This window comes from Streptomyces sp. NPDC053755 (assembly GCF_040677675.1).
In the GTDB taxonomy this organism is placed as follows: Bacteria; Actinomycetota; Actinomycetes; order Streptomycetales; family Streptomycetaceae; genus Streptomyces.
In genome coordinates this window covers 56,757-108,907 of the sequence record NZ_JBFASK010000023.1, presented here as the reverse complement: position 1 = coordinate 108,907, position 52,151 = coordinate 56,757, and the positions used below count along the sequence as shown (strand labels likewise).

Annotated in this window: 46 protein-coding genes and 1 riboswitch; of the genes, 30 read left to right on the top strand and 16 right to left on the bottom strand. The window is 72.0% G+C overall.

The window, feature by feature from the left end; genetic code table 11:
• Positions 1 to 226 precede the first annotated feature (226 nt).
• Complete coding sequence (locus AB0K65_RS22180) at positions 227 to 1,735, bottom strand: leucyl aminopeptidase (RefSeq protein ID WP_365719060.1); 1,509 nt, start codon at positions 1,733 to 1,735, stop codon at positions 227 to 229.
• 294 nt (positions 1,736 to 2,029) lie between these two features.
• On the opposite strand from AB0K65_RS22180, the gene AB0K65_RS22175 reads away from it, so the two are divergent.
• From AB0K65_RS22175 to AB0K65_RS22155, 5 genes are all read left to right on the top strand, one after another.
• Positions 2,030 to 4,105, top strand: coding sequence for a hypothetical protein (locus tag AB0K65_RS22175; protein WP_365719058.1), 2,076 nt, complete (start codon positions 2,030 to 2,032; stop codon positions 4,103 to 4,105).
• 25 nt (positions 4,106 to 4,130) lie between these two features.
• Positions 4,131 to 5,651 (top strand): GT4 family glycosyltransferase PelF, encoded by a 1,521-nt coding sequence (gene pelF / locus AB0K65_RS22170; protein ID WP_365719056.1) that lies wholly within the window; start codon positions 4,131 to 4,133, stop codon positions 5,649 to 5,651.
• Positions 5,648 to 7,150 (top strand): hypothetical protein, encoded by a 1,503-nt coding sequence (locus tag AB0K65_RS22165; RefSeq protein WP_365719053.1) that lies wholly within the window; start codon positions 5,648 to 5,650, stop codon positions 7,148 to 7,150. Before pelF ends, AB0K65_RS22165 begins: the two co-directional genes overlap by 4 nt.
• Positions 7,151 to 7,263: 113 nt before the next feature.
• Positions 7,264 to 7,881 (top strand): spherulation-specific family 4 protein, encoded by a 618-nt coding sequence (locus AB0K65_RS22160; RefSeq protein WP_365719051.1) that lies wholly within the window; start codon positions 7,264 to 7,266, stop codon positions 7,879 to 7,881.
• On the top strand, positions 7,878 to 8,684 hold the full coding sequence (locus AB0K65_RS22155; RefSeq protein WP_365719049.1) for an endo alpha-1,4 polygalactosaminidase: 807 nt from the start codon (positions 7,878 to 7,880) through the stop codon (positions 8,682 to 8,684). The genes AB0K65_RS22160 and AB0K65_RS22155 overlap by 4 nt, the downstream gene beginning before the upstream one ends.
• 98 nt (positions 8,685 to 8,782) lie before the next feature.
• Here the strand turns inward: AB0K65_RS22155 and cobS are convergent, their stop codons facing one another.
• Positions 8,783 to 9,604: an adenosylcobinamide-GDP ribazoletransferase gene (cobS, locus tag AB0K65_RS22150; RefSeq protein ID WP_365719096.1), complete on the bottom strand. Its 822-nt coding sequence runs from the start codon at positions 9,602 to 9,604 to the stop codon at positions 8,783 to 8,785.
• A gap of 25 nt (positions 9,605 to 9,629) precedes the next feature.
• Between cobS and AB0K65_RS22145 the strand changes: the two genes are divergently transcribed.
• Entirely contained in the window at positions 9,630 to 10,394 is a 765-nt protein-coding gene (locus AB0K65_RS22145) for a hypothetical protein (protein ID WP_365719047.1), read from the top strand.
• On the opposite strand, the gene AB0K65_RS22140 is transcribed toward AB0K65_RS22145, so the two are convergent.
• From AB0K65_RS22140 to AB0K65_RS22125, 4 genes are all read right to left on the bottom strand, one after another.
• Positions 10,334 to 11,044 carry a hypothetical protein gene (locus AB0K65_RS22140; protein ID WP_365719045.1) on the bottom strand — a complete coding sequence of 237 codons (711 nt, stop codon included), beginning with the start codon at positions 11,042 to 11,044 and terminating at the stop codon, positions 10,334 to 10,336. The genes AB0K65_RS22145 and AB0K65_RS22140 overlap by 61 nt on opposite strands.
• The gene (locus tag AB0K65_RS22135; RefSeq protein ID WP_365719043.1) at positions 11,041 to 12,840 is read right to left on the bottom strand and encodes a phosphatidylglycerol lysyltransferase domain-containing protein; all 1,800 of its coding nucleotides are present in this window, start codon (positions 12,838 to 12,840) and stop codon (positions 11,041 to 11,043) included. Before AB0K65_RS22135 ends, AB0K65_RS22140 begins: the two co-directional genes overlap by 4 nt.
• Positions 12,841 to 12,937: 97 nt before the next feature.
• Positions 12,938 to 14,026, bottom strand: a complete 1,089-nt coding sequence (gene cobT / locus AB0K65_RS22130; protein ID WP_365719041.1) for a nicotinate-nucleotide--dimethylbenzimidazole phosphoribosyltransferase — start codon at positions 14,024 to 14,026, stop codon at positions 12,938 to 12,940.
• Positions 14,027 to 14,070: 44 nt separating this feature from the next.
• Positions 14,071 to 15,273, bottom strand: a complete 1,203-nt coding sequence (locus AB0K65_RS22125; protein WP_365719039.1) for a bifunctional adenosylcobinamide kinase/adenosylcobinamide-phosphate guanylyltransferase — start codon at positions 15,271 to 15,273, stop codon at positions 14,071 to 14,073.
• Between the two features lie 90 nt (positions 15,274 to 15,363).
• Between AB0K65_RS22125 and AB0K65_RS22120 the strand changes: the two genes are divergently transcribed.
• Positions 15,364 to 15,570: a hypothetical protein gene (locus AB0K65_RS22120; protein WP_365719037.1), complete on the top strand. Its 207-nt coding sequence runs from the start codon at positions 15,364 to 15,366 to the stop codon at positions 15,568 to 15,570.
• 81 nt (positions 15,571 to 15,651) lie between these two features.
• Here AB0K65_RS22120 and AB0K65_RS22115 read toward each other — a convergent pair whose 3' ends face one another.
• Positions 15,652 to 16,428, bottom strand: coding sequence for a methyltransferase domain-containing protein (locus AB0K65_RS22115; RefSeq protein WP_365719094.1), 777 nt, complete (start codon positions 16,426 to 16,428; stop codon positions 15,652 to 15,654).
• Between the two features lie 35 nt (positions 16,429 to 16,463).
• The gene (locus tag AB0K65_RS22110) at positions 16,464 to 17,060 is read right to left on the bottom strand and encodes a DUF3043 domain-containing protein (protein WP_365719035.1); all 597 of its coding nucleotides are present in this window, start codon (positions 17,058 to 17,060) and stop codon (positions 16,464 to 16,466) included.
• A gap of 272 nt (positions 17,061 to 17,332) precedes the next feature.
• On the opposite strand from AB0K65_RS22110, the gene AB0K65_RS22105 reads away from it, so the two are divergent.
• The 5 genes from AB0K65_RS22105 (at position 17,333) to AB0K65_RS22085 (ending at position 23,859) form a co-directional block, all read left to right on the top strand.
• A complete protein-coding gene (locus tag AB0K65_RS22105) occupies positions 17,333 to 18,130 on the top strand; it encodes a PspA/IM30 family protein (RefSeq protein ID WP_365719033.1) in 798 nt (265 codons plus the stop codon).
• 38 nt (positions 18,131 to 18,168) lie between these two features.
• Positions 18,169 to 18,447, top strand: coding sequence for a hypothetical protein (locus AB0K65_RS22100; protein ID WP_365719031.1), 279 nt, complete (start codon positions 18,169 to 18,171; stop codon positions 18,445 to 18,447).
• A gap of 140 nt (positions 18,448 to 18,587) precedes the next feature.
• A complete protein-coding gene (locus tag AB0K65_RS22095) occupies positions 18,588 to 19,817 on the top strand; it encodes a sensor histidine kinase (protein WP_365719029.1) in 1,230 nt (409 codons plus the stop codon).
• Positions 19,814 to 20,506: a response regulator transcription factor gene (locus AB0K65_RS22090; RefSeq protein WP_365719027.1), complete on the top strand. Its 693-nt coding sequence runs from the start codon at positions 19,814 to 19,816 to the stop codon at positions 20,504 to 20,506. Before AB0K65_RS22095 ends, AB0K65_RS22090 begins: the two co-directional genes overlap by 4 nt.
• Positions 20,507 to 20,691: 185 nt before the next feature.
• Entirely contained in the window at positions 20,692 to 23,859 is a 3,168-nt protein-coding gene (locus AB0K65_RS22085; RefSeq protein ID WP_365719025.1) for an efflux RND transporter permease subunit, read from the top strand.
• 115 nt (positions 23,860 to 23,974) lie between these two features.
• Here the strand turns inward: AB0K65_RS22085 and nadA are convergent, their stop codons facing one another.
• On the bottom strand, positions 23,975 to 25,156 hold the full coding sequence (nadA, locus tag AB0K65_RS22080) for a quinolinate synthase NadA (protein ID WP_365719023.1): 1,182 nt from the start codon (positions 25,154 to 25,156) through the stop codon (positions 23,975 to 23,977).
• Between the two features lie 263 nt (positions 25,157 to 25,419).
• On the opposite strand from nadA, the gene AB0K65_RS22075 reads away from it, so the two are divergent.
• Entirely contained in the window at positions 25,420 to 25,776 is a 357-nt protein-coding gene (locus AB0K65_RS22075) for an iron-sulfur cluster assembly accessory protein (RefSeq protein WP_018848827.1), read from the top strand.
• A gap of 89 nt (positions 25,777 to 25,865) precedes the next feature.
• On the opposite strand, the gene AB0K65_RS22070 is transcribed toward AB0K65_RS22075, so the two are convergent.
• The gene (locus AB0K65_RS22070; protein WP_365719021.1) at positions 25,866 to 27,284 is read right to left on the bottom strand and encodes a hypothetical protein; all 1,419 of its coding nucleotides are present in this window, start codon (positions 27,282 to 27,284) and stop codon (positions 25,866 to 25,868) included.
• A gap of 76 nt (positions 27,285 to 27,360) precedes the next feature.
• Positions 27,361 to 27,567, bottom strand: coding sequence for a hypothetical protein (locus AB0K65_RS22065; RefSeq protein ID WP_365719019.1), 207 nt, complete (start codon positions 27,565 to 27,567; stop codon positions 27,361 to 27,363).
• A 133-nt stretch (positions 27,568 to 27,700) separates the two neighbouring features.
• On the opposite strand from AB0K65_RS22065, the gene AB0K65_RS22060 reads away from it, so the two are divergent.
• Positions 27,701 to 28,675, top strand: a complete 975-nt coding sequence (locus AB0K65_RS22060) for a carbohydrate kinase family protein (protein WP_365719017.1) — start codon at positions 27,701 to 27,703, stop codon at positions 28,673 to 28,675.
• Positions 28,676 to 28,853: 178 nt separating this feature from the next.
• Here AB0K65_RS22060 and AB0K65_RS22055 read toward each other — a convergent pair whose 3' ends face one another.
• On the bottom strand, positions 28,854 to 30,236 hold the full coding sequence (locus AB0K65_RS22055) for an aminotransferase class V-fold PLP-dependent enzyme (protein WP_365719015.1): 1,383 nt from the start codon (positions 30,234 to 30,236) through the stop codon (positions 28,854 to 28,856).
• 285 nt (positions 30,237 to 30,521) lie between these two features.
• Here AB0K65_RS22055 and coxB point away from each other — a divergent pair, with 285 nt between their 5' ends.
• The 4 genes from coxB to AB0K65_RS22035 all read left to right on the top strand — a co-directional run bounded on the left by coxB (position 30,522) and on the right by AB0K65_RS22035 (position 34,980).
• Positions 30,522 to 31,487 carry a cytochrome c oxidase subunit II gene (gene coxB / locus AB0K65_RS22050; RefSeq protein WP_365719013.1) on the top strand — a complete coding sequence of 322 codons (966 nt, stop codon included), beginning with the start codon at positions 30,522 to 30,524 and terminating at the stop codon, positions 31,485 to 31,487.
• Entirely contained in the window at positions 31,484 to 33,220 is a 1,737-nt protein-coding gene (gene ctaD / locus AB0K65_RS22045) for a cytochrome c oxidase subunit I (RefSeq protein ID WP_365719011.1), read from the top strand. The genes coxB and ctaD overlap by 4 nt, the downstream gene beginning before the upstream one ends.
• Positions 33,217 to 33,615: a cytochrome c oxidase subunit 4 gene (locus AB0K65_RS22040; RefSeq protein WP_365719009.1), complete on the top strand. Its 399-nt coding sequence runs from the start codon at positions 33,217 to 33,219 to the stop codon at positions 33,613 to 33,615. Before ctaD ends, AB0K65_RS22040 begins: the two co-directional genes overlap by 4 nt.
• 111 nt (positions 33,616 to 33,726) lie before the next feature.
• Positions 33,727 to 34,980 carry an Ig-like domain-containing protein gene (locus tag AB0K65_RS22035; protein WP_365719007.1) on the top strand — a complete coding sequence of 418 codons (1,254 nt, stop codon included), beginning with the start codon at positions 33,727 to 33,729 and terminating at the stop codon, positions 34,978 to 34,980.
• Between the two features lie 86 nt (positions 34,981 to 35,066).
• On the opposite strand, the gene AB0K65_RS22030 is transcribed toward AB0K65_RS22035, so the two are convergent.
• A complete protein-coding gene (locus AB0K65_RS22030; protein ID WP_365719005.1) occupies positions 35,067 to 35,468 on the bottom strand; it encodes a hypothetical protein in 402 nt (133 codons plus the stop codon).
• 177 nt (positions 35,469 to 35,645) lie between these two features.
• Between AB0K65_RS22030 and AB0K65_RS22025 the strand changes: the two genes are divergently transcribed.
• The 6 genes from AB0K65_RS22025 to AB0K65_RS22000 all read left to right on the top strand — a co-directional run bounded on the left by AB0K65_RS22025 (position 35,646) and on the right by AB0K65_RS22000 (position 42,748).
• A complete protein-coding gene (locus AB0K65_RS22025) occupies positions 35,646 to 36,266 on the top strand; it encodes a heme-copper oxidase subunit III (protein WP_125658266.1) in 621 nt (206 codons plus the stop codon).
• Between the two features lie 71 nt (positions 36,267 to 36,337).
• Complete coding sequence (locus AB0K65_RS22020) at positions 36,338 to 37,147, top strand: cytochrome c (protein WP_365719003.1); 810 nt, start codon at positions 36,338 to 36,340, stop codon at positions 37,145 to 37,147.
• Complete coding sequence (locus AB0K65_RS22015; protein WP_365719001.1) at positions 37,144 to 38,196, top strand: Rieske 2Fe-2S domain-containing protein; 1,053 nt, start codon at positions 37,144 to 37,146, stop codon at positions 38,194 to 38,196. Before AB0K65_RS22020 ends, AB0K65_RS22015 begins: the two co-directional genes overlap by 4 nt.
• A complete protein-coding gene (locus AB0K65_RS22010) occupies positions 38,193 to 39,818 on the top strand; it encodes a cytochrome bc complex cytochrome b subunit (protein ID WP_365718999.1) in 1,626 nt (541 codons plus the stop codon). The genes AB0K65_RS22015 and AB0K65_RS22010 overlap by 4 nt, the downstream gene beginning before the upstream one ends.
• Positions 39,819 to 39,944: 126 nt before the next feature.
• A complete protein-coding gene (gene trpD, locus AB0K65_RS22005; RefSeq protein WP_365718997.1) occupies positions 39,945 to 41,009 on the top strand; it encodes an anthranilate phosphoribosyltransferase in 1,065 nt (354 codons plus the stop codon).
• 88 nt (positions 41,010 to 41,097) lie between these two features.
• A riboswitch (SAM riboswitch) is annotated at positions 41,098 to 41,214 on the top strand.
• A gap of 157 nt (positions 41,215 to 41,371) precedes the next feature.
• Positions 41,372 to 42,748, top strand: coding sequence for an aminotransferase class V-fold PLP-dependent enzyme (locus AB0K65_RS22000; protein WP_365718995.1), 1,377 nt, complete (start codon positions 41,372 to 41,374; stop codon positions 42,746 to 42,748).
• A 92-nt stretch (positions 42,749 to 42,840) separates the two neighbouring features.
• On the opposite strand, the gene AB0K65_RS21995 is transcribed toward AB0K65_RS22000, so the two are convergent.
• Both AB0K65_RS21995 and AB0K65_RS21990 read right to left on the bottom strand, forming a co-directional pair.
• Positions 42,841 to 43,122 carry an Lrp/AsnC ligand binding domain-containing protein gene (locus AB0K65_RS21995; protein ID WP_017238849.1) on the bottom strand — a complete coding sequence of 94 codons (282 nt, stop codon included), beginning with the start codon at positions 43,120 to 43,122 and terminating at the stop codon, positions 42,841 to 42,843.
• On the bottom strand, positions 43,119 to 43,853 hold the full coding sequence (locus AB0K65_RS21990; protein WP_365718992.1) for a rhomboid family intramembrane serine protease: 735 nt from the start codon (positions 43,851 to 43,853) through the stop codon (positions 43,119 to 43,121). Before AB0K65_RS21990 ends, AB0K65_RS21995 begins: the two co-directional genes overlap by 4 nt.
• A gap of 187 nt (positions 43,854 to 44,040) precedes the next feature.
• Between AB0K65_RS21990 and AB0K65_RS21985 the strand changes: the two genes are divergently transcribed.
• The 5 genes from AB0K65_RS21985 to AB0K65_RS21965 all read left to right on the top strand — a co-directional run bounded on the left by AB0K65_RS21985 (position 44,041) and on the right by AB0K65_RS21965 (position 49,471).
• Entirely contained in the window at positions 44,041 to 44,283 is a 243-nt protein-coding gene (locus AB0K65_RS21985; RefSeq protein WP_260228851.1) for a hypothetical protein, read from the top strand.
• A 34-nt stretch (positions 44,284 to 44,317) separates the two neighbouring features.
• Positions 44,318 to 45,682 (top strand): NYN domain-containing protein, encoded by a 1,365-nt coding sequence (locus AB0K65_RS21980; protein WP_365718990.1) that lies wholly within the window; start codon positions 44,318 to 44,320, stop codon positions 45,680 to 45,682.
• Between the two features lie 256 nt (positions 45,683 to 45,938).
• Complete coding sequence (locus AB0K65_RS21975; RefSeq protein ID WP_365718988.1) at positions 45,939 to 46,967, top strand: NlpC/P60 family protein; 1,029 nt, start codon at positions 45,939 to 45,941, stop codon at positions 46,965 to 46,967.
• A gap of 205 nt (positions 46,968 to 47,172) precedes the next feature.
• Positions 47,173 to 48,186, top strand: a complete 1,014-nt coding sequence (locus AB0K65_RS21970; protein WP_365718986.1) for an NlpC/P60 family protein — start codon at positions 47,173 to 47,175, stop codon at positions 48,184 to 48,186.
• Positions 48,187 to 48,307: 121 nt separating this feature from the next.
• The gene (locus AB0K65_RS21965) at positions 48,308 to 49,471 is read left to right on the top strand and encodes a hypothetical protein (protein WP_365719092.1); all 1,164 of its coding nucleotides are present in this window, start codon (positions 48,308 to 48,310) and stop codon (positions 49,469 to 49,471) included.
• 82 nt (positions 49,472 to 49,553) lie between these two features.
• Here AB0K65_RS21965 and AB0K65_RS21960 read toward each other — a convergent pair whose 3' ends face one another.
• Positions 49,554 to 50,828 carry a glycosyltransferase family 87 protein gene (locus AB0K65_RS21960; RefSeq protein ID WP_365718983.1) on the bottom strand — a complete coding sequence of 425 codons (1,275 nt, stop codon included), beginning with the start codon at positions 50,826 to 50,828 and terminating at the stop codon, positions 49,554 to 49,556.
• A gap of 81 nt (positions 50,829 to 50,909) precedes the next feature.
• On the opposite strand from AB0K65_RS21960, the gene AB0K65_RS21955 reads away from it, so the two are divergent.
• Positions 50,910 to 52,052 carry a glycosyltransferase family 4 protein gene (locus tag AB0K65_RS21955; RefSeq protein WP_365718981.1) on the top strand — a complete coding sequence of 381 codons (1,143 nt, stop codon included), beginning with the start codon at positions 50,910 to 50,912 and terminating at the stop codon, positions 52,050 to 52,052.
• Positions 52,053 to 52,151 lie beyond the last annotated feature (99 nt).

Sequence of the window (52,151 nt, the reverse complement as noted above, 5' to 3'; positions counted from 1 at the left end):
CGTCCCTCGCGGCCTGTGCGCGTTCTCCCTCCCGACGGCCGCGCGCCCCTCCGGCTCGGCTCTCGTCCGCCCCGGGCTCGGCTCGCCTCCGGGGCGCTTCGTGCGTCCGTCGACGGTCGATCGTGCTCGCCCGCTCGTCCCTCGCGGCCTGTGCGCGTTCTCCCTCCCGACGGCCGCGCGCCCCTCCGGCTCGGCTCCCCGGAGGAGAGCCGAGCCTCGAAAAGGGTCAGACGTCGCCGTCGGCGGTGCGCTCCGCCAGCTTCACCAGGGTGCGGACGGCCGATCCCGTGCCGCCCTTCGGGGTGTAGCCGTACGGCGCCCCCTCGTGGAAGGCCGGGCCCGCGATGTCGAGGTGGGCCCACGTGATGCCCTCGCCGACGAACTCCTTCAGGAAGAGACCGGCGACCAGGCCGCCGCCCATCCGCTCGCCCATGTTCGCCATGTCGGCCGTCGGGGAGTCCATGCCCTTGCGCAGGTCCGCCGGGAGCGGCATCGGCCAGGACTGCTCGCCGACCTCTCCGGCGATCTCGTGGATCGCGGTGCGGTAGTCGTCGTCGTTGGCCATGATGCCGAAGGTGCGGTTGCCGAGAGCCAGGACCATCGCCCCGGTCAGGGTCGCCACGTCGACGATCGCGTCCGGGTTCTCCTCCGACGCCTTCGTCAGGGCGTCCGCCAGGACGAGCCGGCCCTCGGCGTCCGTGTTGAGGACCTCGACGGTCTTGCCGCTGTACATCCGCAGCACGTCGCCGGGGCGGGTGGCCGAGCCCGACGGCATGTTCTCCGCGAGCGCCAGCCAGCCGGTGACGTTGACGGCCAGGCCGATCCGGGCGGCGGCGACGACCGCGGCGAACACGGCGGCGGCGCCGCTCATGTCGCACTTCATCGTCTCGTTGTGCCCGGCCGGCTTCAGCGAGATGCCGCCCGAGTCGTAGGTGATGCCCTTGCCGACCAGGGCGAGGGTCCGCTCCGCGTCCGGGTGCGTGTAGGCGATGCGGACCAGCCGCGGCGGGTTCTGCGAACCGGCGCCGACGCCCAGGATGCCGCCGTAGCCGCCCTTGGCCAGGGCCTTCTCGTCGAGGACCTGGACCTTGAGGCCGTGCTCCTTGCCCGCGGCCTGCGCCGTGGCGGCGAAGGCGGCCGGGGTCAGGTCGTTCGGCGGCATGTTGATCAGGTCGCGGGCGCGGTTGATCTCCTCGGTCAGCGCCAGCGCGCGCTCCGCGGCGGCCTTGAAGGCCTTGTCGCGCGGCTTGCCGCCGAGCAGGACGATCTCGGCCGGCGGCAGCTTCGCGTCCTTGCCCCTGTCCTGGTAGGCGGTGAAGGCGTACGCGCCGAGCAGCGCGCCCTCCGCGATCGCCTCCGCGTCCCCGGGGGCGGTGACCGGCAGCGCGAACGCGGCCTTCTTGGCCCCGGTCAGCGTGCGGGCTGCGGTGCCGGCGGCGCGGCGCAGCGCCTCGGCGTCGAAGGCCGCGCCGTCCTCGGGCGCGGCCCCCAGGCCGACGGCCAGGACGACGGGGGTCTTGAGACCGGCGGGGGCGGGCAGCTTGATCGCCTCACCCTCGGCACCCGAGGCGCCCAAAGTCTCCAGGACGGCTGCGAGCCGGCCGTCGAACGCCTTGTCCACGGCCTCGGCGCCCGGAGCGACGACGAGGGCCTTGCCCGACGTGGCGACGCCGACGACGAGCGCGTCGGCACGCAGCGTCGCCGCACCGGCGGTGCTGAGAGTGAGAGCAGTCACGGTGGTGAAATCTCGCTTCCATTGAGTCCTGTGGCGGTCGAGGGATGGGCCGACCGTGCCCGCCGCATCGTATTTCGGCCCAGACGGCGCCGTGAACGAGCCTACGCTCGCCGTCCGTGTTCGCTCACGGCGACGGTGATTCACTCATCCGTGGTGTCTCTTTCACGTTTACCGCGCAGGCTCGGAGAGCTCGTCCACACTCGCCTCATTCACGCAAGCGCGGCCACCGCGTCTTCGCATCATCTCCACAGGTCCCCCGTGTGCGGGCGGCCTGCCGAGGGGGGACACCACTCGATGGAATCCGACCGAATCCGCACGCCCGGACCCGCCCGCTCCGGCCGCCGGGGCCGTACGGCAGGAGCCCTGCTGGCCGCCGCCCTGCTCGCCACGGTCATCCCGTCGGCCGGTGCGAGCGCCGCCGTACCCGTCCCGCGGATCGACCTCACCGTCCTGGTCCTCGACGACGGCGGCAGCGCCGTGGAGGCCATCACCTCCGAGCTGCGCTCCACCGGCGTGCCCTACCGCACGGTCGACCTGAACGACTCCGGCCGCCCGGTCATCACGCCCGGCTTCCTCAGCGACCCCTCCGACAGCGCGACCGGCCGCCCCCGCGCCAAGTACCAGGGCGTGGTCGTCCCCCACGAGTCCGCCTTCGGCCCGGACTCCGCCGAGCAGGCGGCGCTCCTCGCGTACGAGCGGACCTTCGGCATCCCGCAGGTCGACGCCTACACCTGGGCCCACCCCGGCGTCGGCCTCGACTACACCAACGACCACGGCTTCTCCGGCCCCCTCGACGGAGCCACCGCCTCCGTCACCGCCGCCGGCAAGGCGGGGCCCTTCCGGCACCTCGACGGGCCGCTGACCTTCGAGGACAACGACCCCGCCGTCTCCGAGAGTCACGGCTACGCCGGCCGTCCCCGCGAGGGCTACACCAGCTACCTCGACATCCCCGTCGAGGACGGCGGCCGGGCCAGCCTGATCGGCGAATACGCCCACGACGGCCGCCGCGAACTGGTCGTCACCTTCGCCTACAACCAGTACCAGCGGCAGTTCCGCGCGCTCGCCCGCGGCATCGTCGAATGGCTCACCCAGGGCGTCCACCTCGGCCGGAGCCGCAACTACCTCTCCGTCCACGTCGACGACGTTTTCGCCCCCGACGCCCGCTGGGACACCGTCCGCAACTGCACCCCGGGCGACTTCGACTGCGTCGGCGGCGACGGCGAGGGCGTCAACCCGGTCCGGATGACCGCCGACGACGCCCGCCACGCCGCCGCCTGGCAGAAGTCCGCCGGCTTCACCCTCGACATGGTCTACAACGGCGGCCAGGGCGAACAGTGGAAGGCCGAGCACGCGGGCAGCGACCCGCTCGCCGCCCAACTGATCGCCGACCGCGCCCAGTACCGCTGGGTGAACCACACCTACACCCATCCCTTCCTCGGCTGCGTCCAGGACACCACCACCGTCCCCTGGCAGTGCGCCAGGAACACCGCCGGAGCCACCCTGTGGACGAGCCGCAGCGAGATCTCCGGGCAGATCCGGAACAACCACAACTGGGCCGTGGGCAAGGGCATCTCCGTCGACCGCACCGAACTCGTCACCGGTGAGCACTCCGGCCTCAAGACCCTGCCGCAGCAGAACACCGACAACCCCAACCTCGCCGGCGCGCTCGCCGACAACGGGGTGAAGTGGCTGGCGAGCGACAACTCCCGCGAACCCGCACAGCGCGCCGTCGGCACCGCCAGGACCGTCCCGCGCCACCCCATGAACGTGTACTACAACGTGGGCACGGCCGCCGAGATGGCCGACGAGTACAACTGGATCTACACCTCGCGAGCCGACGGCGGCAGCGGCGTCTGCGAGACCGACCCGGCCTCCACCTGCCTGCCCGCACCGCTCGACACCGCCACCGGGTACGCCTCCCACATCGTCCCGCAGGAGGCCCGCATCGCGCTCTCCCACGTGGTGGCGAACGACCCGCGCCCGCACTACGTCCACCAGTCCAACCTCGCCGAGGAGCGGCTGCTCTACCCCGTCCTCGACAAGGTCCTCGCCGACTACCGCGCCCTCTTCACGGAGAGCACCCCTCTGGTGAACCCGCGCCAGCGCGACGTCGGCACCGAGCTGAGCCGCCGGGCCGCCTGGGACCAGGCCCTCGCCGCCGGAAGGGTCACCGCCTACCGCGTCGGCGCCACCGTCACGGTCAAGGCCCCCGCCGGAGTGGACGCCCCGATCACCGCCCCCGAGGGCACCCGCAAGCGGCTCCCCCTCGGCACCGCCGCCTTCGGCGCGCCCTACGCCGGCACACGCTCGGCCTGGACCGCGCCCGAGCCGCTCCAGACCGCGATCACCCTCACGCTCCCGTCCGCCTGACCAGCACGTCGTGGGGGGAACGCACATGCCGAGCAGTGGCCGTCACGTCACCATGCTCACCGAGGGCACCTATCCGCACGTCCACGGGGGCGTGAGCACCTGGTGCGACCAGCTCGTCCGGGGCATGCCCGAGGTCGACTTCGCCGTCCTCGCGCTCACCGGCAGCGGCCGCGAACCGGTCACCTGGGAGCTGCCGCCCAACCTCTACCGTCACACGTCGTTCCCCCTCTGGGGAGCCTCCCCGGGGCCGGCGCGCGGCCGGCCCCCGCGGGGGAGGGAGGGCCGCCGCTTCCTGCAGACGTACGAACGCTTCCTGCTGTCGGTCCTGGACCCGGACGCCGGTTGCGACTTCGGCGAGGGCCTCTACGCCCTAGCCGCACTCGCCCGGAGCGGACGGCTCACCGCAGCCCTGCGCTCCGAGCGGGTGCTCCGCACCCTGATGCGGATCTGGACCATGCCGCACCTGCCCACCGCCGCGGCCCGCCCCACCGTCCACGACGCGCTGACCGCCACCGACCTGCTGGAGCACGCGCTCCGGCCGCTCGCCGGCCGGATAGCCGACGGCAGCGTCGCGCACGCCGTCTCCAGCGGACTGGCCACGCTGCCGGCGCTCGCCGCCCAGCACTTCGAAGGAGTGCCCTTCCTGCTCACCGAACACGGCATCTATCTGCGTGAGCGCTACCTCGGCTACCGCACCGAGGCCCAACGCTGGCCGGTCAAGGCCCTCATGCTCGGCTTCTACCGCGAACTCAACTCGCTCGGCTACCGCAAGGCCGACCTCATCACCCCGTGCAACCAGTACAACCGGCGGTGGGAGGAGCGCGGCGGCGCCCCCTCCGACCGCATCCGGACCGTCTACAACGGCGTCGATCCGGCCGCCTTCCCGTACGCCGGCCCCGAACCCGAGGTGCCCACGCTCAGCTGGGCCGGCCGGGTCGACCCCATCAAGGACCTGGAGACGCTGATCCGGGCGTACGCCATCGTCCGCGCCGAACTCCCCGAACTCAGGCTGCGGTTGTTCGGGCCGGTCCCGGCCGGCGGTGAGGACTACCGGACCCGCCTGGAGAAGCTCGCCGCCGAACTGGGCGTGACCGACGGCGTCACCTTCGAGGGCCGGGTCTCCGACGTGGCCGGCGCGTACGCGGCGGGCAGCGTCGTGATGCTCTCCTCGATCAGCGAGGGGTTCCCCTTCTCCCTGATCGAGGCCATGTCGTGCGGCCGGGCGACGGTGTCGACGGACGTGGGCGGGGTGCGGGAGGCGGTCGGCGACACCGGAGTCGTCGTCCCCCCGCGCGAGCCCGCGGTGATGGCCGCGGCCGTCACCGAACTGCTGCGCGACGGGGAGCGACGGGCCGAACTGGGGCGCAGGGCACGGCAGCGGGTCGTGGACCGGTTCACCCTGCACCGCTCGGTCGACGGCTTCCGGCAGATCTACCGCGAACTGGCCGGACAGCCCGTCACCCCGCTCCCGGACCCGGAGGACTGGACCGTCCGCCTCACCGACCCCTGGCGCCAGGACCTCGTCGGGGGAGGCTCGCTGTCATGAGCGGCTCCCTGTGGCTGACGAACGGCACCATGCGGGACGCCCTGCCGGTGATACCGCGTCAGCGGCCGTACGGCTCCCCGGCCACGGACGAACCCGCCTCGGACGGCGTCGATCCGAGGCCCGGCGGGCAGCCCGCCGCGGACGGCGCGGCCCCTGTCCCCGGCGGCACCGGCCGGGGCGCGTCCGGCCGCGTGGCCGCGGATCCCGTCGACGAACTCGCCCTGCGCCTCGACGCGCTGGCGGCAGCGGCCGTCCACCCCGACGAGATAGCCGCGATCCTGGAGTCCGACGGCATGACGGACGACCACATCCGCCTCACCTACGGACGCGCCGACTCCTTCTCCCTCGCCGAGGACCTCTACGCCCGCGTCGAACGGCGCCACAGCGCCCCCGAGGCGCCGCCCACCGGGCCCTGGCACACCGGTCTCGCCGGCTGCCTCCTGCGCGGGCTCGTCTTCGCCCTGCCCGGGCTCGCCTACGTCCTCGGGGCGCCGCTCCTGGCCGGGCCGCGCGGCCCCCACGGCCTGCCTGCCGGAACGATCCCCCTGCTCGCGGGTGCCGTCACCGGATGGGTGTGGAACCAGGCCCTCGCGCACCGCGCGTACTCCTGGCTGGGGCTCGGCGACCGGCGGGCCGCCGTGCGCGCGCTGCTCCTCGGCGCCCCGGCGGGCGCCCTCGCCGGAGCGGTCGTCGCCTGCGCGGCCGCCGGGCCGGGGGAGTGGCACGCCGCGGCCTTCGCCGCGGGCCAGGCGCTCTACCTGGCCGCCGCGACCGTCCTGCTCGTCCTCGGCCGCGAACGCGCCCTGCTGTGCGCGCTGCTGCCGCTGCTGGGCGCCGTACCCGCGTTCTGGTACGACCTGCCGGGCGTCCTGCGGGCCGCCCTGCTGCTGGTCTCACTCGCGGCGAGCGTGACCTTCGCCGCGATCGTCCTCCGGCCGGGGGCCCGCCCCGGCGCCGGCGGCAGCGGGGGCCCTCCGCTCGCCGCCTCCCTCCCGTACGGCCTGTTCGGCCTCGGCACCGGACTGCTCGTCCTGTGCACGGCGGACCCGGCCGCCGTCGTCGCCCTGACCCTGTCCATGGGGCCGGCGGAGTGGCTGCTGCACCGCTTCCGCAGCGGCAGCCTGGCGCGGCTGCGGATCCTCACCACCGCCCGGCAGTTCCGCCGGGCCACGACCGGGATCCTCGCCCGCTCCCTCGGCGGCTACCTCGCCGTCCTCCTCGCCCTGACCGTCACGGGCACCCTGCTCTGGCCCGACGCCCCCCGCCCGACCGCCGCCCGGCTCCTCGCGCTCCTCCTCGTCGGCGTCGTCCTCTGGCTGGGACTGCTCCTCCAGGCCTTCGGCGCCGTCCGCGGCGCGGCCGCCGTGTGCCTGCTCGCCGCGACCGCGCAGATCCTGGCACCACCCGGGGCCCGCCCGGCGATCGCCGCGGGAGCGGCGGCGGTCCTCGCGGTCCTCAGCTGTGCTCTCCTGATACGACCGACCGCCCACCGCGCCTAGGGCGACACACGCCCTAGGCGGAAGGCTGTCCCGTCATCCAGGGCGGGCGCACGACGACAGCTGCGGCCGCCCCCGATGCGGCCGACCGACAAGACACCCGCGAGGAACGCCTTGTGACCCCCTCCCTCCTGGTCCCCTTCTACGAACACCCGGCCGAACGCCCCGACGCCTGGACCTCGGTGATCGAGGCGGCGCCGGCGCTCTACGGCGTCGTCCTGAACCCCGCCGACGGCGCCGGGCAGGCCCCCGACCCCGCCTTCGCCGCCGTCGCCGGACGGCTCCGCGAGGCCGGGGTGCGGGTGCTCGGCTACACCGACACCGCCTACGGCCGCCGGGCGCACGGCGAGGTCGTGGCCGAACTGCTGCGCCACCGCGACTGGTACGGGGCCGACGGAGCCTTCCTGGACCAGGTGCCGACCGGCCCCGAGGCCCTGGCGCACTACCGGCGCCTCGGCATCGCCGCGCGGGCGGCCGGCGCCCGGACGGTCGTCCTCAACCACGGCGCCCACCCCGACCGCGGATACGCCGACGTCGCCGACCTGCTGGTCACCTTCGAGGGCCCCTGGGACCTCTACCGCACGCTCGACCTGCCCGTCGCCGACCACTACTGCCACCTCGTCTACGCCGCCCCGGCGGACGCCCTGCCGACGACCCGCGTCCACTGCGCGGTCCCGGGCGCGGGGGCCCACCCGTGGGGCACCCTCCCGCACCTCCTGGAGCCCGCCCGATGAGGCGCCCGCCGGTCCTCCTCGCCGTCCTGCTGCTCCTGGTGACGGCCTGCACGAGCGCGCCGGACGACGGCCGCCCGTCCGCCCGGGACGACGGCCGCCCGTCCGCACGCTGGCAGCCGAAGCCCGGCCTCGCCTGGCAGTGGCAGCTCAGCGGCCGCCTCGACCCGGCCGTCGACGTCCCCGTGTACGACATCGACGGCTTCGACCACCCGGCGGCCACCGTGCGGGACCTGCGCACGCGCGGCCGGAAGGTGATCTGCTACCTCTCCACCGGCGCCTGGGAGGACTTCCGCCCCGACGCGGCGGAGTTCCCCGCGTCCCTGCTCGGCGAGGGCAACGGCTGGAAGGGCGAACGCTGGCTCGACATCCGCCGCACGGACCTGCTCGCCCCGCTGATGGCCGAACGCCTCGACATGTGCCGGGCGAAGGGCTTCGACGCGGTCGAACCGGACAACATGGACGGCTACGAGAACCGCACCGGTTTCCCCCTGACCGCCGCCGATCAGCTCCGCTACAACCGCCTGATCGCGAAACTGGCCCACGACCGCGGCCTGGCGGTGGGCCTGAAGAACGACCTGGACCAGATCCCGGAGCTCCTCGCGGACTTCGACTTCGCGGTCAACGAACAGTGCGCGCAGTACGACGAGTGCGACCGGCTGACCCCGTTCGTGAAGGCCGGCAAGGCGGTCTTCCACGTGGAGTACGAGGTGGAGGTGGACGCCTTCTGCCCGAAGGCCCGGCAGCTCGGTCTCAGTTCGATGCGGAAGAGGTACGAGCTGGGGGTGTGGCGCGAGGCGTGCTGAGGGTTCCGGCGGGGGTCACGACGGAGCGGGTCGCACGGCGTCCGCCCGGCCGCTCGGCGCCCGCGCCGGAGGCCGTCCTTCCGCCGGTCGCGAAGTGATCAGAGCACGCCCAGCGTCAGCCCCATCAGCGCCACCGTCCCCGCCACCTCCTCCACCGCCCCGAACACGTCCCCGGTCACCCCTCCGAACCTCCGCACGCACCGCCGCAGCAGCCACGCCGCCACCCCCAGGCCCGCCCCCGCGGCCAGGACGTGGCGGAGGGCGTCGTACGGGGAGAACAGCGCGCCGGCGCCGGCGCAGGCCAGCAGGACGAGGGCCGTGGTCAGGGCCGCGGGGCGGGGCGGGACGGTGGAGGCGACCATCGCGCCCAGGCCCTCGGGGCGGGCCGCCGGTATGCCGGTGCGGGAGGCGTGGGTGAGGGCGAGGCGGGCGACGGTCGCGGCGAGCGCGGCCGCCACCGCGCCCTGGGCCCAGCCCTCCCCGTACAGCCGGTACAAGGCGGCGACCTGGGCGAACAGGACGAAGAGCAGCACGATCACACCGAACGGCCCGATGTCGGACTGCTTCATGATCCGCAGCGCGTCCTCGGCCGGCTTCGCGCTGCCCAGGCCGTCGGCCGTGTCCGCGAGCCCGTCCAGGTGCAGGCCGCGCGTCATGAGGGAGGGGACCGCCGCCGAGACGACGGCCGCGAGCAGGGGGCCCGAGCCGAGCAGCAGGAACGCTCCGCCGAGCGCGGCGGAGCAGAGACCGACCACGAGCCCGGCGAGCGGTGCCCAGAGCATGCCGGCGCGCGCCGTCTCCCGGTCCCAGCGGGTGATGCGGGTGGGAAGCACCGTCAGGGTGCCGAAGGCGAAACGCAGGCCGTCCATCGGGGCAGCGTAGAACAGCGCCGCACCTTGTAAATTGCGCATGACGTGCATATCGCGCATACCGGAAGCAGGTGGCATGGGTCACTGGTTCTCACGCAACATCGTCGAGCCCGGCAAGCTTCCCCTGCTCATCGCCCTCACCTCCTTCGTGGTGACCTTCGTGGCGACCCGGATCGTCACCCGCATGATCCGGGCGGGGAAGGGGCCGTTCGGCAACGTCTCCTCCGGCGGGCTCCACATCCACCACGTCGTGCCCGGCGTCGTCCTCACCGTCGCCGGGGGCTTCGGCGCCGTCGCCTGCGGCCGGTACGGCGCCGCCGCCGTCGTGTTCGCCGTCGTCTTCGGGATCGGGGCGGGACTCGTCCTCGACGAGTTCGCCCTGATCCTCCATCTCGACGACGTCTACTGGAGCGATCAGGGGCGCAAGAGCGTGGAGGTGGTCGTCCTGACGGCCGCTCTGGTGGTCCTGGTCCTCGGCGGGTTCTCGCCGCTCGGTGTCGACGACCTGACCGCCGACGAGCGCCAGAACCGGGGCGCCTTCATCCTCAGCCTCGCGGTGAACTTCCTCTTCGTCCTCGTCGCCCTGATGAAGGGGAAGTTCCGGATGGCCGTCATCGGCACCCTGGTGCCGTTCGTCGCGTTCTTCGGCGCGGTACGGCTCGCCCGCCCCGGCTCCTGGTGGTCACGCAAGGCCTACACCCGCCGCCCCAAGGCCCGCGCCCGCTCCCGGCTGCGCACCTACCGGCACGACCGGCGCTGGGACAAGGTGCGGCGCAAGGGTCAGGACCTGATCGGGGGCTTCCAGGAGCGGGTGCCGGGACGCGGCTCCGACTCGTCCTGACGGCGCTCCCGCCACGCTCCGAGCGCCACGATCACGAGCACGGCCGCGATCGCCGCAAGGTGTTCCTTGCCCGCGAGGTTCTCCTTGACCAGCACCTCCACCACCATGGCGACGATCACGAGGGCCCCGGTCCACCACGCCCGGTAGCGCCAGCACACGAAGACCGCGAGCCCGACCACCGCCGCCGACGGGCCGGTGTCGACGACCCGCGCGTCCGAGGCCGGCAGCCCGAGCGGGGAGTCCGGGCCGAGGGCGATGCCGATCCGCGCGTACAGCGTCCCGGCCAGGGTCGCCGTGTAGGCCAGGGCGAGCGTGCGCCGCCGTCCCAGGCAGATCTCGGCGATGCCGAAGACGAGCAGGATCTGCGCGAGCGCCCCCCACACCGGCAGGTCGAGGGCGGGGACGAAGAGCGAGAGGGGGGTGCGCGCCAGGGCGAGCCACAGCGGGTCCTCGGCGCGCACCGAACCGATGTCCTGCACCGGCTGGTAGCCCCAGTGCTGGTTCTGCGTCAGCTGGAAGAGCGCCGTGAGGCAGACCGCGGCCAGGGTCATCGGGGCCGCCCGCCACCTCCGGGTGACGAGCGCCGTCCGGACGGCGGTGTACAGCGGCCCCCACTCGCGGCGGGCGAAGCGCCGCGGGGCGGGACTCACCGCCGGCCCTCCAGGTGCTTGCGGCGCACCCTCCCCCAGCCTCCGGCCGGGGGGACCCCCAGGAGGCCGGGCGCCTCCAGGAAACCTTCGGCGCGGCCTGCCGCGAGGCCGATGCGCAGCAGGTCGGCGCTCTTTTCGAAGAGCATGAAGCGGGGCTCCCAGATCGGTCGGTACTTGGCGTTGGCGCGGTACAGCGACTCGATCTGCCACCAGCGGGAGAAGAAGCTGAGCAGCGAACGCCACATCCGCAGCACGGGTCCCGCCCCGAGCCTCGAGCCACGTTCGAAGACGGAGCGGAACATCGCGAAGTTCAGTGAGACCTGGGTGATCCCGATCTCCTGGGCGCGCTGCAGGAGTTCGATGACCATGAACTCCATCAGGCCGTTCTCGGCGTCCCGGTCCCGGCGCATCAGGTCGAGCGAGAGGCCCTTCGGGCCCCAGGGGACGAAGGAGAGCACCGCCCGCAGTTCGCCGGCGCCCTTCTCCGCGCCGCTGTCCCTGCACTCCAGCATCACGCACCGGCCGTCGCGGGGGTCCCCGAGGCGGCCGAGCGCCATCGAGAAGCCCCGCTCGGTGGCCCCGTCGCGCCAGTCGTCGGCCTTGCGGAGCAGCGCGTCCATCTCGTCGGCCGGGATGTCCTCGTGGCGCCGGATCCGGACCTCGTACCCGGCCCGCTTGACCCGGTTGAACGCCTGGCGGACCGTTCGCATGGCCCGGCCGTCCAGGGTGAACTCGGCGGTGTCCACGATCGCCTCGTCGCCCAGCTCCAGCGCGTCCAGGCCGTGCCGGGCGTAGATCGTGCCGGCCTCCTCGCTCGCGCCCATGACGGCGGGGATCCAGCCGTGCTCCCGGGCCTCGGCCAGCCACGGTTCGATCGCGCCGGGCCAGGCCTCCGGGTCGCCGATGGGGTCGCCCGAGGCGAGCGAGACGCCGCCGACGACCCGGTAGGCGACGGCGGCCTTCGCGCTGGGGGACCAGACGACGCTCTTCTCGCGGCGCAGTGCGAAGTAGCCGAGCGAGTCCCGGTCGCCGTGCTTGTCGAGCAGGGCGCGCAGCTTGTCCTCGTCGTCCTCGGTGAGCGGGTCGACGGCGCGGCGGGAGCGGAAGGCGGCGAAGAGCACGGCGAACAGCAGCAGCGTCGACAGGACGTTGATGGTGACGTCGACCCAGCCGGGCGGGGCGATCCCGTCGAAGCGGGAGCCGTCGGAGGCCAGGGTGACGAGCCGCATGACGCCGTACCGCCAGCGTTCCAGGAAGGTCGAGTCGGAGGGGGAGGTGTCGGTGACGGTGACCAGGACCGCGGCGAGCAGCGAGGTGACCAGGAGGCCGCCGGCCGCCACCGCCGCGGCCAGCAGCGGGTTGGACCGGTCGCCCTTGGCGTAGAACTCCTTGCGCCCGAGCAGCAGCGCGAGCACGAAGGCCGCGGTGAGGACCAGGGACACCCAGTTCTGGGCGTGCTGCCGGATCTCCGGGAAGATCATCGCGAAGGCGAAGAGGAGCAGGAAGAGCCCGCTGAGGACGATGTTGAGGATCCACGCGGCCCGTTTGCGCCGCCGCATCGTGATCGCCAGGAAGAGCGTGAAGACGCCCGAGGCGAAGCCCGCGGTCAGCATGTACGGGGTGAAGTAGTCGTCCGTGTTGTGCCGGCGGAGGTCCTGGCCGAGCGAGAACCAGACGGCGCTCAGGAAGTTGACGAACGTGACGGCGCGCAGATACCAGACCGCGAACCCGGCAGCCCGCCGCGATCGGGCGGTTCCCCCGGGCGCTCCTTCGATGGACAAACGGACCTCTCCCATGAAAAGCGATCATATGGGGCATCGCTCGTCATGCTCGGTCGCCGGACGCGGCCGTCCGCGCGTGGCGGACGGGCCGTGTCCGGTGCCGTGATCGGTCTCAGTTCTCCTCGTCCGCGGTGCCCGCCGCGGGCTGGTCCGGAATGGTCAGTTCCGGCTGCTCGGGCAGCTCGGCGGCCAGTGCGGCCGCGGCCTGGACGAGGGGAAGAGCGAGCAACGCCCCGGTTCCCTCGCCCACAGTGACGCCGTGGTCGAGCAAAGGGTTGAGCGCCATCCGGTCCAGCGCCTTGGACTGCGCCGGCTCCCCGCTCACCTGACCGGCCAGCCACCAGTCCGGCGCCCGGAACGCCGCCCGCTGCGCCACCAGCGCACAGGCCGCCCCCACCACACCGTCCAGGATCACCGGCATCCGCCGCACCGCGCTCTGCAGCAGGAACCCGGTCATCGCCGCCAGGTCCGCCCCGCCCACCGCGGCGAGCAGCTCGACCTGGTCGCCCAGGACCGGCCGGGCCCGCCGCAGGGCGTCCCGCACCGCCGCGCACTTGCGCATCCACGCCAGATCGTCGATGCCCGCGCCGCCACGGCCGGTGACCACCGAGGCGTCCGTGCCGCACAGCGCCGCGACCAGCGTGGCCGCCGGGGTCGTCCCCCCGACGCTGAGGTCTCCGAGGACGACCAGGTCCGTGCCCGAGTCGGCCTCCTCGTCGGCGATCGCCACACCGAGAGCGACGGCCGCGGCCGCCTCCTCGGCGGTCAGCGCGTTCTCCACGTCGATCCGGCCGCTGCCGCGCCTCACCCGGTGCCGTACCACCTCGGCGGGCAGCAGCTCCGGGTCGCAGTCCAGCGCCGCGTCCACCACCCGCACCGGCACGTCCGCCCTGCGGGCGAGGACCGCCACCGGGCTCGCGCCGTCGAGCACCGCGCGGACCAGCTCGTACGCGGTCCCGGCCGGACGGCCCGACACCCCGAGCGAGGCCACCCCGTGATCCCCCGCGAAGAGCACCACCCGGGGCTGCTCGATCGCCCGTACCGTCACCGAACCCTGCGCCGCCGACAGCCACTCGCCCAGCTCGTCGAGCCGGCCGAGCGCGCCGGGCGGCACGATCAGCCGCTCCCGGCGCTCCTCGGCGTCACGCCGTATCCCCCCGTCGGGGCGCTCGATCAGATCGGAGAAGTCGTCCAGGTTCAAGGCTCTTCCTCGTGACGTCGGCGGTGGCCATCGGTGATCGCACCCTACCCGCGCAGCACCAGGGCCTGTCCCGCGGCGACGAGGAGCACCTGCTCGCACTCGTCCCCGAAGGCCGCGTTCAACCGGCCGAGCTCGTCCCGGAAGCGGCGCCCCGACGCGGTGGCCGGCACGACACCCGAGCCCACCTCGTTCGTCACGGCCACGACCGTACGAGAGGTCGCCCGCACCGCCGCCACCAACTCCGCGATCCGCTTCCGCAGCTCCTGCTGCCCGCCGTGCTCCCACCGCTCGTCGTCCCAGGCCTCCGCCCGGTCCATGGCGTCCGTCAGCCACAGGGACAGACAGTCGATCAGCAGCGGCGGGCCCTCCTCCTCCAGGAGGGGCGCGAGGTCGCAGGTCTCCACCGTCCGCCAGGAGTGCGGCCGCCGCTCCCGGTGCAGGTGCACCCGCTGCGCCCACTCCGGATCCCCCTCGCGCCGGCCGCCGGTCGCCACGTACACCACGTCGGGGAACGACTCCAGACGCCGCTCCGCCTCCACCGACTTGCCCGAACGGGCCCCGCCGGTCACCAGCGTGCGGCGCGGCACCTCGGGCACCTCGTGGTACTCGCCGACGTAGAGGGTCGTCCCGTCCGGCACCGCCCGCGCGCCGGCCGCCGCGAGCCTCCGGTCCAGCTCGGCCCCCGAGGGCACGTCGTGGTCCAGGTGCACGGCGACGACCTCGGTGCGCGCCGTCACCGCCCCGGTCGCCCGCAGCCTGGCCAGCGCGTCGGGCCGGCCGGTGACGTCCGCGACGACCATGTCGTACGCGGTCCCGTGGTCCTCCGGCAGCCCGGAGGGGGCGCCGCCGGGCGGCAGGTACAGCAGCCGTTCGCCGTCCAGGGACGTCACCTCGTACCCCGTGCCGGGCGAGTCCATCGGGACCGCCCGCACCCGGTGCCCGCTGATCAGCGTCAACTCCCGTCCGTCCGGCACCCTCCCCGCCGCGGGCAGCCCGGCCGGCACCTCCACGGCCGGTCCGTCGTGCGGATGCGTCAGCAGCACCTGCCGTACGCCGACGAGCGAATGCCCGGACCGGGCGGCGGCCAGCGCGGCCCCCGGCGTCAGATCGAGCAGCAGCGCCCCGTCCACGAGCAAGGCGGTGGCCGCCCGCGCCAGCGGGCCACGGGCGGTCGCGCACACGGCGCAAGGGCAGTCGGGGCGGGGCAGCCCGAGGGGGGCGCCGGTGCCGAGCAGAGTCAGTTCCACCCCCTGATCCTCCCGCGTCACCCCGAAGGGTGCGCGCCCGGCTACGCTGCGGGCAGGAAACCGATCATCCGGTGAGCCCAGGAGGCGGACATGGCATGGACGTGGCGGTTCGAGAAGTCCGACGGCACGGAGGTCCAGCCGGCGTTGACGCCGGAGGAGTTCACCACTCAGGGAGACGCCGAGTCCTGGCTCGGTGAGTACTGGAAGGACCTCCTCGAGGGCGGCGCGGACCAGGTCACCCTCTCCGAGGACGGTACGAAGATCTACGGCCCGATGCCCTTGAACGCGGAGGGCTAGGGCCCACGGGGGGCGGGGCCACGGGTACGAACGCCCCGCCCCTCGACGCCCGGCCCCCGGCCGCGCGGGGGAACCCCCGCTCTAACCCCTGACCCCGCACAGGTGCAGCAGCGCCGCGACCCGGCGGTACGGTTCCGTCCGGCCCGCGCGGTCCTCCGCGGCCAGGAGGCGTTCCAGCTCCTCGGCGGCCGGCAGTCCCACCTCGCCCGGCAGACCGTCGGTGAAGACCCGCACGCCGTACCAGGCGTGCAGCGGCGCCGCGATCCCCGCGAGCGTCGACGTCAGCGCGTCGAGCCGGTCGGCGCGCACCTTCAGCCCGTTGTGGTCGGTGTACACGTCCGACTCGAAGCCGGTCAGCGCGCCCGTCCAGTCCCCGGCGAGCCCCGGCCGCATGGCCAGCGCCTCCGCGTTCCGTACGACCAGGGACAGCAGGCCCCCGGGCGCCAGCATCCGGGCCAGGCCGGCCAGGAGCGCGTCCGGTGCGTCCGCGTACATGAGGACGCCGTGGCAGAGCACGACGTCGAAGCTGCCCGGCAGGAAGTGCACCCCGGTCTCGCGGCCGTCGCCCTCGACCAGCCGGACCCGCTCACGGATCCCGGCCGGTTCGGTGGCCAGCGCGTCACGGGCGGCCTTGAGCAGCTCCGGATCGGCCTCCAGGCCGGTCACGGTGTGCCCGGCCCTGGCCAGCCGGAGCGCCTGGGTGCCTTGGCCCATGCCCGCGTCCAGGATCCGCAGCCGCTGCCCCACGGGGTAGCGGGCGGCTATCTGCTCGTCGAGCTGGCGCGCGATCAACTCCTGCCGGACGGTCTCGCGCAGACCCCCGTGGCCGGCCGGCCACGGGGAGACGGCGGGCAGCAGGGGGCCGCCGGTGCCGGATCCGGAGCTTTCGCCGCTCAGGGCCGCTCTCCGCGCTTGACCTGCGGCTTCGGCAGCCGCAGTCGGCGCATCTGGAGCGTGCGCATCAGGCCGTAGGCCACGGCGCCGCGCTTGGACTCGTTCGGGAAGCGCTCGTTCAGCTGCTTCCTCAGCCGCAGCCAGATGCCGATCGAGTCGATGACGATCATGACGATCACACCGAGCCAGAGCAGCAGGGAGATGTTCTGCAGCGACGGGACGCGGATCATCGACAGGACGAGGATCACCACGGCCATCGGCAGGAAGAACTCCGCGATGGCGAAGCGCGAGTCGACGAAGTCGCGCACGAAGCGGCGGACCGGACCCTTGTCTCGGGCCGGCAGATAACGCTCGTCACCGCTGGCCAGCGCCTCGCGCTGACGAGCCAGGTCGGAGCGGCGCGCTTCGCGCTGGCGCTTGGCGGCCTCCTTGCGGTCGGTCGGCACCGTCGCGGCACGACGGCGCTGGGTCTGCGCGTCGCTCCGCTTCGGGGTCGGGCGGCCCTTGGGGGCCTGCGGGTCGCGGGGCTGCTTGGAGAGGTCCGCCGTCACCTGATCGGTGGGGGCCTTCTCTTCCTTGGAACGGCTACGGAACACAAAACCCAAGGGTACGTGGTGGGAAGCATGGACCCCAGCCCCGCCGGGAACGATCCGCTAACGGGCTGCGTCTGTGGGGGTACGTACGGCACGACATGCGCGGGTTTCCCTGAGAGCCGTCTACACCCTGGGCCGGAGAGGGCCCGCCCGCAGTCGTCCTTGGGGAGGAGCACATCCGGCCCCGAACAGTGCGGTAATGGAGACAGGGACCGTACTGTGGATCCTGTTGGAGTGCTTGAGCCGAGTCCGTCAGAAGGGGGCGCGCGAAGCCCATGAGCGGTGTCATGAAGCGTATGGGGATGATCTTCCGCGCGAAGGCAAACAAGGCCCTTGACCGGGCCGAGGATCCGCGCGAGACCCTCGATTACTCCTACCAGAAACAGCTGGAGCTGCTGCAGAAGGTCCGCCGGGGCGTCGCCGACGTGGCGACCTCCCGCAAGCGCCTCGAACTGCAGCTGAACCAGCTCCAGGGCCAGTCCGCCAAGCTGGAGGACCAGGGCCGCAAGGCGCTGGCGCTCGGCCGCGAGGACCTGGCCCGCGAGGCGCTGTCCCGCCGGGCGGCCCTCCAGCAGCAGGTGAGCGACCTCGAGGTGCAGCACCAGACGCTGCAGGGCGAGGAGGAGAAGCTCACCCTGGCCGCGCAGCGACTGCAGGCCAAGGTCGACGCCTTCCGCACGAAGAAGGAGACCATCAAGGCGACCTACACGGCGGCACAGGCGCAGACCCGGATCGCCGAGTCCTTCTCCGGTATCTCGGAGGAGATGAGCGACGTCGGCGTGGCGATCCAGCGCGCCGAGGACAAGACGGCCCAGCTCCAGGCCCGGGCCGGGGCGATCGACGAGCTGCTCGCCTCGGGCGCGCTCGACGACCAGTCCGGACTGGCGAAGGACGACATCCAGGCGGAGCTGGACCGGCTGTCGGGCGGCACGGACGTCGAGCTGGAGCTCCAGCGGATGAAGGCGGAGCTGGCGGGAGGCTCCTCGGCCTCGCAGCAGGCGATCGAGGGAGGCGCCGGGGCCACCGCCCCGCAGGACCAGCAGCAGTCCCACCCCCGCTTCGACAAGCAGTGACGAGTCGCGGCCAACGAGCCCTGTAAGGAAGGCGCGTCATGATCGTACGGATCATGGGGGAGGGCCAGTGGAAGCTGGCCGACAGCCACTTCGCCGAGCTGAACAGACTCGACGACGAGCTGCTGGCCGAGATGGAGTCGGGTGACGGTTCGGGCTTCCGGCGCACCCTCTCCGCTCTCCTCGACGCGGTGCGCACCCTCGGCGACCCCCTCGCCGACGACGCCCTCGAACCGTCCGAGCTGATCCTGCCGTCGCCGGACGCGACCCTCGAAGAGGTCCGCCAGATGCTCTCCGACGACGGCCTGATCCCCGGCTGACGCCGACGGCCGACGGCGGTCCGCTCCCGGGCCGGCGAGCCCGCCGCCCCGGGCGCCCGGCACTCCGACACCGACGGTGCCCCGTCCCCCTCGCCGGGGGGCGGGGCACCGGCGCGTCCCACCCCGTACCGTTGCCCGATGTGACCTCCCTCGACAGCGGGTTCTCGCGCGGCCGGCACTGGCTGCGGGCGCACCCCCTCGCCTTCGACGCCGGCCTCGCCCTGGCCGTGCTCGTGTGCATGGTCACCGGCTCCTTCGCCGACCCGCACGGCAGCCCCAACGGCCCGACCTTCGGCGACCGCACCCCCGACACCACCAGCGTGCTGCTCATGCTGCTCGCCGCCGCCGCGCTGGTCCTGCGCCGCCGCGAACCCCTCGGCGTCCTGGTCTTCACCGGCGCCGTCACCCTCGTCGAACTGATCGGTGACGACAACCCGGCCCCCGTCGCCATGGCCGCCGTCGTCGCGCTCTACACCGTCGCCGCCCGGACCGACCGCCCCACCACCTGGCGCGTCGGCCTCGCCACCATGGGCGTGCTGACCGGCGCTGCGATGCTCTTCGGGCCGACGCCCTGGTACGCCCAGGAGAACCTGGGCGTCTTCGCCTGGACGGGCATGGCCGCGGCCGCCGGGGACGCCGTCCGCAGCCGCCGCGCCTTCGTCGACGCCATCCGCGAGCGGGCCGAACGCGCCGAACGGACCCGCGAGGAGGAGGCCCGGCGCCGGGTCGCCGAGGAGCGCCTCCGGATCGCCCGCGACCTCCACGACGTCGTCGCCCACCACATCGCGCTGGTCAACGTCCAGGCCGGCGTCGCCGCCCACGTCATGGACAAGCGCCCCGACCAGGCCAAGGAAGCCCTCGCGCACGTGCGCGAGGCCAGCCGCTCCGCCCTGAACGAGCTGCGCGCCACCGTCGGTCTGCTGCGCCAGTCCGGCGACCCGGAGGCACCCACCGAGCCCGCCCCCGGCCTCGCCGTCCTCGACGAGCTGCTCGACACCTTCCGGCACGCCGGTCTTCCCGTCGAGGTGGCCCGCACCGACGACGGCGCCGCCCTGCCCTCGGCCGTCGACCTCGCCGCGTACCGGATCATCCAGGAGGCCCTGACCAACGTGCGCAAGCACGCGGGACCGGCGGCCAGGGCGGAGGTGAGCGTGGTGCGGGTCGGCAGGACCGTCGAGATCACCGTCCTCGACAACGGCACCCCCCAGCCCGCGGCGGCCGCCACGGACACCGGAGGCCACGGGCTGCTCGGCATGCGGGAGCGGGTCACCGCCCTCGGCGGCACCCTGACCGCCGCGCCCCGCTACGGCGGCGGCTTCCGCGTCCAGGCGATACTGCCCACCACGGCCCGTACGGGGGAGGACACATGACGATCCGGGTACTGCTCGCCGACGACCAGGCACTGCTCCGCAGCGCGTTCAGGGTGCTGGTGGACTCCGAGCCCGACATGGAGGTCGTCGCCGAGGCCGCCGACGGGGCCGAGGCCGTCGCCCTCGCACGCTCCGAGAAGGCCGACGTCGTCCTGATGGACATCCGGATGCCTGGTACGGACGGCCTGGCCGCCACCCGCATGATCACCGCCGACCCGGAGCTGTCCGCCGTCCGGATCGTCATGCTGACCACCTTCGAAGTCGACGAGTACGTCGTGCGGTCGCTCCGGGCCGGCGCCTCCGGCTTCCTCGGAAAGGGGGCGGAACCGGAGGAACTGCTCAACGCCATCCGGATCGCCGCCGCCGGCGAGGCGCTGCTCTCGCCCGTCGCGACCAAAGGGCTGATCGCCAGGTTCCTGGCACAGGGCGGGAGTTCGGACCCGGGAGACGGTGCGGAGCCGGCGTCGTACTCCGAGCGCCTGGCCGCCCTCACCACCCGCGAACGGGAGGTGCTCGTCCTCGTCGGCGGCGGCCACTCCAACGACGAGATCGCCGAGCGCCTCGAAGTCAGCCCTCTCACGGTCAAGACGCATGTCAACCGGACCATGGCCAAACTCGGTGCCCGCGACCGGGCCCAGCTGGTGGTCACGGCCTACGAGTCGGGTCTGGTACGTCCGAGGGTGGAGTGAAGGAGTACCCCGGCGTACTCCAGGCGCGGTATGCGCGGCATAAGGATTTGGGCCCGGGGGGCGAGGACCCGGCCCTTCTCATGGCTGATGGTGTAGGTCGGGCCTTCCTCCGCGCCCGCCGAGTGCGCCTCGGACCCGCCGAGCACGCCACAGAACCGCCGAGCACGCCACAGAAGAGAGACCCCATGTCCTGGCTGTCCAGATTCAGCCTCGCGCAACGGGCCCTGATAGGGCTGATGTCCATCGTCGCCATCGTCTTCGGAGCGATCGCGATACCGCAGCTGAAGCAGCAGCTGCTGCCCTCGATCGAACTTCCGATGGTCTCGGTGCTGGCCCCGTACCAGGGCGCGTCCCCCGACGTGGTCGAGAAGCAGGTGGTCGAGCCGCTCGAGAACACTCTGAAGGCCGTCGACGGCATCACGGGCATCACGTCCACCGCCTCCGAGGGCAACGCCGTCATCATGGCGACCTTCGACTACGGCGACGAGGGCACCAAGCAGCTCGTCGCCGACGTCCAGCAGGCCGTGAACCGGGCGCGCGTGGCGCTGCCGGACGGAGTCGACCCGCAGGTCGTCGCCGGCTCGACCGACGACATCCCGACGGTCGTCCTCGCCGTCACCTCGGACAAGGACCAGCAGGCGCTCGCCGACCAGCTGGAGCGGACCGTCGTCCCGGCCCTGGAGGACATCGACGGCGTCGGCCAGGTCTCCGTCGACGGCGTCCAGGACCTCCAGGTCTCCGTCACCCCCGACGACGCCAAGCTCGCCAAGGCCGGCCTCAGCGCCATGAAGCTCGCGGAGGCCATCCGCTCGGGCGGCGGCACCGTCCCGGCCGGCTCGTTCTCCGAGGCCGGCAAGAGCCGCACGGTCCAGGTGGGCGGCGGCTTCACCTCGCTCCAGCAGATCCAGGACCTGCGGATCAAGCCCGAGAAGGGCAAGGCGGTCCGCCTCGGCGACGTGGCGTCCGTGAAGCAGGAGGAGTCCTCGCGGGTCTCCATCACCCGTACCGACGGCAAGCCCAGCCTCGCCGTGATGGCCACGATGGACAACGACGGCAGCGCCGTCGCCATCTCCGAGGCGGTCCAGGACAAGCTCCCCGGGCTGCGCGAGGACCTCGGCGCGGGCGCCGAGCTGACCGTCGTCTCCGACCAGGGACCCGCCGTCTCCAAGTCGATCTCCGGTCTGACCACCGAGGGCGCGCTCGGCCTCGTCATGGCCGTCCTGGTGATCCTGGTCTTCCTCGCCTCGATCCGTTCCACCCTGGTCACCGCGGTCTCCATCCCGCTCTCGGTCGTCCTGGCCCTGATCGTGCTGTGGACCCGCGACCTGTCGCTCAACATGCTGACGCTGGGCGCCCTCACCATCGCCATCGGCCGGGTCGTCGACGACTCGATCGTGGTCCTGGAGAACATCAAGCGGCACCTCGGCTACGGCGAGGAGCGCCAGTCGGCGATCCTCACGGCGGTCCGCGAGGTCGCGGGCGCCGTGACCTCCTCCACGCTCACCACCGTCGCGGTCTTCCTCCCGATCGGTCTGGTCGGCGGCATGGTCGGCGAGCTGTTCGGCTCGTTCAGCCTGACCGTCACCGCGGCCCTGCTCGCCTCGCTCCTCGTCTCCCTCACCGTCGTCCCGGTCCTCTCGTACTGGTTCCTGCGCGCCCCCAAGGGCACGTCGGAGGACCCGGACGAGGCCCGGCGCCGCGCGGAGGAGAAGGAGGACCGGAGCCGGCTGCAGCGCCTGTACGTCCCGGTCCTGCGCTTCGCGACCCGGCGCCGTCTCACCAGCGTGGCGATCGCGATCGTGGTCCTGGTCGGCACCTTCGGCATGGCCCCGCTCCTTAAGACCAACTTCTTCGACCAGGGCGAGCAGGAGGTCCTGAGCATCAGGCAGGAGCTCGCTCCGGGCACCAGCCTCGCGGCGGCCGACGAGGCCGCGAAGAAGGTGGAGAAGGTCCTGTCCACCACCGACGGGGTGAAGGACTACCAGGTCACGGTCGGCTCCTCGGGCTTCATGGCCGCCTTCGGCGGCGGCACCGGCGCCAACCAGGCCTCGTACCAGGTCACGCTGGAGGACTCGGCGTCGTACGAGAAGACCCGTGACGCGATCGACGAGGCGCTGGGCGGCCTCGACGGCATCGGCGACACGACGATCGCGGCGGGCGACGGCTTCGGCAGCCAGGACCTGAGCGTGGTGGTCAAGGCATCCGACGCCGACACCCTGAGGAAGGCGTCCGAAGCGGTCAAGGCCGAGGTCGCCGAGCTCGACGACGTCACCGACGTCCAGAGCGACCTGTCGCAGTCCGTGCCGCGGATCTCCGTCAAGGCCAACGCGAAGGCGGCGGACCTCGGTTTCGACGACACGACCCTCGGCATGGCCGTCGCGCAGGCGGTCCGCGGCACCCCCGCCGGCAAGGCGATCCTCGACGAGACCGAGCGGGACGTCGTCCTCACCTCCGCGCGGCGGGCCACCACCATGGCCGAGCTCAAGGCGCTTCCGCTCGGACCGGTCAAGCTCGGCGACATCGCCGAGGTGAAGCTGGTCCCGGGTCCGGTCTCGATGACCCGGATCGACGGCTCGCGGGCCGCCACGATCACGGCCAAGCCCACCGGTGACAACACCGGAGCGGTGAGCACGGAGCTCCAGTCGAAGATCAGCGCGCTCGACCTCCCGGAGGGCGCGACCGCCTCCATCGGCGGAGTCTCCGAGGACCAGTCCGAGGCGTTCGCCAATCTGGGCCTGGCGATGCTCGCGGCGATCGCGATCGTCTTCATGCTCCTGGTGGCGACCTTCCGGTCGCTGATCCAGCCGCTGATCCTGCTGGTGTCGATCCCGTTCGCGGCGACCGGCGCGATCGGTCTGCTGGTGGTCACCGGCACCGCGATGGGCGTCCCGGCGATGATCGGCATGCTGATGCTGATCGGCATCGTGGTCACCAACGCGATCGTCCTGATCGATCTGATCAACCAGTACCGGGCCCAGGGCCTGGGGATCGTCGAGGCGGTCGTCGAGGGCGGCCGCCACCGACTGCGCCCGATCCTCATGACGGCTCTGGCGACGATCTTCGCCCTGCTCCCGATGGCGCTCGGCATCACGGGCGAGGGCGGCTTCATCGCCCAGCCGCTCGCGGTGGTCGTGATCGGCGGTCTGATCACCTCGACGCTGCTCACCCTGCTGCTCGTCCCGACGCTCTACGCGATGGTCGAGCTGCGCAAGGAGCGCCGCGCGAAGAGGAAGGCCGAGAAGAAGGCGAAGAAGGCCGCGAAGCGGGAGGGCTCCTCGGGCGACCCCGAGCAGCCGGACGTGACCCCCGGGGACGCGACCCTGCTCGACAAGCTCGACAAGCTGGACATCTGAGCCCGGCACGCACAAGGCCGAAGGGCGCCCCGCGGTTCGCGGGGCGCCCTTCGGCGGTGCCGTGCGGGATTCCGGTCCTCCACCGGCCGCTGCCGGGGACGCGGACGCGCGGGGGTTACGGCAGGGCGAGCATCCGCTCCAGGGCCAGCTTGGCGAAGCTCTCGGTCTCCTTGTCGACCTCGATGCGGTTGACCAGCTTGCCGTCGGCCAGCGACTCGAGCGCCCACACCAGGTGCGGCAGGTCGATCCGGTTCATCGTCGAGCAGAAGCAGACCGTCTTGTCGAGGAAGACGACCTCCTTGTCCGGGTGCGCGGCGGCGACGCGGCGAACCAGGTTCAGCTCCGTGCCGATGGCCCACTTCGAGCCGGCCGGGGCCGCCTCCAGGGTCTTGATGATGTACTCCGTGGAGCCGACGTAGTCGGCGGCCGCCACGACCTCGTGCTTGCACTCCGGGTGGACGAGGACGTTCACGCCCGGGATCCGCTCGCGCACGTCGTTCACCGAGTCCAGCGAGAACCGGCCGTGCACCGAGCAGTGACCCCGCCACAGGATCATCTTGGCGGCGCGCAGCTCCTCAACGGTCAGGCCGCCGTTGGGCTTGTGCGGGTTGTAGAGGACGCAGTCCTCCAGCGACATGCCCATCTCACGGACGGCGGTGTTGCGGCCCAGGTGCTGGTCGGGCAGGAAGAGCACCTTCTCGCCCTGCTCGAACGCCCAGTCGAGCGCGCGCTTGGCGTTGGACGAGGTGCAGATCGTGCCGCCGTGCTTGCCGGTGAAGGCCTTGATGTCGGCCGACGAGTTCATGTACGAGACGGGGACGACCTGCTCGGCGACGCCGGCCTCGGTCAGTACGTCCCAGCACTCCGCGACCTGTTCGGCGGTGGCCATGTCCGCCATCGAGCAGCCCGCCGCCAGGTCCGGCAGGACGACCTTCTGGTCGTCGGTGGTGAGGATGTCGGCGGACTCGGCCATGAAGTGCACACCGCAGAAGACGATGTACTCCGCCTCCGGGCGCGCGGCCGCGTCGCGGGCGAGCTTGAACGAGTCGCCGGTGACGTCCGCGAACTGGATGACCTCGTCGCGCTGGTAGTGATGGCCGAGGACGAAGACCTTGTCCCCGAGCTTCTCCTTCGCGGCGCGCGCACGCTCCACCAGGTCGGGGTCGGAGGGCGACGGCAGGTCGCCGGGGCACTCCACGCCGCGCTCGCTCCTGGGGTCGGCCTCGCGGCCGAGCAGCAGGAGGGCGAGCGGCGTCGGCTGGACGTCCAGGGGCTGGGCGGTGGTCACGTCACGCACCCTTTCTTGTCTGCGAGTCTGCGAGCGGGCCTTTTCGTCTAAATGACACTATCTATGATAACCGGTTCACGTCACTTTGACGATGTCCATAGTGTCGATGTGACGAAAGTCCGCGCCGCACCCCCTCTCCTGGTGCGTTCCGGTACCCGAGCCGGTGTGCGAGCATGAAGGGGAAAGACTCGGGCTCCAACCGGAATGAATCCGGGGCCCCGCCGGTTGCAACCGTCGGCAAGCAGTCTCCGTACAACCCGGGAGAGAAGCAGATGTCCGTATCGGACGAGAAGACCACTGTCAGCGACGGCATCCTCCTGTCTGACGCCGCCGCGGCCAAGGTCAAGGCCCTGCTCGACCAGGAAGGCCGCGACGATCTGGCTCTGCGCGTCGCCGTTCAGCCCGGCGGCTGCTCCGGCCTGCGTTACCAGCTCTTCTTCGACGAGCGTTCGCTCGACGGTGACGTCGTCAAGGACTTCGACGGCGTCAAGGTCGTCACCGACCGCATGAGCGCCCCCTACCTCGGCGGCGCCTCCATCGACTTCGTCGACACCATCGAGAAGCAGGGCTTCACCATCGACAACCCGAACGCCACGGGCTCCTGCGCCTGCGGCGACTCGTTCAGCTAAGCCCCCAGGGCGCCACACGCGCGAAGGCGGCCACCCGGTCATCCGGGCGGCCGCCTTCGCGCGTCCACCGGCCTCGCAGGGCCGCGAACCTACTTCCGGGGGACGGGCTCCCCGCTCGCCGCGTCCATGACCGACCGGGCACCGAGCGGCTGGGTGAGCGTCACCGTCTTCGTCACCTCCACCGCCATGGCGACGCACACCCGGTCCGGGTCGCTCGGCCGCTCGCTCACCCGCACCGAGACCTTGCCGGGCCCCTGGTCCGCCGAGACCGTGTAGGTGCTGCACACCCCGCCCCAGAAGGTGACCGCCAGCGCGGTGCCGGTGCTGTCGGTCCGGTACGACTCGATGCGGCGCGCGGGCGCCGTGCCCTCGTCGGGGGCGGGGGGCGCGGACGGCTTCACCGGCGGAGCCAGATGCTCCGGAGCCACCGCCGTCTGGACGACGGTGTAGGGCGTGCCGCCGCCCTGCGGCTCGACCCGGAAGAGCCACGACGGCACGAGCACCCGCTTCTCGTTCACGAACTGAGAGGCGAGACCGAAGACCGCGCCGGTCACGGACAGCTCCCGTGGCTCGGCGTCCGGCTCGCACGTCGCCGCCGGGCCGTCCGCCGTCGCCGGCGGGTCGCTGGCGCACCCGCCGATCCCGATCCGACCGCCGGCGGACGCCTTGTTCAGCTCCTCCAGCGCCCCGGTCGCCCCGAGCACCGGATAGGTGTCGTCCTTCGAGGGCTCCTTCAGGTGTCCGCTGCCCGCCACCGGCGTGCCGTCGGGGCCGATATGGATCCCGGTCGACCAGCCGTACGTCGGCAGCCCGCCCACGACCGGATCGGCGTTGACCACCCGTACCGACCCGTTCATCACCTGGGACGCGTCCACCGCGGCGTCGCTCTGCCCGATCGCCTTCAGGACGGGCGCGGCCGCGGCCTTCGCCGCCGCCTCGCTCACCGCAGTGCCGCCGCGCGGCGGCTTCGGCTCGCCCGGGGGCGGGCACGCCCTGCCCTTCAGGCAGGTGTCCCCGGCCGGCCCGCCGTCGTACCGCGAGACCGTCCAGCTGCCCGGGGCCTCGGCGGACACGTCGAGCCGCAGCCCCGACCCGTCCTTCTCCGGCGCGATCTTCCAGACCGCGCCCTCCAGCCTCGGGGCGCCCGCGATGCCGAGTGCCGTGGCCAGCCGGGTCACCTCCGCCGAGGTGACCCGGCCCTCGGGCCGGTGGACTGCGGCCGAGGAGGGCCCCTTGGGGAGTGGGCCCTTGGCCTTGTAGACGGCTCCGCCGTCGTTCGGGTCCGGCTCGCCGGGCGCGATGCCGGGGCCGTCGCCGCCGGTGCCGCCCTTGGCGTCGAGGTGCAGGGGCGGGGGAGGGGCGGAGCTGCTCCTCGTACCGCCGGCACCGCCGTCCGACGCCGTCGTGGCGACGTACACGCCGCCGCCGCCGATCAGCAGCACTCCCGCCGTCACCGAGGCGACCAACGGCGCCGTACGCTTCCGTCGCGGGTTCTCCGTACCGCTCACCGCATACTCCTTCGTCCCGCCGGAATCCTGTCGAAGACACCGATGGGACGGAAGAGGGGAGCGGCCGGTTCCGTCCTCAGCCGCCGTACTCGGACGTGGCGGCGATCAGCCGGGCCGAGGCGGGCGGGACGACGACACCGTGGATCAGCGAAGGGGAGACCGGATCGGCCGCCGCGGTCGCCGGGACCACCCAGTGCGGGGCCATCCGCGCGCTGTCGCCGCGCAGCTGGGCGAGGCTGAACTCGGACTCCTGATGCTCCCGGGGAGCGGGGTGCGTGGACATACGCGCACCGTACGCACGGTACGGCTTCGGTGAAAAGCCCTACTCTGGGGTAGTTTCCACTGTTCGGCAGGGGGGCCTCCGGCCCGGTAGCGTGAACTGTCAACGCCACTCCGTCCCGCAGGAGCGCCCAGCCGTGCGTATCGCAGTCACCGGCTCCATCGCCACCGACCACCTGATGACCTTCCCCGGCCGGTTCGCAGACCAGCTCGTCGCGGACCAGCTGCACACGGTCTCCCTCTCCTTCCTCGTCGACAACCTCGACATCCGCAGGGGAGGTGTCGGCCCGAACATCTGCTTCGGCATGGGCCAGCTCGGCGGCCACCCGATCCTGGTGGGAGCGGCCGGCTACGACTTCGACGAGTACCGCGCCTGGCTGGACCGCCACGGCGTCGACACCGGCTCCGTGCGGATCTCCGAGGTCCTGCACACCGCCCGGTTCGTCTGCACCACGGACAAGGACCACAACCAGATCGGCTCCTTCTACACCGGCGCCATGAGCGAGGCCCGGCAGATCGAGCTGAAGGCCGTCGCCGACCGGGTCGGCGGCCTGGACCTCGTGCTGATCGGCGCCGACGACCCCGAGGCGATGCTCCGCCACACCGAGGAGTGCAAGACGCGCGGCATCGCCTTCGCCGCCGACTTCTCGCAGCAGATCGCCCGCATGGACGGCGCCGAGATCCGCACCCTCCTCGACGGCGCGACCTACCTCTTCTCCAACGAGTACGAGAAGGGCCTCATCGAGTCGAAGACGGGCTGGAGCGACGACGAGATCCTCGGCCGCGTCGGCCACCGGGTCACCACCCTCGGGTCGCGCGGCGTGCGCATCGAGCGCGCGGGCGAGCCGGTCATCGAGGTCGGCTGCCCGGAGGAGGACGCCAAGGTCGACCCGACCGGCGTCGGCGACGCGTTCCGCGCCGGCTTCCTCACCGGCCTGTCCTGGGGCGTCGGCCTGGAGCGCGCGGCCCAGGTCGGCTGCATGCTCGCCACGCTGGTGATCGAGACCCTCGGCACCCAGGAGTACACGCTGCGCCGCGCCAACTTCATGGAGCGGTTCGTCAAGGCGTACGGCCACGAGGCCGGCGCCGAGGTCCAGGCGCACCTGGCCTGAGCCGGAGGGCTCCGGCCCCGCCGCGGGGCCCGCACCACGCGGGCCCCTCGGCGCCACCACGCCCTGCGGCGCCACCACGCCCTGCGGCGCCACCACGCCCCGCGGCGTCCGGCCCCGGCGGGATGTCGCGACCCCGTCCCTGCGACGCCCGGCCCCGGCGGTGCGTCGCGACCCCGCCCTAGGCCACCCGCCGCACCCGGTAGGCCGTGCCGCCCTTCGGGGAGGGCTCCTCGCCCAGGTACTCCTGCCCGCGCATCTCGCACCAGGCCGGGATGTCGAGCCGGGCCGCCTCGTCGTCGGCGAGGACGGTCACCGTGCCGCCCACCGGGACGTCGCCGATCACCTTCGCCAGCTCGATGACCGGGATCGGGCAGCGCCTGCCCAGGGCGTCCACCACGAGGGAGTCCGCCCCGCCCGCCGAGGCCGCGGGCTCCGGGGCGCCGAGCCGCTCCCGTACCGCCCCGACCACCCCCGGCAGCACCTCCAGGAAGCGGTCCACCTCATCCGAAGGCGTACCGGCGGGCAGGGACACCCGGACGTTGCCCTCGCTCAGCACCCCCATCGCCCGCAGCACGTGGCTGGGGGTGAGGGTCGCACTCGTGCACGACGAACCCGACGACACGGAGAAGCCCTCCCGGTCCAGCTCGTGCAGCAGGGTCTCCCCGTCGACATACAGACAGGAGAAGGTGACGAGGTGCGGGAGCCGCCGCACCGGATCGCCCACCACCTCCACGTCCGGAACCAGCTCCGCCACGCGGCCGCGGATCCGGTCCACGAGACCGCGCAGCCGCGCCCCCTCGGCCTCCGCCTCCGCGCGCACCGCCCGCAGCGAGGCGGCCGCCGCCACGATCGCCGGAAGGTTCTCGAAGCCGGCCGCCCGCCCCGACTCCCGTTCGTCCGCCGGCCCCCGCACGGCGAACCGCACCCCCTTGCGCACGACGAGCAGACCGACCCCCGCCGGACCGCCCCACTTGTGCGCGCTCGCCGCCAGCAGCGACCAGTCGCCCTCGACCGGCCCCCAGCCCAGCGACTGCGCCGCGTCCACGAACAGCGGCACTCCCGCCGCCCGGCACGCCTCGGCGACCTCGGCCACCGGCTGGACCGTCCCTACCTCGTGGTTGGCGGACTGCAGGCAGGCCAGGGCGGTCCCCGCCTCCAGGGACGCCGCGAAGGCCCCGGCCTCCACCGCACCCGAGCGGCCGACCGGCACCTCGGTCACCGTGCCGCCGGCCCCCGCGTGCGCCTCGGCCGCGTGCAGCACCGAGGAGTGCTCGACCGCCGACACCACGAGCCGGTTCCCGACACGCCGACGCCCCGCGAGCGCTCCGGAAATTCCCGAGTGAACCGCGTGCGTCCCCGAAGGAGTGAACACCAGCTCGTCCGGACGGCAGCCCACCGCCTCGGCCGCGGCCTCCCGCGCCGCGTCGAGCAGCAGCCGGGCCCGCCGCCCCTCGCGGTAGAGCCGGGCCGGATCGGCCCAGCCCTCGTCGAGGGAGGCAAGCAGCGCCTGGCGGGCGACGGGGTGCAGGGGGGCGGCGGACGCGGCGTCGAAGTAGGGCACCCGTCCACGGTAGAGCCCCGCCGTATGAGCCCCCGTCAGATGCCCCGGTCGTGCCGCAGGCCGGCCGGGGGACGACATCGCGGGACGACCTGCGGAATGGCGGAGTCCACCCCTTCGGGGAGTCGGACGGCGCGTTGGGCACCCTCCCCGCGCGACCCCAAATAGCGTCCAGTAGGGTTTGGTCCGCATAAACATCCAAACCCCTGCCCGCGGCCGGGGCGGCGACCGACCAGCGAGACGGCCGTAGCCGACCAGCGCGGGCCGAGACTCTCGGGAAGGCGCTACGTGAGTCCCAACGGCTCCGACCGCTCGTCGCGGCGCCCGATGCGGCGGAAGCTGCCGCAGGTGCTGACTGCGGGCCTGATCCTGGCGACAGCCACCGGCTGCTCGTACAACTGGGAAGACTTCCCCCGCCTTGGTATGCCCACCCCGGTGACCGAAGAGGCGCCCACGATCCTCTCCCTCTGGCAGGGCTCGTGGGCGGCTGCGCTCGTCACGGGCGTGCTGGTCTGGGGGCTGATCCTGTGGTCCGTCATCTTCCACCGGCGCAGCCGCACCAAGGTCGAGGTACCGCCGCAGACGCGGTACAACATGCCCATCGAGGCGCTGTACACGGTCACTCCGCTCATCATCGTGTCGGTGCTCTTCTACTTCACCGCGCGCGACGAGTCGAAGCTCCTGTCGCTCGCCCCCAAGCCGGCCCACACCATCAACGTGGTCGGCTACCAGTGGAGCTGGGGCTTCAACTACATCGAGAACGTTCCGGGTGTGACGGGTGACGCCAAGACGGCCCCGAACCTCGCCGCGATTCCGGACAAGTTCCAGGACGACTTCCCGGCGAACGCCGGCGGTGTCTACGACGCCGGCATCCCCGGCGACCGGAACCCGCAGACCGGCAACCCGGGCCCGACCCTGTGGCTGCCCAAGGGCGAGAAGGTCCGGTTCGTCCTGACCTCCCGTGACGTCATCCACTCCTTCTGGGTCGTCCCCTTCCTCATGAAGCAGGACGTCATCCCGGGCCACACCAACGCCTTCGAGGTCACCCCGACCCAGGAGGGCACCTTCCTCGGAAAGTGCGCCGAGCTGTGCGGTGTCGACCACTCCCGGATGCTCTTCAACGTCAAGGTGGTCTCTCCGGAGCGCTACCAGCAGCACCTGAAGGAGCTGGCGGAGAAGGGGCAGACCGGCTACATCCCGTCGGGCATTGAGCAGACGGACCCGGCCAGGAATGCGGAGAAGAACCAACTGTGAGCATCCTCAACGAACCCCAGGGTGCCGCCGCAGCAGCTGAGGACTCGTACGAGAACGAGCTGCCCGTCCGGCGCAAGCAGCCCGGCAATGTCGTGGTGAAGTGGCTGACCACCACCGACCACAAGACGATCGGCACGATGTACCTCGTGACGTCGTTCGTCTTCTTCTGCATCGGCGGTCTGATGGCGCTCTTCATGCGCGCCGAGCTGGCCCGTCCGGGCACGCAGATCATGTCGAACGAGCAGTTCAACCAGGCGTTCACGATGCACGGCACGATCATGCTGCTGATGTTCGCGACGCCGCTGTTCGCCGGCTTCGCGAACTGGATCATGCCGCTGCAGATCGGCGCGCCCGACGTGGCGTTCCCGCGGCTGAACATGTTCGCGTACTGGCTGTACCTCTTCGGCTCGATCATCGCGGTGGCCGGCTTCCTCACCCCGCAGGGTGCGGCCGACTTCGGCTGGTTCGCCTACTCCCCGCTGTCGGACGCCGTCCGCTCGCCGGGTGTCGGCGCCGACATGTGGATCATGGGTCTGGCCTTCTCCGGCTTCGGCACGATCCTCGGTTCGGTCAACTTCATCACCACGATCATCTGCATGCGCGCTCCGGGCATGACGATGTTCCGCATGCCGATCTTCACCTGGAACGTGCTGCTGACCGGTGTGCTGGTCCTGCTCGCCTTCCCGGTCCTGGCGGCCGCGCTGTTCGCCCTGGAGGCGGACCGCAAGTTCGGTGCCCACGTCTTCGACGCGGCCAACGGCGGTGCCCTGCTGTGGCAGCACCTCTTCTGGTTCTTCGGACACCCAGAGGTGTACATCATCGCCCTGCCGTTCTTCGGCATCGTCTCCGAAGTGATCCCGGTCTTCAGCCGCAAGCCGATGTTCGGCTACATCGGCCTGATCGCCGCGACCATCGCGATCGCCGGTCTGTCCGTGACCGTGTGGGCCCACCACATGTACGTCACGGGCGGCGTCCTCCTCCCGTTCTTCTCCTTCATGACGTTCCTCATCGCCGTACCGACCGGCGTGAAGTTCTTCAACTGGATCGGAACGATGTGGAAGGGCTCGTTGTCCTTCGAGACACCGATGCTCTGGACGATCGGCTTCCTGGTCACCTTCACCTTCGGTGGCCTGACGGGTGTCATCCTGGCCTCCCCGCCGATGGACTTCCACGTCTCCGACTCGTACTTCGTCGTCGCGCACTTCCACTACGTCGTCTTCGGCACCGTGGTCTTCGCGATGTTCGCCGGCTTCCACTTCTGGTGGCCGAAGTTCACCGGCAAGATGCTGGACGAGCGGCTCGGCAAGATCACCTTCTGGACGCTGTTCATCGGCTTCCACGGCACCTTCCTGGTGCAGCACTGGCTGGGCGCCGAGGGCATGCCGCGTCGTTACGCGGACTACCTCGACGCCGACGGCTTCACCGCGCTGAACACGATCTCGACGATCTCCTCGTTCCTGCTCGGACTGTCGATCCTGCCGTTCCTGTACAACGTCTGGAAGACCGCCAAGTACGGCAAGAAGATCGAGGTCGACGACCCGTGGGGCTACGGCCGCTCGCTCGAGTGGGCGACCTCCTGCCCGCCGCCGCGCCACAACTTCCTCACCCTGCCGCGGATCCGCTCCGAATCCCCGGCGTTCGACCTGCACCACCCGGAGATCGCGGCGATCGACCAGCTCGAGAACCACGGTGCCGAGAAGGCCCTCGCGGGTGAGAAGGAGGCCGGCAAGTGAAGATCCAGGGCAAGATGTTCATCTGGCTGAGCGTCTTCATCCTCGCCATGGCGATCCTCTACGGCGTCTGGTCGAAGGAGCCGGTCGGCACCACGGCGCTCTTCCTCGCCTTCGGCCTGTCCATCATGATCGGCTACTACCTGGCCTTCACGGCCAAGCGTGTCGACGCGATGGCGCAGGACGACAAGGAGGCCGACGTCGCGGACGAGGCCGGCGAGGTGGGCTTCTTCGCCCCCCACAGCTGGCAGCCGCTCTCGCTGGCCATCGGCGGCGCGCTCGCCTTCCTCGCCGTCGCGATGGGCTGGTGGATCCTGTACTTCTCCACCCCGCTCATCCTGGTCGGCCTGTTCGGCTGGGTGTTCGAGTTCTACCGCGGTGAGAACCAGAACCAGTAGCAGGACCCGCAGGACCCCGAGGGGCCCGGCCGCTTCGTCACCGAAGCGGCCGGGCCCCTCTTTTGCAGCACTCGGCGCGCTCGCCCCGAGGATTGTTCTTACGGTGATGTCATGAACGACACGCCGCGCATTCGGACTGTTGTGAGCTGCACCCTGCTGGCCGTCACCGTCTCCGCGGGCACCACCGCCTGCTCGGGCTCGAAGGGCCACCCGCTGTCGACGAGGCCGTACGACGCGGCGCAGCAGATCTCCTTCAGCGCTCCGGCGGACGGCAGGAAGGCCGACCCGGACAAGGCGCTGGAGATCACCGCCAAGGGCGACGAGAGCCGCATCACGGATGTGACGGCCGTCGACGCGACCGGGCACCACCTGGCCGGCGAACTCACCGCGGACGGCCTGCGCTGGCGCTCCACGGGCTCTCTGACCGCCGGAGCCCGCTACACCGTCAAGGTCGCCACGGAGGACGGGGACGGCGCTCCCGGGACCCGTACGTTCACGTTCGAGACGACTCCGGCCAAGCGGGCGCTCACCGTGAAGTTCGGCCCGGAGGCGGGCAAGTACGGCGTCGGGCAGCCGATCACGGCCGACCTGAGCCTCCCGGTGAAGGACAAGGCGGCCCGGGCGGTGGTCGAGCGGGCCCTCAAGGTGCGCTCCACGCCGTCCGTGGAGGGCTCCTGGCACTGGGTGGACGACGAGAAGCTGCACTTCCGTCCGAAGGAGTACTGGCCCGCGGGAGCGGCGATCTCGGTGAGCGCGAACCTGGACGGGGTGAAGGTCGGCGACAAGCTCTACGGCGGCGAGTCGAAGCCGCTGAAGCTGACGATCGGTGACCGGATCGAGGCCGTCGCGGACGCCGGCTCGCACTACATGACCGTGCGGCGCAACGGAGAAGTGATCAACACCATTCCGGTGACCACCGGGAAGCCGGGCTTCTCCACCCGAAACGGGATCAAAGTGGTGCTGGGCAAGGAGTACTTCGTCCGGATGCGGGGCACCAGCGTCGGCATCGCCGCGGGCAGCTCGGAGTCGTACGACCTGCCCGTCTACTACGCGACGCGCGTCACCTGGAGTGGTGAATACGTCCACGCCGCGCCGTGGTCCGTCGGCTCGCAAGGAGTTGCGAACGTCAGTCACGGCTGTGTCGGGATGTCGACGGGGAACGCCGCCTGGTTCTTCGAGACCGTGCGCCCGGGCGACATCGTGAAGACCGTCAACAGCTACGGCGACACGATGGACACCTTCGGCAACGGCTTCGGCGACTGGAACCTGCCGTGGGACGAGTGGCGGCAGGGGAGCGCACTGGTGGCCGACGCCAAGAACCGCACCGCCCCGACCGAGATCGCCCGCCTACGGCCGTCGCTCTAGGGGTGTCCGGCACATGCCCGCGGACCCCTTGGGCGTTTCCGGCCGGGCTGCGGGACGGGCCCCCGGGGGCCCGTCCCGCACGCGCCTCACGCGTCGATGGCGAGCCGTGCGCGCAGCAGGGCCGCGAGGGACGCCGCGAAGTCGACCGGCTCGACCGGGAGGGTCACCGCGGCGTCCGCGCGGCTCCAGGTGGCCAGCCAGGCGTCCTGCGGGCGGCCGATCAGCAGCAGCACCGGCGGGCAGTGGAAGACCTCGTCCTTGATCTGGCGGCAGACGCCCATCCCGCCGGCGGGCACCGCCTCGCCGTCCAGGACGCAGACGTCCACGCCGCCCTCGTCGAGGCGCTTCAGTACCGCCGGGAGTGTCGCGCACTCGATGTACTCGACCGGGGGAACGTCGGCCGCGGGCCTGCGTCCCGCGGCGAGCCGCACCTGCGCGCGGGTGTTCGCGTCGTCGCTGTAGACCAGGACCGTGGCGCTCGACTGCATCGTTCCTCCGTGAAGGTCATCAACCGATGCGGCGGATGCTACTCCGTCCCACACCCCGTCAACACCGGTTCGACCCCGGTTGGGAGACCTCTTCGATGGGCCGTTCGGGCTGGACACACCCCCCTGACACTCCGAACGGCACCCCCCGGAGTGAGGGCGGGATAAGCGACCGACATAATGTCGGTCGTGGCGACAGTAACGACAGTAGAAACCGGGCACGCGCACCCGTCGGTCAATCGGCCGAACCTCACCAGCGTCGGAACCATCATCTGGTTGAGTTCCGAGCTGATGTTCTTCGCGGCCCTCTTCGCGATGTACTTCACCCTGCGATCGGTGACGGGAGCCGACTTCTGGGCGGAAAAGGCCTCGGCCTTGAACTTCCCGTTCTCGGCCACCAACACCACGATCCTGGTGCTCTCCTCCCTCACCTGCCAGCTCGGCGTCTTCGCCGCCGAGCGGGGCGATGTGAAGAAGCTCCGGACGTGGTTCATCATCACGTTCGTGATGGGTGCGATCTTCATCGGCGGCCAGGTCTTCGAGTACACCGAGCTGGTCAAGCACGAGGGCCTCTCGCTCTCGTCGGACCCGTACGGCTCCGTGTTCTACCTGACCACCGGCTTCCACGGCCTGCACGTGACGGGCGGTCTCATCGCCTTCCTGCTGGTCCTGGGCCGGACGTACGCCGCCAAGAGGTTCACTCACGAGCAGGCAACCGCCGCCATCGTCGTGTCCTACTACTGGCACTTCGTCGATGTCGTCTGGATCGGCCTCTTCGCCACGATCTACATGATCAAGTAATCGGGCGCCCCTCGGCGCACCGAGACATCCAGCAAGCATCGACGCAGAAGATCCTGACACCGGGGTAATCCGTGAAAAAGCTCTCCGCACGACGACGCCATCCGCTGGCGGCGGTCGTCGTCCTCCTTCTCGCGCTGGCGGCCACTGGGGGGCTGTACGCCGCCTTCGCGCCCGCGGGCACGGCGAAGGCCGATGAAACCGCCCAGTCCCTCGCCATCGAGGAGGGCAAGAAGCTCTACTCCGTCGGCTGCGCCAGCTGCCACGGAACCGGCGGTCAGGGAACCTCTGACGGCCCGTCCCTGGTCGGCGTCGGCTCGGCGTCCGTGGACTTCCAGGTCGGCACGGGCCGCATGCCGGCCCAGCAGCCGGGTGCCCAGGTCCCGAAGAAGAAGGTCATCTACACGCAGGCTGAGATCGATCAGCTCGCGGCGTACGTCGCCTCTCTCGGTGCCGGCCCCATCACGCCGAAGAAGTCGCAGTACAGCCCCGACGGTGCCGACATCGCCCGCGGCGGCGACCTGTTCCGCTCCAACTGCGCCCAGTGCCACAACTTCACCGGTGAGGGCGGCGCGCTGACGCACGGCAAGTACGCCCCGAGCCTCGAAGGCGTGAGCCCCAAGCACCTGTTCGAGGCCATGCAGACCGGTCCTCAGAACATGCCTTCCTTCCCGGACACGACGATGCCCGAGAAGGAGAAGAGGGACATCATCGCGTACGTCCAGGCCGTCAACAGCGACAAGTCGGACAGCCCCGGCGGGCTCTCGCTGGGTGGCCTCGGTCCCGTCAGCGAGGGTCTCTTCGGCTGGATCTTCGGGCTGGGCACGCTGATCGCCGTTGCCGTCTGGGTCGCGGCCCACACCGCTAAGGCCAAGAAGTCATGAGTACCCAAGAGATTCCAGAAGAGAACCTGCCCAGTGAGCAGGACACCGCGCACGGCGCGGTGAAGGTCGCCGACGACCCGTTCGCCGACCCGGGCCTTCCGCCCCACAAGCCGCGCATCCAGGACATCGACGAGCGGGCCGCCCGGCGGTCCGAGCGTGCGGTCGCCTTCATGTTCACGCTGTCGATGCTGGCCACCGTCGGCTTCATCGCGTCGTACGTGATCTTCCCGGTCGACAAGATCGTCTACATCTGGCCGTTCGGCCGGGTGAGCGCGCTCAACTTCGCCCTGGGATGGACCCTCGGTCTGGCGCTCTTCTTCATCGGCGCGGGCGCGGTCCACTGGGCCCGCACCCTGATGTCCGACGTCGAGGTGGCGGACGAGCGTCACCCGATCCAGGCCTCCGCGGAGACCAAGGCGCAGGTGATGGCGGACTTCGCGGCCGGTGCCGCCGAGTCCGGCATGGGTCGGCGCAAGCTGATCCGCAACACGATGTTCGGCGCGCTGTCGCTCGTACCGCTCTCCGGCATCGTGCTGCTGCGTGACATGGGTCCGCTGCCCGAGAAGAAGCTCCGCAGCACGCTGTGGGCCAAGGGCAAGCAGCTCATCAACATGAACACGCACGAGCCGCTGCGTCCCGAGGACGTCGCGGTCGGTTCGCTGACCTTCGCGATGCCCGAGGGCCTCTCGGAGCACGACCACGACTTCCAGACCGAGATCGCCAAGGCCGCCCTGATGATCGTCCGCATCCAGCCGGACGACATCAAGGACAAGCGCGAGCTCGAGTGGTCGCACGAGGGCATCGTCGCCTTCTCGAAGATCTGCACCCACGTGGGCTGCCCGATCTCCCTGTACGAGCAGCAGACGCACCACGTGCTCTGCCCGTGCCACCAGTCCACCTTCGACCTGTCCGACGGCGCCCGCGTCATCTTCGGCCCGGCCGGTCACGCCCTCCCGCAGCTGCGGATCGGTGTGAACGACAAGGGCTTCCTCGAGGCGCTCGGCGACTTCGACGAGCCCGTCGGCCCTGCCTTCTGGGAGCGCGGATGAGCACTACGACCGATACGCAGAAGAAGGCCCCCGCCGGTGAGCGGGTCGCCGACTGGGCCGACGGCCGTCTGGGTGTCTACACCCTGGCCAAGGCCAACATGCGGAAGATCTTCCCGGACCACTGGTCCTTCATGCTCGGTGAGATCTGCCTCTACAGCTTCATCATCATCATCCTCACGGGTGTGTACCTGACGATGTTCTTCCACCCGTCGATGAACGAGGTGGAGTACCACGGCAGCTACATCCCGCTGCAGGGTCAGCTGATGTCCGAGGCGTTCAACTCGACCATGCACATCTCGTTCGACGTGCGCGGTGGTCTGCTCATCCGGCAGATCCACCACTGGGCGGCGCTGGTCTTCATCGCCGGCATGTTCGTTCACATGATGCGCGTGTTCTTCACCGGCGCCTTCCGCAAGCCGCGTGAGATCAACTGGCTGTTCGGCTTCCTGCTGTTCTTCCTGGGCATGTTCACCGGCTTCACCGGCTACTCGCTCCCGGACGACCTGCTCTCCGGCACCGGTGTCCGCTTCATGCAGGGCGCGATCCTGTCCGTGCCGATCGTCGGCACGTACCTGTCGATGTTCCTGTTCGGCGGGGAGTTCCCCGGCGGCGACTTCGTGGCCCGGTTCTACTCGGCGCACGTGCTGCTGCTGCCCGGCATCATGCTCGGTCTCGTGGTGGCCCACCTGATCCTCGTCGTGTACCACAAGCACACGCACTACGCGGGTCCCGGCCGCACGAACAAGAACGTCGTGGGCATGCCGCTGCTGCCGGTCTACATGGCCAAGGCCGGAGGCTTCTTCTTCCTGGTCTTCGGTGTCATCTCGGTCATCGCGGCGATCGCCTCGATCAACCCGATCTGGGCGCTCGGCCCGTACCGTCCGGACCAGGTGTCGACCGGCGCCCAGCCCGACTGGTACATGGGCTTCGCCGAGGGTCTGATCCGTGTCATGCCGGGCTGGGAGATCAACCTCTGGGGCCACACGCTGGTCCTCGGTGTGATGATCCCGCTGATCCTCTTCCCGCTGGTCCTGGCGGCGATCGCGGTCTACCCGTTCATCGAGTCGTGGATCACGGGCGACAAGCGCGAGCACCACATCGCGCAGCGCCCGCGCAACGCTCCGTCGCGCACCGCCTTCGGTGTCGCCTGGATCACCGCGTACATGATCATGCTCGTGGGTGGTGGCAACGACATCTTCGCGACCCACTTCCACCTGTCGATCAACTCGATCACCTGGTTCGTCCGGATCGCGTTCTTCGTCGGACCGGTCATCGCGTTCATCGTCACCAAGCGGATCTGCCTCGGCCTCCAGCGCCGGGACCGGGACAAGGTGCTGCACGGGCGCGAGTCCGGCATCATCAAGCGCCTGCCGCACGGTGAGTTCGTCGAGATCCACGAGCCGCTCAGCCAGGGCCAGCTCTACGCGCTCACGGCGCACGAGCAGTACGAGCCCGCGGAGCTGCCGGCCGGGGTCGACGAGAACGGTGTCGAGCGCAAGGTGGGCCGGATGGAGAAGCTCCGGGTCCGGCTCAACCGGAGCTACTACGGCGAGGACAGCCAGATCGCCAAGCCCACCGTCGAGGAGTACAAGGAGATCACCAGCGGCCACGGCCACCACTGATCACCTGACCTGAAGGTCGCCACAGCGAGAGCCCCGTCCATTCGATGGACGGGGCTCTTTGCCGTCCCCGCGGGTGGATAGGGTGGGCGAGTATCCGTCTCGTTACGGCAATGACCAGGAGCTGCCATGAGCGCTGTGACCCCCGCTGGAGGACCTACCACGGCGGGCCGCTCCTGGCCCGCCGTCCTGGACGGCCTGCTGACCGGCCGCGACCAGAGCGCCGAGGACACCGCCTGGGCGATGGACCGGATCCTGCGGGGCGAGGCCACCGACGCCCAGATCGCCGGCTTCGCCGTCGCGCTGCGCGCCAAGGGCGAGACCGTCGAGGAGATCACCGGACTCGTCCGGACGATGTACGAGCACGCCAACCTCATCGAGGTCCCGGGCGCCTCCGTGGACATCGTCGGCACGGGCGGCGACGGCGCCAAGACCGTCAACATCTCCACCATGTCGGCGATCGTGGTCGCCGGAGCAGGGGCCAAGGTCGTCAAGCACGGGAACCGGGCCGCGTCCAGCGCGAGCGGTGCCTCCGACGTCCTGGAGAAGCTCGGCGTAAACCTCGAGCTGACCCCGCGGCGGGTGGCCGAGGTCGCGGAGGAGGCCGGGATCACCTTCTGCTTCGCGGTGAAGTTCCACCCCGCGCTGCGGCACGTGGCCGCCGCCCGCGGCCAGCTCGGGATCCGGACGGTCTTCAACTTCCTCGGTCCGCTCACCAACCCGGCCCGCGTCAGGGCCCAGGCGACCGGCGTGGCCGACGCCCGGATGGCCCCGATCATGGCGGGCGTGCTCGCCGAGCGCGGCTCCTCCGCGCTCGTCTTCCGCGGGGACGACGGTCTGGACGAGCTGACCACCACCGCCACCTCGCGGGTGTGGGTGGTCCGGGACGGCGCGGTCCGCGAGGAGGCGTTCGACCCGAGGGACGTCGGCATCGACATCGTCCCCGTCGAGGCGCTGCGCGGCGCCGACGCCTCGTACAACGCCGATGTGGCCCGTCGGCTGCTCGCGGGCGAGACCGGTCCCGTGCGGGACGCGGTGCTGCTCAACTCGGCGGCGGCGCTCACGGCGCTGGAGCCGGGGGAGGGCACCCTGGCGGAGCAGTTGCGCGAGGGGATCGCGAAGGCGGCCGAGTCCATCGACTCGGGAGCCGCCCGCAAGGCCCTGGAGCGCTGGGTCACCGCCAGCAACGCGTAGCCACGAACCCGATCGGTCGGCGCGGCCCCGTTCCGGAATGCGGTACGGGGTTGCGCGGACACGATCAGCTGACATACGTTCTGTGCCAGGTCATGAGTGACAGCTAGGAAGCCCCGGCTTGCTGTCCGGCAACCCTCCGTCCGTGGCGGGGTGCCCCGGGTGAAGACCAGGCCGTGGACAGCAAGGTCCACGGCAAGCGCGGACCCCTCGAAGCCTTGGGGTCCTGGTCCTCAGGGAGCCTCTTGTGAGCAAGCGAATGCGATAGGGCCCTTCCGCCCCTTCTCCGCATACCCCTTTTCTTTTCCAGCGCTGCCGCGTGTCCGCCGGCGCGGGATCTCGCCTGCCTCGTACGGGAGTTCGCCATGTCTGTCTCCACCGTTGCCTCCGACCAGTCGGTTTGTGCCCCGCTGCCCGTTCTGGGCCGTGATGTGACCGTCCCGCTCGTCACCGGTGGCGAGGTGACGTACGCCGCGCTCGACTACGCCGCCAGCGCGCCGGCCCTCCAGCGGGTCTGGGACGACGTGGCCGCCTACGCGCCGTACTACGGCAGCGTCCACCGGGGCGCCGGCTACCTCTCGCAGCTGTCCACCGACCTGTTCGAGAACAGCCGCGCCACCGTGGCCGCCTTCCTCGACTGCCGTGAAGACGACCAGGTCGTCTTCACCCGCTCCACCACCGACTCACTCAACCTGCTCGCCGCGGCCCTCCCCGCCGGCTGCGAGGTCTTCGTCTTCGAGACCGAGCACCACGCCTCGCTGCTGCCGTGGAAGGACGCCCGGGTCACCTATCTCAACGCCCCGCGCACCCCCGCCGAGGCCGTCGAGACCCTGGAGCGCGCGCTCGCCGGCCGGGCCGCCGCCTCGGGAGCCGGCGGCCCCGCCCTCGTCTGCGTCACCGGTGCGTCCAACGTCACCGGCGAGCTGTGGCCGGTGCGCGAACTCGCCGCCGCCGCGCACGCCCACGGCGCCCGGATCGTCGTCGACGCCGCCCAGCTCGCCCCCCACCACCCGGTCTCGGTGCGGGAGTTGGACGTCGACTGGATCGCCTTCTCCGGGCACAAGCTGTACGCCCCGTTCGGCTCGGGCGTCCTCGCCGGCCGCGCCGACTGGCTCCAGGACGCCGAGCCGTACCTGGCCGGCGGTGGCGCCTCGCGGAAGGTCGCCCGCCGTGCCGACGGGGGAGTGGACGTCGCATGGCACACCACCGCCGCCCGCCATGAGGCAGGGTCCCCGAACGTGATCGGCGTCTACTCCATCGCCTCCGCCTGCAAGGCGCTGACCGAGGCCGGTTTCGACACCCTCGTCCGGCGCGAGCGGCAGCTGATCGCGACCGTGCGCGAGGGCTTGGCCGAGGTGCCCGAGGTCAAGGTGCTCTCGCTCTTCGGCGACGACGCCCCCCGGGTCGGCGTCATCTCCTTCGTGGTGGAGGGCTGGAACAGCTCCCACTTCGCCGCGGCGCTCTCCGCCGAGTACGGCATCGGCGTCCGGGACGGCCTCTTCTGCGCCCACCCGCTGGTCCGCACCCTGCTGGGCGGCGACCAGCAGCAGGTCGGCGAGTGCGGGGCCCCGGAGGGCGAGCCGGGCGAGAAGTCGCTGAACGCCATCCGGGTCAGCTTCGGGGCCGGCACGCCGGACGAGCACGTGGAGCGTTTCGTGCGGGCCGTCAAGGAGCTGGTCCGGGACGGCGCGCAGTGGAAGTACCGCACGGAGGACGGCCGCTGCGTCCCCGACCGCGGCTGAGCGGCCACTCGTACGAGTGAAGGGGACCTCCCGCGTGGGTCCCCTTCGTCATGCCCCGGGCGGCCCGGGAACCGGCGCTCCGGGCGGGCGGTCTACGACTCCAGGCCGATGGCGAAGGCCGCTTCCAGGTCGTGCTGGGAGTACGTACGGAACGCCACGTGCGTGTCCGTGGCCTCGACACCGGGGATCTTGCTGATCCGGCCGGGGATGACGTCCGCGAGGTCGTCGTGCCGCGGCACCCGGACCATGGCGATGAGGTCGTACGTGCCGGTCACCGAGAAGACCTCGCTGACGCTGTCGAGTGCGGCGATGGACTCCGCGATCTCGGGGATGCGGTCCACACTGGTCTTGATGAGCACGATCGCGGTGATCACGGCTGGCTTTCTCCCTCGGTCGCCGCGGCTGGGGCCTTCACCTTATCCCCACGGTGGTAGCGGCCCCAGGCGTAGAGGAAGCCGATGGTGAAGCCCACGACGTGCGCCAGGTAGGCCACCCCGGGGCCCGGCCCCGCCGTGCGCGCCGCCAGCCACTGGAGCACGAACCAGAAGATCAGCACGATCCACGCCGGGAAGCGCAACGGCAGGAAGAAGAGGAACGGGAAGAGGCTGGTGACCCGGGCCCGCGGGAAGAGGTACAGGAACGCCCCGAGGACCCCCGAGATCGCCCCCGACGCCCCCACCAGCGTCTGCTCGCTGGTCGCGTGCACGGCGGCGTAGCCCAGCAGGGCCAGGTAGCCGCAGCCGACGGCGAAGAGCAGGAACCCCGCCGCCCCCATCCGCTCCTCGGCCATCGCGCCGAAGACGTAGAGGAACAGCATGTTCCCGAGCAGATGGAGCCAGCTGCCGTGCACGAAGAGCGCGGTCAGCGGGGTGAGCAGGGCGCGCGGCTCGCCGCTCGTCAGCTCGGCCGGGAGCACGCCCCAGCGGTGGAAGTAGGCGCTCTGCGCCGCGAGGAAGGCGTCCCCGGTGCCGTACCCCGGATTGAGGCCCGACGCCGGGCCGGCCAGGAACGTGAGACTGCAGACGGCGATGAGGCCGTAGGTCACCGTGGGGCCGTTCCGGGCACCCCGCCACGCGCCGAGGGCCGCTTCCCGCCAGTCGATCATGGACAGATCATCGCGTACCGTGGCCGACCTGGACAGAGCGCCTCGCCGGGGCGCCCGGCGGTCGCCCCCGAGCCGGGCTCCGCCCGAGCAGGGCGTACCCCCGAGGCCGTAGGGTGACGAGCAGTACCACCGCAGTTCGACGGCGCACCGCGGCTCCCGCATCCCGCACAAGAAAGAGGACGGTCCGATGACGACGGTTCCCCTGCCGACCGCCGAGACCCGCTGGCGCTGCACGCTCTGCGGCAACCTGACCCGGTTCGACGTGACGCGCTCCTCCAAGGTCGTCGAGTACGTCCATCTGGACCTCGCCGGGGAGCCGAAGGTGGAGGAGCGCGAGGTGGTCAGTGAGACCATCGAGTCGGTCCGCTGTCGTTGGTGCAACGCGGTGGATCAGATCGAGCTGGTGGACAGGCCGGGCACCGCTTCCTGACGGAGCGGCGCGAACGACAGTGGGGTGACGGATCGTGGAGCAGCCCGCGCACGGTGGTGAGCCGGCCGGCGCGGCAGGTGACGCTGCCGAGGCGCTCGACCGCCCGCTGCCGGAAGGCGTACGGCGGCGGGTCGTCGCGATCGTCTCCGACGCCTTCGGCGGGCTCACCCTCGCGGAGCTGCCCGCCCCGCTGCGGCAGTACGCGCGCTTCACCCCCACCCGGCGGGCCAAGTTCGCGGGCAACGCCATGGCCGCCGCGCTGGAGAGCGACCCGCTCTTCCGGCAGCGGATCGGCGAGCGCTTCAGGGAGGCCCAGCCCGAGCTGGCCGGGACCGTCGAGTCCGGGGCGCCGCCCGCCGCCGCCGATCCCGTCGAGGTCGCCGCGGCCGCCTACGTGCTGCGGCCGGCGGGCTGGGTCAAGCTGGTCGCCGCCGCGGGCGAGGAGGTCCAGCGGGCGGACGCCGAGCGGGCCGACGAGGCCGGTCGGCGCGAGCTGGAGCGGCTGCGCGAGGAGGTCGCCGCGGCCCGTGAACGGGGCCGGGGCGAGACCGAGCAGCTGCGCCACGACCTGGAGGCGGCCCGCAAGGAAGCCGAATCGCTTCACCGCAAGCTGCGCAGCGCCCAGAGCGACGTGAAGCGGGGCGAGGCGGCCCTGCGCCGCACCCAGGCCGAGGTCGACGCCGTCAAGGCGGAGGCCGCCGCCCAGGTCTCGGCCGCCGAGAGCGAGAGCAGACGGCTCAAGGCCCGGCTGGCCGAGGTCGAGGCGGCCCTGGAGGCCAGCCGCCGGGCCGCCCGCGAGGGGCGCTCCGTGGAGGACATGAGGCTGCGCCTGCTGCTCGACACGGTCCTGGACGCGGCCCAGGGGCTGCGCCGCGAACTGGCCCTGCCGCCCGTCTCCGTCCATCCCGCCGACACCGTGGACGCGGTCGAGCCCGGCCGGATGTCGCCGAAGGACATCGCGGCCCGCGCCCTGTCCGAGACCGACCCCGCGCTGCTCGACCAGCTGCTCGCGCTGCCGCAGGCCCATCTGGTCGTGGACGGCTACAACGTCACCAAGACCGGCTATCCGACCATGCCGTTGGAGAAGCAGCGGCTGCGGCTCCTCGGTGGGCTCTCCGCCCTCGCGGCCCGGTCGGGCGCCGAGGTCACCTGTGTCTTCGACGGGGCGGAGCTGGCCGCCCCCGTACTGCTCGCGCCGCCCCGCGGGGTGCGGGTGCTGTTCTCCAAGCCGGGCGTCACCGCCGACGAGCTGATCCGCCAGCTGGTGCGGGCCGAGCCTCCGGGGCGGCCGGTCGTCGTGGTCTCCACGGACCGTGAAGTCGCCGACGGCGTCGCCAAGTCCGGAGCGCGGCCGGTCGCGTCCGCCTTGTTGCTCAAGCGGCTTTCGCGCGCCTCGTAACGCTTGGCAACTCGTGGCCGTAATGCCCGGATTCTGGAGGGCGTACGGTCAAATGCTCATCACTGCCTGTGTGATGTCTGGAAATAAAGTGGCGCCTGCGCGAGATTTTGCCCATGAGGATTTGAACTGATCACAAGTTGGTCACTAGGGTCAGGCCTCGAACCTTCGCGCGGTTGATCGTCCATCGGGGATGACAGCGGAGGAACCGCCTGCCGCAGCCTGGTTGGGCGGCTCGAGGAAGAAGGAGCTCGCCTTCGTGGCGTCCCACCGTCGTCCCAAGCAGCCGAGCCGCACCCGCGTGACCGTGCTCACCATGACCGCCGCGGCGGCTGTCGCGCTCACCGCCCAGACCGGCGCCCAGGCCGCTCCGAAGCCGAAGATCGACGACGTGAAGTCGAAGGTCGACAAGCTGCACCACGAGGCCGAGGAGGCCACGGAGCAGTACAACCTGGCCGAAGAGCGCCGCGGCAAGCTCCAGAAGGAGATCGGCGCCCTCCAGGACAAGGTCGCCCGCGGCCAGCAGGAGCTCAACACCCTGCGGGACAACATCGGTTCGGTCGCCAGCGCGCAGTACCGCTCCGGCGGCATCGACCCGGCGATCCAGCTCTTCCTCTCCTCCGACCCGGACACCTACCTCGACAAGGCGTCCGCGATCGACCAGCTCGGCGCCAAGCAGGCCGACGTGCTCCAGTCGATCCAGGCCAAGCAGCGCACCCTCGCCCAGCAGCGCGCCGAGGCGACGACGAAGCTCGCCGACCTCGAGGACGTCCGCAAGACCCTCGGCGAGAAGAAGAAGAAGTTCCAGGGCAAGCTCGCCGAGGCGCAGAAGCTGCTCAACACCCTGACCGCCGCCGAGCGCGCCCGGATCCAGCAGGACGAGCAGCGCGCCAGCCGCGCGGCGGGCGACCGGGTCGACCTCGGCAACGAGGTCCCGGCCTCCCAGCGCGGTGGCGCCGCCCTCAGCGCCGCCGCCACCCAGCTCGGCAAGCCGTACGTCTCCGGCGCCGAGGGCCCCAACTCGTACGACTGCTCCGGGCTGACCCAGTGGGCCTACCGCCAGGCCGGCGTCCGGCTGAGCCGTACCACCTACACCCAGCAGAACGACGGCGTGAAGATCGGCCGCAGCCAGCTCAAGCCGGGCGACCTGGTCTTCTTCAACAGCCTGTCGCACGTTGGTCTGTACGCGGGCAACAACACGATCCTGCACGCCCCCAAGCCGGGCGCCGTGGTCCGCTACGAGTCCATGGACTACATGGGCACCTTCCAGTTCGGTGTGCGCATCTGACGCCTCCGCCCCCTTCAGCGCCTCCCGCGACCTGACGCCCGATCGGGTGGTTCGTCGCACCCATGGCTGACGTGACGCCCCGCCGGTGACCTGTGATCTCCGGCGGGGCGTCACTTTGTGTGCCCGGCGTCTTCGTTGGTCGCGGAGTGCTCAGCGGCTACTGTCTGCCGCGCCAGACCGGGCACAGCTGAACGGAGCGCGATTCGTGGCGTCCCACCGACGACCCGCCAGGGTCACCGTCCTGACCGCCGCCGCGGCCACCGCGGCGACGGCCCTCGGCGCCGTCCCCGCGAGCGCCGACCCCAGCGGCACCCCCGAGGCCACCAGGGCCACGGTCGACCGGCTCTACGAGGAGGCCGAACGGGCCACCGAGGGCTACAACAAGGCCGACGAGCGGGCGGACGCGCTGCGCAGGACGCTCGCCCAGGCGCAGGACGGCGTCGCACGCGGCCAGGAGCGCATCAACCGCATGCGTGGCGCGCTCGGTTCGGTCGCCGGCGCGCAGTACCGCTCCGGCGGGATCGACCCCGCCCTCGCGCTGCTGCTCTCCGCCGACCCCGACTCCTACCTCGACCGGGCCTCGGTCCTCGACCGGGTGTCCTCCCGTCAGGGTGCCGCCCTGAGCCGGCTCCGGGACGAGCTGCGCGCGTCCACCCAGAAGCGGAGCGAGGCGCGGCGGCTGCTCGCCGAGCTGGAGCGCAGCAGGACCCAGGTCGCCGCGCACAAGCGCACGGTCGAGCGGAAGCTCGCCGAGGCCCGCCGCCTGCTGGCGTCCCTGACCGCCGAGGAGCGGGAGTCCTTCGACCGGGACGCCCGGGCCTCCCGGTCCGGCCGAGACGACCTGCCCCCGCTCGGCGACCTCGGCCCGGCCTCCTCACGGGCCGCGGCCGCCGTCGTCGCCGCCCGCAGCGCGATCGGCCGCCCCTACGTCTGGGGCGCGACCGGCCCCTCCGCCTTCGACTGCTCCGGCCTGATGGTCTGGTCGTACCGCCAGGCCGGGATCAGCCTGCCGCGAACGTCCTCGGCCCAGCGGTACGCGGGACGACGGGTGCCGCTCGCGCAGGCGCAGCCGGGCGACCTGGTGACGTACCGGGACGACGCCAGCCACGTCGGCATCTACGCCGGCGACGGGCAGGTGATCCACGCTCCGTATCCCGGGGCCCGGGTGCGGTACGACCCGGTCGGGATGATGTCGCACGTCACGGTGACCCGGGTCTGACCGTACGCCTGCCCGTACGAGTGCCCGTACGATCGGAGGCGTGGCACGTCAGGGGCGGGGAACGCAGGGGGATCGCCCCACCGGAGGCGGGGCGCGCCCGGCGGCCGTCCTGCTGACCGCCCTGCTGGCGCTCGGCGGCTGCGCGGCCCCCGAGCCCGTCGACCCGGCGCCCGGGCAGATCCAGAGCCTGCTCGACCGCCAGGCGCGCGCGCTGCTCACCCGGGACGAGGCGGCCTACACGGCCGGCCTCGACCCCACGCTCGCCCCGGCCGCCCTCAGGGAGTTCGACCACCTCGCGGAGGTGCCGCTCGGCTCGTGGGACTACCGGGTGAAGGACGTGGACCGGGCGGACGGCGGCCGGGCGACGGTCCGCGCGGAACTGCGCTACCGGGTGCGGGGCTATGACCCGGGCCCGGTCACCACCGAGCGCCTCCTGGAGCTGACCGAGCGCGGAGGCCGGTGGTACGTGAGCGCCGACCGCCCCGGAGACGCCGGGGCCGACGTCCAGCAGCTGTGGCAGCAGGGCGAGGTGGAGACGGTACGGGGACGGCGCAGCCTCGTCCTCGGCGTCGGGCAGCCGCAGGAGCGCCTCCGGGCGATCGCGGCGGCGGCGGACCGGGCGGTGCCGGCCGTCTCGGCGGCCTGGCCGTCGGCCTGGGCGGGCCGGGTGGTCGTCCTCGTGCCGGCTTCCCTGGACGCGATGGGCGGCCTGCTCGGGGCGCCGGGGGCCTCCTATCGGGGCATCGCGGCCGTCACGACCGGCGAGGTCCAAGGCGGCCCTGACGCCCCCGCCGACCGCGTGATCGTCAACCCCGAGGCGTACGGGGCGCTCGGCGCGTTCGGTCGCCAGTTCGTCCTGACCCACGAGACCACGCACGTGGCCACCCGCGCCTCGACCTCGCCGGCCACCCCGGTCTGGCTCTCCGAGGGCTTCGCCGACTGGGTGGCCTACCGGGGCACCGGCCGCACGGCCGCCCAGGCCGCCCCCGAACTGCGCCGCGCCGTCGGGGCCGGCCGGGTCCCGGCGCGGCTCCCCGACGACGAGGACTTCGCCTTCGGCGGCGACGGGGAGGCGCTGGCGCGGGCCTACGAAGGGGGCTGGCTGGCCTGCGCGCTGATCGCCGAGCGGTGGGGTGAGCCGAAGCTGACCGCCTTCTACAGCGCGGTGGGCGCCCACCCCTCCCGCGAAGGCGCGGTGGAGAAGGCCCTGCACGAGGTCCTCGGCACGAGCCCCGAGGAGTTCACCGCCGCCTGGCGCCGCTTCCTGTCCGCCCGGCTGGCCTGACCGGGCGGGACACCGTGACGGGCCGACGTCCCCGCCGGGGCGGCCGGAGGGGGGACGCGCCCCGCCCGCCGCCCGGCCCGGCTCAGGGAGCCGAGAGCGTCTTCGCCCGCTCCGGCCGCACCGGCGTCGCCGGTGTTCCGGCACGCGGCTCGCTCACCGTCTGGCGCCACAGGACGCGGCAGGCGGAGACCGAGGCGGCGACCAGCAGCCCGTTGCGTACCAGCAGCAGCGTGAGCCCCAGCGGATCGCTGTCCGTCACGTGCGAGAACCAGATGGGGAACTCCAGCTGCGTCACCGCGGTCGCCCACAGGACCAGGATCGCGGGCCGTCGCATCCGGCTCGCCCGGTAGACCAGACAGACCGCCGCGAGACCGACCAGCCAGATCATGTACTGCGGGCTGATCACCCGGCTCGTGGTCGTGAAGAGCAGCACCGCCACGAACGCCGCGTCCGCCGGCGTCGTCGTGGAGAAGGCCCGCGCCCGGACCCGCCACAGCAGCAGCCAGGCGAACACCGCGGCGGTCAGGGCCATCGCGGCCGTGGACACGGCGGGGACGCCGGGGCCGAGGAACTCGATCGAGCCGTAGTTCATCCGCGGCTCGCCCTCCCAGCCGACGTACCGCGCCACGTGGAAGACCAGCGCGCCCAGCGACTCGACCTCCGTGCCCCGGTCGCGCTGGTAGGTCAGGAAGGCCAGCGCGCCCGGAGCCGCGAGCGTGCACAGGAGCAGCAGACCGGCCGCCGCCCCCGCCGCCGTCGACCAGGACCGCAGGGTGGCACGGCCGCGCGGGGTGCCGGCGAGGAGCAGCACCGGCCAGACCTTCACGACCGCCCCGAATCCGGCCAGCGCGCCCAGGACCGTCGGACGACGGGGCGCGGCGAGCAGGGCGGCGACGGCGACGGCGGTGACCATCAGGTCGTACCGGGCGTACGCCGTCGGCCCCAGCAGCGGGACGCCGGCGATCCAGATCCAGGTGCCGCGCGGGGTGCGGCCCGGACGCCTCCCCGTGTACAGCAGCAGGCCGAAGACGACCGCGTCGCAGAGCAGGGCGAGGACGAAGAAGGCCGAGGAGTAGCCCAGGAAGGGCAGCAGCGCGGGGGAGAGGATGGCCAGGGCGGCGCCGGGCGGGTACTGCCAGCTGACGTCGTCCAGCGGATACGTGCCCGTCCGCAGGACCTCGTACCAGCCCTGGTAGATCTCCTCGACGTCGCTCGTGACGTCGGGGCCGGGCATCACCACGACCTTGAGGACGAAGAGCAGCAGCACCACCCGCGTCACCGCCCACACGGCGAGCGGGAGCCGGAGACTCGCGCCGTCGGCCGCGCGCGTGCGCAGCGCGCCCCATACGCCCGTCATTCCTACCTCGTCCTCGTCTCTCGGTCCGCTGTCGCGGAGGTGCTGCCGGGCGGTGGCGCGGCCACGGTAGATTCGGCCACGATGCACAAGACCTTGATCGTAACCAACGACTTCCCGCCACGCCCCGGCGGAATTCAGGCGTTCCTGCACAACATGGCGCTGCGCCTGGATCCCGAGCGGATCGTGGTCTACGCCTCGACGTGGAAGCGCGGCCGCGAGGGGACCGAGGCGACCGCCGCGTTCGACGCGGCCCAGCCTTTCACGGTCGTGCGGGACCGCACCACCATGCTGCTGCCGACCCCCCGCGTCACCGCCCGGGCCACCGCGCTGCTGCGCGAGCACGGCTGCGAGTCGGTCTGGTTCGGGGCCGCCGCGCCGCTCGGCCTGATGGCGCCCGCCCTGCGCCGGGCCGGGGCGCGCCGCCTGGTGGCGACCACGCACGGGCACGAGGCGGGATGGGCGCAGCTGCCCGCCTCCCGGCAGCTGCTGCGGCGGATCGGCGAGGGCACGGACACGATCACCTACCTCGGTGAGTACACCCGCTCGCGGATCGCGTCGGCGCTCACGCCGGCGGCGGCCGGGCGGATGGTGCAGCTCCCGCCGGGCGTCGACGAGAAGACCTTCCACCCCGGCTCGGGCGGTGAGGCCGTGCGCGAGCGGCTCGGGCTCAGCGACCGGCCGGTGGTCGTGTGCGTCTCGCGGCTCGTCCCCCGCAAGGGGCAGGACACGCTGATCAGGGCCCTGCCGGCGATCCTGCGGCGGGTGCCGGACGCGGTGCTCCTGATCGTCGGGGGCGGCCCCTACGAGAAGGACCTGCGGCGGCTCGCGGCGACGACCGGCGTGGCCGGATCCGTACGGTTCACCGGCGCCGTTCCGTGGGAGGAGCTGCCCGCCCACTACGGCGCGGGGGACGTCTTCGCGATGCCCTGCCGGACCCGGCGGGGCGGCCTCGACGTCGAGGGCCTGGGCATCGTCTACCTGGAGGCGTCGGCCACCGGCCTTCCGGTCGTCGCCGGGGACTCGGGCGGGGCCCCCGACGCGGTCCTCGACGGCGAGACCGGCTGGGTGGTGCGCGGTGACTCCCCGGAGGAGTCCGCCGACCGCGTCGCGACCCTGCTCCTCGACCCGGAGCTGCGCGCGCGCATGGGCGAGCGGGGCCGCTCCTGGGTCGAGGAGCGCTGGCGCTGGGACCTGCTCGCGGAGCGGCTGAAGGAGCTGCTCTGACGGCCGGCCCCGAGGCTCCCCGGCGCCGGGTCGTGTCCGTGAGGTCCCGCCCGGGCCGCGGGCGCCGCCGATACGTGCGGCCTCGCGGCGCCGGGTCGT

Excerpts from the sequence above, each read along its gene's own strand:
- AB0K65_RS22175 (WP_365719058.1), top strand. The coding sequence starts at position 2,030 with ATGGAATCCGACCGAATCCGCACGCCCGGACCCGCCCGCTCCGGCCGC.
- pelF (WP_365719056.1), top strand. The coding sequence starts at position 4,131 with ATGCCGAGCAGTGGCCGTCACGTCACCATGCTCACCGAGGGCACCTAT.
- AB0K65_RS22165 (WP_365719053.1), top strand. The coding sequence starts at position 5,648 with ATGAGCGGCTCCCTGTGGCTGACGAACGGCACCATGCGGGACGCCCTG.
- AB0K65_RS22155 (WP_365719049.1), top strand. The coding sequence starts at position 7,878 with ATGAGGCGCCCGCCGGTCCTCCTCGCCGTCCTGCTGCTCCTGGTGACG.
- cobS (WP_365719096.1), bottom strand. The coding sequence starts at position 9,604 with ATGCACGTCATGCGCAATTTACAAGGTGCGGCGCTGTTCTACGCTGCC.
- AB0K65_RS22145 (WP_365719047.1), top strand. The coding sequence starts at position 9,630 with ATGGGTCACTGGTTCTCACGCAACATCGTCGAGCCCGGCAAGCTTCCC.
- AB0K65_RS22135 (WP_365719043.1), bottom strand. The coding sequence starts at position 12,840 with ATGGGAGAGGTCCGTTTGTCCATCGAAGGAGCGCCCGGGGGAACCGCC.
- AB0K65_RS22120 (WP_365719037.1), top strand. The coding sequence starts at position 15,364 with ATGGCATGGACGTGGCGGTTCGAGAAGTCCGACGGCACGGAGGTCCAG.
- AB0K65_RS22105 (WP_365719033.1), top strand. The coding sequence starts at position 17,333 with ATGAGCGGTGTCATGAAGCGTATGGGGATGATCTTCCGCGCGAAGGCA.
- AB0K65_RS22100 (WP_365719031.1), top strand. The coding sequence starts at position 18,169 with ATGATCGTACGGATCATGGGGGAGGGCCAGTGGAAGCTGGCCGACAGC.
- AB0K65_RS22090 (WP_365719027.1), top strand. The coding sequence starts at position 19,814 with ATGACGATCCGGGTACTGCTCGCCGACGACCAGGCACTGCTCCGCAGC.
- AB0K65_RS22085 (WP_365719025.1), top strand. The coding sequence starts at position 20,692 with ATGTCCTGGCTGTCCAGATTCAGCCTCGCGCAACGGGCCCTGATAGGG.
- AB0K65_RS22075 (WP_018848827.1), top strand. The coding sequence starts at position 25,420 with ATGTCCGTATCGGACGAGAAGACCACTGTCAGCGACGGCATCCTCCTG.
- AB0K65_RS22065 (WP_365719019.1), bottom strand. The coding sequence starts at position 27,567 with ATGTCCACGCACCCCGCTCCCCGGGAGCATCAGGAGTCCGAGTTCAGC.
- AB0K65_RS22035 (WP_365719007.1), top strand. The coding sequence starts at position 33,727 with ATGAACGACACGCCGCGCATTCGGACTGTTGTGAGCTGCACCCTGCTG.
- AB0K65_RS22030 (WP_365719005.1), bottom strand. The coding sequence starts at position 35,468 with ATGCAGTCGAGCGCCACGGTCCTGGTCTACAGCGACGACGCGAACACC.
- AB0K65_RS22025 (WP_125658266.1), top strand. The coding sequence starts at position 35,646 with ATGTCGGTCGTGGCGACAGTAACGACAGTAGAAACCGGGCACGCGCAC.
- AB0K65_RS22015 (WP_365719001.1), top strand. The coding sequence starts at position 37,144 with ATGAGTACCCAAGAGATTCCAGAAGAGAACCTGCCCAGTGAGCAGGAC.
- AB0K65_RS22010 (WP_365718999.1), top strand. The coding sequence starts at position 38,193 with ATGAGCACTACGACCGATACGCAGAAGAAGGCCCCCGCCGGTGAGCGG.
- trpD (WP_365718997.1), top strand. The coding sequence starts at position 39,945 with ATGAGCGCTGTGACCCCCGCTGGAGGACCTACCACGGCGGGCCGCTCC.
- AB0K65_RS22000 (WP_365718995.1), top strand. The coding sequence starts at position 41,372 with ATGTCTGTCTCCACCGTTGCCTCCGACCAGTCGGTTTGTGCCCCGCTG.
- AB0K65_RS21990 (WP_365718992.1), bottom strand. The coding sequence starts at position 43,853 with ATGATCGACTGGCGGGAAGCGGCCCTCGGCGCGTGGCGGGGTGCCCGG.
- AB0K65_RS21985 (WP_260228851.1), top strand. The coding sequence starts at position 44,041 with ATGACGACGGTTCCCCTGCCGACCGCCGAGACCCGCTGGCGCTGCACG.
- AB0K65_RS21960 (WP_365718983.1), bottom strand. The coding sequence starts at position 50,828 with ATGACGGGCGTATGGGGCGCGCTGCGCACGCGCGCGGCCGACGGCGCG.
- AB0K65_RS21955 (WP_365718981.1), top strand. The coding sequence starts at position 50,910 with ATGCACAAGACCTTGATCGTAACCAACGACTTCCCGCCACGCCCCGGC.